46 protein-coding genes are annotated in these 52671 nt (G+C 44.4%); 28 read left to right on the plus strand and 18 right to left on the minus strand.

What is annotated here, in order from left to right; genetic code table 11:
• Window positions 1-59: 59 nt before the first annotated feature.
• The 6 genes from accC to cutA form a co-directional block, all read right to left on the minus strand.
• Complete coding sequence (gene accC, locus GVO63_RS16975; RefSeq protein ID WP_159491571.1) at window positions 60-1403, minus strand: acetyl-CoA carboxylase biotin carboxylase subunit; 1344 nt, start codon at window positions 1401-1403, stop codon at window positions 60-62.
• A gap of 14 nt (window positions 1404-1417) precedes the next feature.
• Entirely contained in the window at window positions 1418-1882 is a 465-nt protein-coding gene (gene accB / locus GVO63_RS16980) for an acetyl-CoA carboxylase biotin carboxyl carrier protein (RefSeq protein WP_159491569.1), read from the minus strand.
• Window positions 1883-1896: 14 nt separating this feature from the next.
• The gene (aroQ, locus tag GVO63_RS16985; protein WP_159491567.1) at window positions 1897-2337 is read right to left on the minus strand and encodes a type II 3-dehydroquinate dehydratase; all 441 of its coding nucleotides are present in this window, start codon (window positions 2335-2337) and stop codon (window positions 1897-1899) included.
• Window positions 2338-2582: 245 nt separating this feature from the next.
• On the minus strand, window positions 2583-3356 hold the full coding sequence (locus GVO63_RS16990) for a M23 family metallopeptidase (RefSeq protein ID WP_236552194.1): 774 nt from the start codon (window positions 3354-3356) through the stop codon (window positions 2583-2585).
• A gap of 115 nt (window positions 3357-3471) precedes the next feature.
• Window positions 3472-5346, minus strand: a complete 1875-nt coding sequence (locus tag GVO63_RS16995; protein ID WP_236552199.1) for a protein-disulfide reductase DsbD — start codon at window positions 5344-5346, stop codon at window positions 3472-3474.
• Between the two features lie 79 nt (window positions 5347-5425).
• Window positions 5426-5740: a divalent-cation tolerance protein CutA gene (cutA, locus tag GVO63_RS17000; protein WP_159491561.1), complete on the minus strand. Its 315-nt coding sequence runs from the start codon at window positions 5738-5740 to the stop codon at window positions 5426-5428.
• A gap of 219 nt (window positions 5741-5959) precedes the next feature.
• Here cutA and GVO63_RS17005 point away from each other — a divergent pair, with 219 nt between their 5' ends.
• The 10 genes from GVO63_RS17005 (at window position 5960) to GVO63_RS17050 (ending at window position 15115) form a co-directional block, all read left to right on the plus strand.
• A complete protein-coding gene (locus tag GVO63_RS17005; RefSeq protein ID WP_159491559.1) occupies window positions 5960-6481 on the plus strand; it encodes an FxsA family protein in 522 nt (173 codons plus the stop codon).
• A gap of 303 nt (window positions 6482-6784) precedes the next feature.
• On the plus strand, window positions 6785-7075 hold the full coding sequence (locus tag GVO63_RS17010) for a co-chaperone GroES (RefSeq protein ID WP_012520088.1): 291 nt from the start codon (window positions 6785-6787) through the stop codon (window positions 7073-7075).
• A 40-nt stretch (window positions 7076-7115) separates the two neighbouring features.
• Window positions 7116-8753, plus strand: coding sequence for a chaperonin GroEL (gene groL / locus GVO63_RS17015; protein WP_159491557.1), 1638 nt, complete (start codon window positions 7116-7118; stop codon window positions 8751-8753).
• 461 nt (window positions 8754-9214) lie between these two features.
• Entirely contained in the window at window positions 9215-10300 is a 1086-nt protein-coding gene (locus GVO63_RS17020; RefSeq protein WP_159581458.1) for a hypothetical protein, read from the plus strand.
• 133 nt (window positions 10301-10433) lie between these two features.
• On the plus strand, window positions 10434-10994 hold the full coding sequence (locus GVO63_RS17025; protein WP_159581460.1) for a recombinase family protein: 561 nt from the start codon (window positions 10434-10436) through the stop codon (window positions 10992-10994).
• A gap of 420 nt (window positions 10995-11414) precedes the next feature.
• Window positions 11415-12317 carry a helix-turn-helix domain-containing protein gene (locus GVO63_RS17030; protein ID WP_159581462.1) on the plus strand — a complete coding sequence of 301 codons (903 nt, stop codon included), beginning with the start codon at window positions 11415-11417 and terminating at the stop codon, window positions 12315-12317.
• Window positions 12318-12387: 70 nt separating this feature from the next.
• Window positions 12388-12558, plus strand: coding sequence for a hypothetical protein (locus GVO63_RS17035; protein WP_159581464.1), 171 nt, complete (start codon window positions 12388-12390; stop codon window positions 12556-12558).
• Between the two features lie 330 nt (window positions 12559-12888).
• The gene (locus GVO63_RS17040) at window positions 12889-13680 is read left to right on the plus strand and encodes a TIGR04255 family protein (RefSeq protein WP_159581466.1); all 792 of its coding nucleotides are present in this window, start codon (window positions 12889-12891) and stop codon (window positions 13678-13680) included.
• Window positions 13671-14270, plus strand: coding sequence for a hypothetical protein (locus GVO63_RS17045; RefSeq protein WP_159581468.1), 600 nt, complete (start codon window positions 13671-13673; stop codon window positions 14268-14270). The genes GVO63_RS17040 and GVO63_RS17045 overlap by 10 nt, the downstream gene beginning before the upstream one ends.
• Window positions 14270-15115: a hypothetical protein gene (locus GVO63_RS17050; RefSeq protein WP_159581470.1), complete on the plus strand. Its 846-nt coding sequence runs from the start codon at window positions 14270-14272 to the stop codon at window positions 15113-15115. The genes GVO63_RS17045 and GVO63_RS17050 overlap by 1 nt, the downstream gene beginning before the upstream one ends.
• Here GVO63_RS17050 and GVO63_RS17055 read toward each other — a convergent pair.
• On the minus strand, window positions 15112-16314 hold the full coding sequence (locus GVO63_RS17055) for a phage integrase SAM-like domain-containing protein (protein WP_159581472.1): 1203 nt from the start codon (window positions 16312-16314) through the stop codon (window positions 15112-15114). The genes GVO63_RS17050 and GVO63_RS17055 overlap by 4 nt on opposite strands.
• A 686-nt stretch (window positions 16315-17000) precedes the next feature.
• On the opposite strand from GVO63_RS17055, the gene GVO63_RS17060 reads away from it, so the two are divergent.
• Together GVO63_RS17060 and ppiC are read left to right on the plus strand one after the other, a co-directional pair.
• Complete coding sequence (locus tag GVO63_RS17060) at window positions 17001-19181, plus strand: methyl-accepting chemotaxis protein (protein ID WP_159581474.1); 2181 nt, start codon at window positions 17001-17003, stop codon at window positions 19179-19181.
• A gap of 186 nt (window positions 19182-19367) precedes the next feature.
• Entirely contained in the window at window positions 19368-19649 is a 282-nt protein-coding gene (gene ppiC, locus GVO63_RS17065; protein WP_012520075.1) for a peptidylprolyl isomerase PpiC, read from the plus strand.
• A 26-nt stretch (window positions 19650-19675) separates the two neighbouring features.
• On the opposite strand, the gene GVO63_RS17070 is transcribed toward ppiC, so the two are convergent.
• The 3 genes from GVO63_RS17070 to GVO63_RS17080 form a co-directional block, all read right to left on the minus strand.
• A complete protein-coding gene (locus GVO63_RS17070) occupies window positions 19676-20431 on the minus strand; it encodes a hypothetical protein (RefSeq protein ID WP_159581476.1) in 756 nt (251 codons plus the stop codon).
• 178 nt (window positions 20432-20609) lie between these two features.
• Window positions 20610-21716 (minus strand): FecR family protein, encoded by a 1107-nt coding sequence (locus GVO63_RS17075; RefSeq protein WP_159581478.1) that lies wholly within the window; start codon window positions 21714-21716, stop codon window positions 20610-20612.
• Window positions 21709-22299, minus strand: coding sequence for a sigma-70 family RNA polymerase sigma factor (locus tag GVO63_RS17080; RefSeq protein WP_159493858.1), 591 nt, complete (start codon window positions 22297-22299; stop codon window positions 21709-21711). Before GVO63_RS17080 ends, GVO63_RS17075 begins: the two co-directional genes overlap by 8 nt.
• 289 nt (window positions 22300-22588) lie before the next feature.
• Between GVO63_RS17080 and GVO63_RS17085 the strand changes: the two genes are divergently transcribed.
• Complete coding sequence (locus tag GVO63_RS17085) at window positions 22589-25675, plus strand: TonB-dependent receptor (RefSeq protein ID WP_159581508.1); 3087 nt, start codon at window positions 22589-22591, stop codon at window positions 25673-25675.
• Window positions 25676-25714: 39 nt separating this feature from the next.
• Here the strand turns inward: GVO63_RS17085 and GVO63_RS17090 are convergent, their stop codons facing one another.
• The 5 genes from GVO63_RS17090 to GVO63_RS17110 form a co-directional block, all read right to left on the minus strand.
• Window positions 25715-25897, minus strand: coding sequence for a DUF6435 family protein (locus GVO63_RS17090; RefSeq protein ID WP_159581480.1), 183 nt, complete (start codon window positions 25895-25897; stop codon window positions 25715-25717).
• A gap of 172 nt (window positions 25898-26069) precedes the next feature.
• On the minus strand, window positions 26070-26771 hold the full coding sequence (locus GVO63_RS17095; RefSeq protein ID WP_159581482.1) for a DUF6445 family protein: 702 nt from the start codon (window positions 26769-26771) through the stop codon (window positions 26070-26072).
• Window positions 26750-27493, minus strand: coding sequence for a SapC family protein (locus GVO63_RS17100; RefSeq protein ID WP_159581484.1), 744 nt, complete (start codon window positions 27491-27493; stop codon window positions 26750-26752). Before GVO63_RS17100 ends, GVO63_RS17095 begins: the two co-directional genes overlap by 22 nt.
• Window positions 27494-27519: 26 nt before the next feature.
• Entirely contained in the window at window positions 27520-29088 is a 1569-nt protein-coding gene (locus GVO63_RS17105; RefSeq protein ID WP_159581486.1) for a tryptophan halogenase family protein, read from the minus strand.
• Window positions 29089-29172: 84 nt separating this feature from the next.
• On the minus strand, window positions 29173-32079 hold the full coding sequence (locus tag GVO63_RS17110; RefSeq protein WP_159581488.1) for a TonB-dependent receptor: 2907 nt from the start codon (window positions 32077-32079) through the stop codon (window positions 29173-29175).
• Window positions 32080-32620: 541 nt separating this feature from the next.
• On the opposite strand from GVO63_RS17110, the gene GVO63_RS17115 reads away from it, so the two are divergent.
• From GVO63_RS17115 to speA, 5 genes are all read left to right on the plus strand, one after another.
• Window positions 32621-33778, plus strand: a complete 1158-nt coding sequence (locus GVO63_RS17115) for an NAD(P) transhydrogenase subunit alpha (RefSeq protein ID WP_159581490.1) — start codon at window positions 32621-32623, stop codon at window positions 33776-33778.
• Between the two features lie 2 nt (window positions 33779-33780).
• Complete coding sequence (locus GVO63_RS17120) at window positions 33781-34062, plus strand: NAD(P) transhydrogenase subunit alpha (RefSeq protein ID WP_159493865.1); 282 nt, start codon at window positions 33781-33783, stop codon at window positions 34060-34062.
• 11 nt (window positions 34063-34073) lie between these two features.
• A complete protein-coding gene (locus GVO63_RS17125) occupies window positions 34074-35462 on the plus strand; it encodes an NAD(P)(+) transhydrogenase (Re/Si-specific) subunit beta (protein ID WP_159493866.1) in 1389 nt (462 codons plus the stop codon).
• A gap of 257 nt (window positions 35463-35719) precedes the next feature.
• A complete protein-coding gene (locus GVO63_RS17130; protein WP_236552196.1) occupies window positions 35720-36073 on the plus strand; it encodes an arginine decarboxylase in 354 nt (117 codons plus the stop codon).
• Window positions 36074-36229: 156 nt separating this feature from the next.
• Window positions 36230-38140, plus strand: coding sequence for a biosynthetic arginine decarboxylase (gene speA, locus GVO63_RS17135; RefSeq protein WP_159581494.1), 1911 nt, complete (start codon window positions 36230-36232; stop codon window positions 38138-38140).
• Window positions 38141-38220: 80 nt separating this feature from the next.
• Here the strand turns inward: speA and GVO63_RS17140 are convergent, their stop codons facing one another.
• The gene (locus tag GVO63_RS17140; RefSeq protein ID WP_159493869.1) at window positions 38221-39369 is read right to left on the minus strand and encodes a serine hydrolase; all 1149 of its coding nucleotides are present in this window, start codon (window positions 39367-39369) and stop codon (window positions 38221-38223) included.
• Window positions 39370-39670: 301 nt separating this feature from the next.
• Here GVO63_RS17140 and GVO63_RS17145 point away from each other — a divergent pair, with 301 nt between their 5' ends.
• The 3 genes from GVO63_RS17145 to GVO63_RS17155 are packed head-to-tail and all read left to right on the plus strand — an operon-like array spanning window position 39671 to window position 42614.
• Window positions 39671-41119: a DNA-3-methyladenine glycosylase 2 family protein gene (locus tag GVO63_RS17145; protein WP_236552197.1), complete on the plus strand. Its 1449-nt coding sequence runs from the start codon at window positions 39671-39673 to the stop codon at window positions 41117-41119.
• Between the two features lie 13 nt (window positions 41120-41132).
• Entirely contained in the window at window positions 41133-41681 is a 549-nt protein-coding gene (locus GVO63_RS17150; protein ID WP_159581496.1) for a methylated-DNA--[protein]-cysteine S-methyltransferase, read from the plus strand.
• Between the two features lie 48 nt (window positions 41682-41729).
• Window positions 41730-42614: a DMT family transporter gene (locus GVO63_RS17155; protein WP_159581498.1), complete on the plus strand. Its 885-nt coding sequence runs from the start codon at window positions 41730-41732 to the stop codon at window positions 42612-42614.
• A gap of 17 nt (window positions 42615-42631) precedes the next feature.
• Here GVO63_RS17155 and GVO63_RS17160 read toward each other — a convergent pair whose 3' ends face one another.
• Window positions 42632-44053, minus strand: coding sequence for a sensor domain-containing diguanylate cyclase (locus GVO63_RS17160; RefSeq protein ID WP_159493872.1), 1422 nt, complete (start codon window positions 44051-44053; stop codon window positions 42632-42634).
• Window positions 44054-44284: 231 nt separating this feature from the next.
• On the opposite strand from GVO63_RS17160, the gene glmU reads away from it, so the two are divergent.
• The 5 genes from glmU (at window position 44285) to GVO63_RS17185 (ending at window position 50487) form a co-directional block, all read left to right on the plus strand.
• Complete coding sequence (glmU, locus tag GVO63_RS17165) at window positions 44285-45643, plus strand: bifunctional UDP-N-acetylglucosamine diphosphorylase/glucosamine-1-phosphate N-acetyltransferase GlmU (protein ID WP_159581500.1); 1359 nt, start codon at window positions 44285-44287, stop codon at window positions 45641-45643.
• A 380-nt stretch (window positions 45644-46023) separates the two neighbouring features.
• Window positions 46024-47064 (plus strand): Gfo/Idh/MocA family oxidoreductase, encoded by a 1041-nt coding sequence (locus tag GVO63_RS17170; protein ID WP_159581502.1) that lies wholly within the window; start codon window positions 46024-46026, stop codon window positions 47062-47064.
• Window positions 47065-47262: 198 nt separating this feature from the next.
• Window positions 47263-48075, plus strand: coding sequence for a DeoR/GlpR family DNA-binding transcription regulator (locus tag GVO63_RS17175; RefSeq protein ID WP_159581512.1), 813 nt, complete (start codon window positions 47263-47265; stop codon window positions 48073-48075).
• A gap of 2 nt (window positions 48076-48077) precedes the next feature.
• The gene (glmS, locus tag GVO63_RS17180) at window positions 48078-49910 is read left to right on the plus strand and encodes a glutamine--fructose-6-phosphate transaminase (isomerizing) (RefSeq protein WP_159493877.1); all 1833 of its coding nucleotides are present in this window, start codon (window positions 48078-48080) and stop codon (window positions 49908-49910) included.
• Between the two features lie 175 nt (window positions 49911-50085).
• Window positions 50086-50487 carry a TnsA endonuclease N-terminal domain-containing protein gene (locus GVO63_RS17185; protein ID WP_201284725.1) on the plus strand — a complete coding sequence of 134 codons (402 nt, stop codon included), beginning with the start codon at window positions 50086-50088 and terminating at the stop codon, window positions 50485-50487.
• On the opposite strand, the gene GVO63_RS19800 is transcribed toward GVO63_RS17185, so the two are convergent.
• Window positions 50431-50766 carry a TniQ family protein gene (locus GVO63_RS19800; protein ID WP_369008765.1) on the minus strand — a complete coding sequence of 112 codons (336 nt, stop codon included), beginning with the start codon at window positions 50764-50766 and terminating at the stop codon, window positions 50431-50433. The two genes, GVO63_RS17185 and GVO63_RS19800, sit on opposite strands and share 57 nt — an antisense overlap.
• Window positions 50767-50783: 17 nt before the next feature.
• Between GVO63_RS19800 and GVO63_RS17195 the strand changes: the two genes are divergently transcribed.
• Together GVO63_RS17195 and GVO63_RS17200 are read left to right on the plus strand one after the other, a co-directional pair.
• A complete protein-coding gene (locus GVO63_RS17195) occupies window positions 50784-51041 on the plus strand; it encodes a helix-turn-helix transcriptional regulator (RefSeq protein ID WP_236552198.1) in 258 nt (85 codons plus the stop codon).
• 74 nt (window positions 51042-51115) lie between these two features.
• Window positions 51116-52318, plus strand: coding sequence for an AraC family transcriptional regulator (locus GVO63_RS17200; protein ID WP_159581506.1), 1203 nt, complete (start codon window positions 51116-51118; stop codon window positions 52316-52318).
• The last annotated feature ends 353 nt before the right edge of the window (window positions 52319-52671 follow it).

Consider the following 52671-nt stretch of genomic DNA (forward strand, 5'->3'; position numbering starts at 1 on the left):
AGAAGACGGAAAGCGTAAAATTGGGCTACACAAAAACGACATGTAGCCCAAAGGGGGGATTAGGCTAAGCCTAGCTTCTTTTCAAGGTAGTGAATATTAGTACCACCTGCAAAGAAGTTTTCATCGGCCATAATGGCGCGTTGAAGCGGGATGTTTGTTTTAATGCCCTCAACCACAATCTCTTCGAGTGCATGACGCATACGAGCAATGGCCTCGTCACGGCTTTCACCATAAGTGATAAGCTTTCCAATCATAGAGTCATAGTAAGGTGGCACATGGTAGCCTGCGTAAATATGCGACTCCCAACGAATTCCCAAACCGCCCGGCGCATGGAACATGGTGATAGGGCCTGGGCTTGGAATGAAGGTCTTCGGATCTTCAGCATTAATACGGCATTCAATCGCGTGGCCACGTATTTGAATTTGCGACTGATCAATCGATAAAGGCTGACCTGCTGCAATGCGAAGTTGCTCTTTAATAAGATCAACGCCGGTTATCATTTCAGATACGGGGTGTTCTACCTGAATCCGAGTGTTCATTTCGATGAAATAGAACTCACCGTTTTCGTAAAGGAACTCGAACGTACCTGCGCCGCGATAGCCAATTTCGACACAGGCTCTTCGGCAGCGATCGCCAATTTTGGTGCGCATTTGCTCTGAAATACCTGGAGCAGGTGCTTCCTCAACGACTTTCTGGTGACGACGCTGCATTGAACAGTCACGCTCGCCTAAGTGAATAGCGTTACCTTGACCATCCGCTAACACTTGAATTTCAACGTGACGTGGGTTTTCTAGGAATTTCTCCATGTAAACCGTCGAGTTACCAAAAGCTGCACCCGCTTCTGCCTGCGTTGTTTCGATAGCTTTGATGAGTTCTGCTTCACTGCGAACTACGCGCATACCACGACCACCGCCGCCGCCCGCAGCTTTAACAATGATTGGGTACCCAATACGTTTAGCAATAGCTTTGTTGCGTTCAACATCATCGGTTAAAGGACCATCAGAGCCCGGAACGCAAGGTACGCCGGCTTTCTTCATGGCATTAATTGCAGAAACCTTGTCACCCATGAGGTTGATAGTTTCAGCTTTAGGTCCAATGAAAATAAAGCCACTCTTTTCTACGGCTTCAGCAAAGTCAGCGTTTTCAGCAAGAAAGCCATAGCCTGGGTGAATGGCAATAGAGTTGGTGACCTCGGCCGCCGCAATAATGCGGGGAATGTTAAGGTAGCTCTCGGTTGCCGATGCTTTACCAATACAAATTGATTCGTCAGCCAGCAACACGTGCTTTAAATTTTTGTCCGCGGTAGAGTGCACAGCTACGGTTTTGATGCCTAATTCTTTACAGGCTCTCAAAATGCGTAGGGCAATCTCACCACGGTTAGCAATAAGTACTTTATCTAGCATAGTTAAGCACTCGCTTATTCAATGATGAACATTGGCTGGTCAAATTCGACAGGATCTTGGTTTTCAACCAAGATTGCCTTAACCACGCCGGCTTTATCTGCTTCGATTTGGTTCATCATTTTCATCGCTTCTACGATGCAAAGCGTGTCGCCTACTTTTACTTGCTGACCTACTTCAGCAAACGCCTTCGCAGTTGGAGACGATGCACGGTAGAAAGTACCTACCATAGGAGACTTAACAACGTGTCCTTCTGGTTGAGCAGGTTCTGCTGGTGCTTCTGATGCGGTTGTTGCTGCCGCAGCTGGCGCTGGTGCCATTTGCGGTGCAGCCGGCGCAGCAAAGCTGTAGTTCATTGGCGCTTGAATGCCAGTTGGACCACGGTGGATGCGAACAGACTCTTCGCCTTCAGTGATCTCTAGCTCGGCAATGCCAGATTCTTCCACGAGTTCGATGAGTTTTTTAATCTTTCTAATATCCATGTTCTGTCTCTGCGTTATTTTAACGATTTCGGTAAATTGATTGCTGCAGTCAGCGCGAGCGAATAGCCCATGGCACCAAGGCCAACAATGACGCCAGATGCAACATCAGAAAAATAGGAATGATGACGAAACGGCTCACGGGCATGAACGTTCGACAAATGCACTTCAATAAACGGTATATTGACGCTCAACAGCGCGTCGCGAAGTGCGACACTGGTGTGCGTAAAAGCAGCAGGATTAATAATAATGACATCAACAGAGCCCATGGCTTGGTGCACGCGGTCGATCAGCTCATATTCAGCGTTAGACTGAAAGTGCATCAAGGTCACGTTGCTCGAGGCAGCCTGCGCGTGCAAGTCATCCACGATGTCTTGCAACGTTTGCGTGCCGTACTTGTCGGGCTCTCTTTGGCCTAACATATTTAGATTAGGGCCATTCAATAACAAAATGTTCATCTAGTTTGCTGCTATCTTCGGGAAAAAATCACTCATTTCGCCATTTCAACAAATTTTTGTGATAGTTGCACGAAAAAACGCCAATTAATTTTCTCGTTTACTGTGTTAACTGATGATTATAGTGATAGATAAAGTTTTCGCAGCAAAATACTGGTCTAATCAGGTGTTTTCGGCGCAAAGTTTGTGTGTGTTTTTTAGTGTTATCCCCTGCTTGCAGCGCTATTGAGAGGTATGAGTACGTGATCTTAATGCGGGGGATTAATAGAGGTGTCGGCGAAGGAAAAAGGCACGCTTACGTATTTACCATGGTATTTCGCCACATAGATGCCGAAGTGCAAATGGGGTAAAGAAGAAAAGCCAGTGTTGCCGGTATAACCGATAAGTTGGCCCCGCTGCACTGTTTGCCCCAGTGTTACTGCCACGCCTTCATGTTTAAGGTGATAATACTCACCGGTGGTACCGTCAGTGTGAAGAATGGCGACATAATTTGCGTATTGAGCAAAGTCTGGCGTGGGCCCGCCTTTCGTTCCATCCTCTTTCATGTCTATGACTATCCCTTCTCTAGCGGCAAGAACAGGCGTTCCAATCGGCGCGGCGAAATCTAATGCATATCGCGACGGCCCTGAATGGCTGAATTCGCCGTTGAACCCTTGAACAATATGATAGCTATCCGCAGGCTGTAAGGGCGAAAAATAGGGGTAGTCGCTGTCATGATTGGCATCAAGACGGCCCACCGTCCACTTAACTCGCATCGATGCCCAAAACGCATTTGGATCTTCTGTCACACCTAAAGGAACAGATTCGTCCGTGTTTAAAAAAGCATTAGCGTGAAATTGGGGAGTAAGTTCACTTGTATCAGAGTGCAACTGAAACAGTTTGTCCGAATACAATGTAAGCACTACAGGTAACGAAACCTTTCGTTGAACTGATACTAAGTAAAGCGAGGAAGTTGAAGGGCTCAGCTCAAAGCAAAATCGCCTGTTATCAAAACAACCAATGTCTTTTGCCAAAACAGGCAAAGGTGCTAAAAGTAGACAACAAAAACTAAAAACAAATACACATTGCAACACTATCTTGAAGCAGCCTTTAGCATTAGCGTTAAAGGCCGCACTCCAAGTCCCGTTCGTTGATGACCTAGTCAGAACGCCCAGCCTCACGGATACTGTTAGCCGGTGGTGTATTAAGCCATTCATTAGCATGGTCGGCAAAGGCATCCGCTTTCATAAAACCAGTTACACGGGCTTTCGCTATTTCATTGCCATCTCTATCAAAGAACAAAATTGTGGGAAGTCCCAGCACGTTGAATGTATCAAAAACGTCCTGACGCTCTGGAGTGTTGTCGGTAAGATCCATTTGCATCCACACTGTATTGCTAAGCGCTTTGACGACGTTTGCGTCTGGGAAGGTGTATTGCTCGAATTCCTTGCAGGCCACACACCAGTCTGCGTACAGATCAACCATTACGGTTTTACCATTGGCGTTAGCAGCGGCAATTTTATTGCGTAAGTCTGCCAAATCTTTTGCAATTATAAAGTCAGGATGACCCGCATGCTCCCGTTTTGTATGCTCACCCCAAAGTCCGGTGTTAATGCCAGCTTGATAAGTCAGACCTGCACTACCCATGATCCCTACAGCAACTATCACGGCACGAACCAGCTTCATCATTGAATTGGGCGAGGCGCGATTAATTGCCCAGTAGTAGCCAAACAAACCAAAGCCGAGTAATGCCCATAAAAACGCTGTGTACGGACTTGAGTATAAACGTTCTATAAAGACAATCGCCACAGCCAGCATCATAAAGCCGAATGTCACTTTAACCACATTCATCCAATTACCCGCCTTTGGCAATAGCTTACCGCCCGTCACGCCAAAGAGAATAAGCGGCACACCCATACCAATACTCAGTAAATAAAGCGAGATGAAGCCGAGTGTCATATCGCCAGTCTGGGCGATAAATAACAAAATACCGGTTAGCGGTGCGGTGGTGCAAGGAGAGGCAATAAGCCCTGACAATACGCCCATTATGAACACGCCCGCAAAGCTGCCAGGCGTCTGGTTGTTACTCATATGAGTAAGCTTTTCTTGATATTTCGCTGGAAGCTGAATTTCAAAACCACCGAACAACGCGATGGCGAGGGCCACAAACAATACGATGAAAACGCCGAGTACCAAGGGGTGTTGAAGTGCTGCCTGAAACTGTGCGCCTGCCACTGCTACGACTAGACCAAGCAGTGAGTAGGTAATGGCCATGCCTTGCACATACACAAATGTTAGCCAGAAAGCATGTGAAACGGTTTTGGGCTTGCCTTGACCAATAACAATACCGGACACGATGGGATACATAGGGAACACGCATGGAGTAAACGCTAAGCCGATGCCCAACGCAAAAAAGAGAGCAAGGGTAAGGGGCAGGTTATCTTTATCGATAAGCTTTTGCGCCAAGTTAAATTGCTCGCTTTGCGACGACGAGGTTAACGTGTTATCCGAACGTGTCGTCGTACCCGCGTTTGTAGCGGAACTGCTTCCTACCTCGTTTAAATACACGACTTTTATAGTGGGGGGATAGCAGAGCCCAGCATCCGCACAGCCCTGATAGCGAACTTTAACCACACCATCACGACTGGCAGCTGTAATGGGTAGAGTAATGGATAGCTCGTCATAAAAAACCTCAGACTCACCGAAAAATTCATCCTCAATCATCACGCCGCTTGGGAAAGCGGGTTCGCCAATTTCGGCGTTTTTAGCCACAAATTTAAACTGCTTCAAGTACAAGTAATAACCGTCAGCAATATCAAAGGTAAGGGTTAAGGCGTCGTCTCTCTGGTCAAAGTCGAACGAAAAAGCTTGCTCTACATCTAAAAACTGGGGCTCATCGACAAATGGGTCATTAAAGGCATCTGGCACCTGAGCAAACGCAGCGGCGCCTAACAGCGACATTAAACAAAGCACTGAAGTGACGTATGCAGTGAAGCGATGAATAATTGAAGCAGTCGGGAGGGGGGCCGACATGAAAAACATAGTCATAAAGTTACGGTTCATTTTATCTATATTATCGTTTTGATTATTTTTGTTTAGCTAGCTCTGCAAACTAATTCTGCAACGTAGTTTGTAACCATTGGCCATAAGCGCTACTTGCCTCGGCGTTAAGCTCTAGCCATTCAGGTACATCATACGGATGAAGCTCGCTTACTCTATCAAATGCTTGAAGTACATTTTGCGTGTTGGTCTTGATGACAAGCTGACATTCCATGTCGATTTCTATTTTTCCTTGCCACTTATAGACCGACTCAATCCCTTTTATGATATTTACGCAGGCGGCGAGTTTTTCCTCAACTAGCGCGCTGGCAATCAATTGTGCCGTCTTCTCATCCGGCGTGGTACACAATACAAGCTTTATTGTCATGGCTAACGTTACCTATTTATGCTTTTTTTATTCGTACAGCAAAGATCAACACGCCCTAAATAGACCTAAAAAGAATCACCATTCTTTCACAAACAAAGTATATCACGGTCGTTATCGGTCGCTTTACGTGTCTATTTAAACGAAATGATGGGCACCTTTTCTTGTTATTACGTACAAAGTCACTATAACGGGTTATGAATACATAAAAGAGGAAAAGTTTTGCGGGTTTTATTTTTACTGTTTGCCCTATTACCTATTTTAGAGATTGCGCTGCTGATTAATGTGGGAAGCGTGATCGGCGGTTGGAATACCGTAGGCTTGGTGATTTTATCAGCATTTATTGGTGCGTACTTTGTTAAACGCGAGGGTGTGAGTACCTTGCAGACTGCACAAGAAAAGATGCAGCGAAATGAGGTGCCGGGAAAAGAGTTAGTTGAAGGTTTGATGCTGGTGGTAGCCGGTATTTTACTGGTCACGCCGGGCTTTATTACGGATATTTTCGGCTTCTTGTTAGCTATGCCTGGTTCACGTCATTTCTTTGCTGCACAGGTTGGCAAGCATATGAAAATGCGGGTTGTCACTCCAGGAATGGGGCCTGGTGCAGGTTTCGGGCAAGGCCAATCTCCCTTTGGACAGAGCCCATTTAGCGACAGACCCGAGTCAAGCCAAAGCGGTGACGATATTATTGAGGGTGAGTATACCGATTACACCAAGAATGACCCTGATAAACGCTTAAAATAGACGTTCTTTCCCATTTATCTACTTTTTTACCCCAACCTTATGCCATTTATCGTCATAGATGGCATTCCCATGACTACATGCCACGTTAAATTTTTTGAAAAAATAAATATTTAGCGAAAAAACCAATTTTTTTACATTTTTTTATTTAAAAACCCTTGAAGTTATCTGGGTACTACCCCATCTATCCGTGCAGAAACGATTTTAACTGCTCAGTAATGAGCAACCCAAGCACACAACATTCAGATTGTCTGGGTGTTGGTATCAATATTACTTTGAATAGTGGAATTTTCAGGAGACTTGAAAATGGCAATTCGTCCTTTACACGACCGCGTAATCCTTAAGCGCGCAGAGCAAGAAAGCAAATCTGCAGGCGGTATCGTTCTGACTGGTTCTGCAGCAGAAAAATCTACACGCGGTGAAGTGATCGCAGTAGGTAACGGTCGCATCCTTGAGAACGGTGAAGTAAAAGCGCTAGACGTTAAAGTTGGCGACACCGTTATTTTCAACGACGGTTACGGCGTTAAAACAGAAAAGCTGGATGGTGAAGAAGTACTTATCCTAAGCGAAAGCGACATTCTAGCGATTGTTGAGTAATTACAACTAACGTTAAAACGAATTTTAGAGGAATTGAATCATGGCAGCTAAAGAAGTACGTTTTGGTGATGACGCTCGCAGTAAAATGCTAAAAGGCGTAAACATACTAGCCAACGCAGTTAAAGTAACACTTGGTCCAAAAGGACGTAACGTTGTTCTAGATAAGTCATTCGGCGCTCCAACTATTACTAAAGATGGTGTATCTGTAGCGAAGGAAATCGAACTTGAAGACAAGTTTGAGAACATGGGCGCACAGATGGTTAAAGAAGTTGCGTCTAAAGCAAACGACGAAGCCGGTGACGGTACAACCACTGCTACTGTACTTGCGCAAGCAATCGTTACTGAAGGTCTTAAGAGCGTTGCAGCGGGCATGAACCCAATGGACCTTAAGCGCGGTATCGACAAAGCAGTTATTGCAGCAGTTGAAGAGCTTAAAGCCCTTTCTACTGACTGTGCAGACAGCAAGTCTATCGCTCAAGTAGGTACTATTTCTGCAAACTCTGACTCAGAAGTGGGCGATATCATTGCACAAGCAATGGAAAAAGTAGGTAAAGAAGGTGTTATCACTGTTGAAGAAGGTCAGGCACTTCAAAACGAACTAGACGTTGTTGAAGGTATGCAGTTCGACCGTGGTTACCTATCTCCATACTTCATCAACAACCAAGAAAACGGTACTGTTGAACTAGACAACCCGTTCATCCTATTGGTTGACAAGAAGATCTCTAACATCCGCGAACTACTTCCTACCCTTGAAGGCGTAGCGAAAGCAGGTAAGCCGCTAATGATCATCGCTGAAGATGTTGAAGGCGAAGCGCTTGCTACACTAGTAGTAAACAACATGCGCGGTATTGTTAAAGTTGCAGCGGTTAAAGCACCAGGTTTTGGTGACCGTCGTAAAGCAATGCTTCAAGACATCGCTATCCTAACGGGTGGTACAGTAATCTCTGAAGAGATTGGCCTAGACCTTGAAAAAGTTCAGCTTGAAGACCTAGGTACTGCTAAGCGCGTAGTTATCAACAAAGACAACACCACTGTTGTTGACGGTAACGGCGACCAAGAAGCGATTGAAGGCCGTTGTGCTCAAATCAAAGGTCAAATCGAAGAGTCTACGTCTGACTACGACAAAGAGAAGCTTCAAGAGCGTCTAGCTAAACTTTCAGGCGGTGTTGCAGTCATTAAAGTGGGTGCAGCAACTGAAGTTGAAATGAAAGAGAAGAAAGACCGCGTAGAAGATGCACTTCATGCAACGCGCGCAGCGGTTGAAGAAGGTGTGGTACCTGGTGGTGGTGTGGCACTAGTTCGTGCAGCAGCTAAACTTGCTGACCTAACTGGTGACAACGAAGACCAAACTGTAGGTATTAAGCTTGCACTGCGTGCAATGGAAGCGCCTCTACGTCAAATCTCTATCAACTCAGGTGCCGAAGCATCGGTAGTAGTTAACGCAGTGAAAAACGGCGAAGGTAACTTTGGTTACAACGCAGGTAACGACACTTACGGCGACATGCTAGAGATGGGTATCCTTGACCCAACTAAAGTAACGCGCTCTGCACTACAGTTCGCATCTTCAATTGCTTCACTAATGATCACGACTGAAGCAATGGTAGCTGAGCTACCTAAAGACGACGCACCAGGAATGCCTGACATGGGCGGCATGGGCGGAATGGGCGGCATGATGTAAGAATCGCCCCGCTTTCAGGGTCATTATAAATCAATGACTTAGAAGCCTATCGAAACCAACTGTGGTACGTTTTGTGTCACGGTTGGTTTCACACTTTTCCCTTAATCTTTTTCTACGATATTCCATCAGCTTTCCAATAGCTACCCCTTATCTTTACCTCAATCAAATAAGCTCTGTATGGCTCGCTACGATCACGTAACGTAGACATAAGCCAGTGCCTTACTGTGTCTGAAAGTCTTCTCACAGAAGACCTCACGATCTCCTATGAGTACAGGGGGGAGGGGGCGAGGTAATACCCTTCATATGCGATTGCGGCGTCCCATGCTTTTTGAAAAAAACGTGTGTTACTTTTGGTCATTTTTTGACTTCGACCTTTTCTTAAAAGCGGAATCAAACTCGGGTAGTATGAAAGATTCCTATTGGATAAATTTAATAACGCATATAAGTAAGGGAGTATTTAAATGCCAAAGGTTTGTGTATTTTGCGGTGAAAAGCCTGATGGTAAGTCAAAGGAGCATGTTGTTCCAAGATGGCTGATTGAACTTACTGGAGACCCTAAAAGAGAAGCTTTATTGGGATATAAAAAGGACCCTGAAAGCGGTTACGAAGAAAGGCGTTTTTCCTTCGATCAGTTCACTTTCCCTGCCTGTTTAAAATGTAATAACAAATATGCGAGTCTGGAAAGGGATGCCAAGGGAATTCTCGAAAAGATACTAAATGAAGAGTCAGTGACAACAGAACAGGCAAGTCTATTTCTAGATTGGCTTGATAAAGTCCGAGTTGGGCTTTGGTTGGGTATGATCCAATTAGATAAAACCTATGACTTGATCGCGCCAAACTTTCATATTGAAAGCCGTATTGCACAATACGATAGAATGTTAATCGTTGAAAAGACTGATGCGCAAACTCGTAAGCTAAACATGGTGGGAGTCGACACGTATTCCTTTTCATTAACTCCTTCAGCATTCGTACTGGTCGTAAATAACTATTACATAACGAATGTTTCGTACATGTATCTTTTTCATCGCAGGTTAGGTTTCCCATACCCCTCTGAGTTGTTTTTAAGAGCTGAAGATGATTGTGTGGAAGCAAGGTTTAGTGCTGGAAGGAATCGTATTATGGTTCCCTTATTAAGGAAAGCTATTAGGGAAAGGGGAATTATTCTGTATCAACCTATGTTTAAAAGCGGTTTGACTTTAAGTGAGAAAGTTGATTATGGGAATGATTATGTCAGAAGGCATAGTTTGAACTTTTCTGAGGGCGTTGGAAATATATTCTTAGAATCAGATGGGCAGCTGATTGAAAAAACGAGTGGGGAAGAATTCCGGCTAAGCCCAAGCGAAATTCAGCAAGACACTGAGCTTTTCTTCATTTCCGGTATTAATGTTTGTGAGTGGCAGAATTGGTTGGTTAGCCTCTTAGCCAAATCTGACAAATTAAAACCGGAACAAAGGAAATACATTAAAAGTAGATTCAATCTGGGTATCAAAATCAACGAACAATTTATTCAGAATCATAAAGCCCTACTGAAAAAATATACTACCTAGCTTTCTCCTCTGAGTGTCAACTACTTAGACTTTCCTTCTAACACTGTTAAAAACGTTAATTTGTATGTTGTTGACATGTGACATCTTAGGTGTCAATATCTCTTAAGTTTTTGACATTCATTAAGAGTACATTATGGCACTGATAGGATTCGCTCGGGTCTCCACTAATCAGCAAGACCTGACGTTACAGGTTGAGCGTCTGACTGAATACGGTTGTGAAAAGATCTTCAAAGGTAAACACTCCGGTAAGGAAGAGACCAATAAGCAAGCTTTAGCTTCCCTCATTGATTATGTTCGTAGTGGTGACACTGTGGTAGTGACCAAACTGGATAGATTAGGTAGGTCACTTTCTCAGGTACTCAGCTGTCTGGATACCCTTACAGATAAACAAGTTGGTTTCGTTGCGATTGAGCAAGGGATAGATACTAGCAACAATAAGGACCCTCTCAGTAAAGCTATGGTTCAGTTACTAGGTATGTTCGCTGAGCTTGAAAGGAATTTCATTATATCCCGTACCAGTGAGGGTAAGGCTGCTAGTGGTAACTATGGTGGTCGTAAACCCAAGTTAACCAATGAGCAGGAACAAGAGGTACTCACCAAGCTGTCTCAGGGAGTCAGTAAGGTTTTATTAAGTAAACAGTATGGTGTTTCACGGGCAACCATTTTAAACATCAGCAGAAAGGGCGATAAATAGTACGCAAGCAACCTTTATAATTGGTTATTCTTTCTCCCTGACAATAAGAACATAAAGAAAGAACGTTAAGATAAACAAAAGGTACAATTTAATAGTGATATTTCAATATTGATTATTAAACATGGTCTTATATCTATGTGTCACAGTGACTTTTATGTATTCCCCCTGACTATTAGAACCATAGAGGAAGAACATTAAGATATAACTTAATGAACCAGTCTGACCCTTTATGATTCAGTAAAACCAATACCACTCATTAATACTACCCATGGTTATATCTTAGTGATACAGCTACAGGCTGAAAACTGATGATCTCCCTATTCCCTTTCGAGTACAGCTATTTTGATAGCCTAAAGTATTTCACTTGGACTTACTTAGACAATAAAACCATGGAGTAAAAACAATATAAGGACAAAGAATATGAACACTATTGCTCTATCAAAAATCAACCTTCAAGCTCCAACTCAACTACGTCTGATGGAAAACCAAGCTCATATTGAGGAACTAGCACACGCTTATGCAGATAGAGGTTCTTTCCATGAGTTGCCTTGGGTAGCCTTAGTGAAGGAAACAAACGAGTATGTACCTATTGACGGTTTCCATCGCTTAATGGCTGTAGAGTGGCTGCACAACCAGAAGGACATCCAGACTGATGCAAACACGGAAGCAGTCGCTATTCGTTACTCTGAGTTTGACACAATGGCTGAAGCTATCATCGCTGCGGCTGGTGTTAACGCTACTCACGGTCTGAAGCGTCAGAAGGGTGACATCCAGAATGCTATCCGTACTCTGTTAGAATATAACCGCATTGACTTCATGCTTACCCCTTATAAGCTCAATAAGAAAGCCATTATGGAAACCGTGAAATGTTCTTCTCGTGCCTATGAAAAAGAAACAAGAGTTATCCGTTCTGAACTTGAAGCGCATCGTAACATCACAATGTTTAACCTCCATGAAGAAGGGCTATCTCAGCGTGAAATTGCTCAACGTATCGGGTGTGATCAGAAAACCGTATCTAATATTCTTCGTGAGGAAAAAACGCATGGGACGGATGTTCCTCAGATAAACAGTTTGGAGCCAAAAGGTGAGTCAATAGCGCATGATGCGGAAGTGGCTAAAGACGATGAACCATCAGTATTCACTCATAGTACCACTGCTACCGTAGCGGAAGACCCGTGGGCTGAGTTTGAGAAAGAAGATAGAAAAAAGAGTAAGCCCAAGACTCAAAAGGAATCCCTTAGTGATGATGAATTAACAAAGCTATTATCTGGTCTATCACCAAGGCAGCGAACCCTAGCGATTAACTACTTGACTGATTTCTGAGGTCATTAAGGCTCCAATTGGAGCCTTTTTAGTTACTGCCCCAAAAGCGCATAATGCGGAAACGGGGCATTTGAGTAGTAGCGAGGTCGAAGTTGAGTCAAATACGTATAATGCGCAAATGACTCAAAATGCTAGAAAGCATATAAACGGTGAGGTTGAAGTGGCGGACAAAATAGATGGTGTAACAAATCCGCACGAGGAGCAGGAGTCTTCATTACTTGCATTGCATCAGCAACCGTAGCGGAAAACTCATGGAGTGAGTTCGAGACGAGATTATCCCCCTGTGTCAGGATAGTTGTTGCCTCTGTTTTTCATAGTATTAGACAGGGTGCGGAAGTTAGGTATGAGTGAGACATTGTCCAGAAGAGCTTAAGAAAGCAGTAATTAGTAAGTTAATTGAAAGCGGTTTATCATTACGTGCAGTTTGCGCAAAGAGAAGGTATTCGCCGTTATGGAGAACATCTAAAACTATACATTGTCTTCTGTTGTGTAATTTTTTGTGTAATTTTTGGTTTAATTTTGTAGAATAGCTACCATTATAGATACATAAACCAACTCAGAGTGACGAGATATGCAAACTTTCAGAAAATTGGAAACTAGCCCATTAGTATCAGTGCTAATGGAAGTCCGTTTTTCTACCGTGCTATCACTCGCTAACTATATCGCTTCTATTCAGGATAAAGTAAGAGCTGATTATCCAATATTTAAGAAAGAAGCCGAGCAGCTAGTTGAAATTGACAATAATGGCTTGAAGGTGGAGAAAACGGATAAATATATTTTCTCCTCAAAAGATAAAGCCAGTGCATTTCACATAACCCCAAATAGACTTATTTTCATAACTAAAAAATATGGAGAGTTTGATTCATTTAAGGACCGATGCACTCGTCTACTTGAAGATGTCGCTGGAGTTATGAAAATAGGGCTTTACGAGCGTTTGGGGCTCCGCTATTCAAATTGTATTAGAGTTAGCGGTGACAACGAGAATGAGTTAAAAAAATTATTTAGCAGTGACGACGTATTTTTTAATCCGGCATTAGATGATTTAGGTTTGAAAGCCCATAGGAAGTCTGATTCATTGATAAAAACAGGTGAAGGCTTTTTAGTCATCAGGACCCATTTATCTATGACGAACGCTACTGTGTTTGATGATTTATCTTCTCAGAATCACATTGAATTGAAGCGAGATGAGACCCCATCTTTGCGTATGCTTTTAGATCTGGATCATTTTTGGGAGGATAACGAAGAACAGCAGGATTTTGACGTAGATGAAATTATATCTAGGCTAGGTCGACTACATGACTCAAGTAGATCTGCCTTTTGGAAACTTACGTCTGAGTACGCGAGGGATAATGTATGGCGTTAGCAACTTGTATAGCTTTTGGTTACGCGCTTGAAGCAGGTGAAGTGCGCCCTAGTGCGGGAGTAATTGAGCCTAAAGTTATTGCTTTAGCTAGTAATGAAAAATATCGCGGATACAGTTCTGGAGCCGATATAGCTTGGGAGTTTGAAGAAAGCGATCTTAGCGGCGGCATAATAGTTCGAAAAAGTGGGGCATCAGATGTTTCGCCAATCATCTCTAAGGTAAAAGATGACGACTCAAATACAAGTAAATGTTTGAAGTCAATTAAATCAGCTTTTTCTTTAAGTAATGAAGAGCTGTCTGCGGTCCTCCGCTCGAGCAGAAAAACTCTTCATAATTGGATGAACGAAGGCGCTTTTCCAAATAAATCAAAAGCGAGAAGAATAGTTGATATTAACGAGATAGCCCAGGCATGGAGAATCAATGGATACGATAAATATCCTGAGATGCTACATCAGAGGAACCAAGAGAATGTTAGTATTTTAGATATGCTAGCAATGGAAGAGCTGGATAAGGAAGATATATTGTTTAGAGCTTCAGGTTTACACTTTCAGCAATATCCAGCTGAAACACTCGAGGATCCGTTTGCATAATGTTTCAAGAGGGGCTTGGTAAGGTTCTTGAGGAGTCTGGGTGGTTGCAAGGAGCAATCATTAGTCATTCAGATGCAAAAGAAATTCTGCAGAGTTCTATATGTATAGATGTTGACCTAGAGTCGATAGACAGTCGAAAGTTTGTTCTACTTGTCGCAACTCAATCTTGTAATTTGGTAAATGACGTTGTTCAGACTGTTCAACTATGTATAGCTGAGCTCATTGAATCACCAAACCCTACATTCGAATATAACAAAAACCCCAGAAAATTAGATACCTTTTACACCATTCTGGGTGAAGATGAAGATTCTGAAGACATATCGAAGCAATACATTAGGATTGATATTCTAGAAAAAGTGTTCGCTCCAAAGGCGATACTGACTTCAATAGATTTTGAGAGAAGCATTAAGTTTTCAGAGCTTGAAAAGCGTAGCTTTGTTGATTGGTTGGGAGCTCATTATACAAAGCCTGCACTCCCGACAGATTTCAATGATGCTTTATCTGCAATTCCGCCTAAAAAACGTAGAAAAGTAGAAAAAGAGCTCAGTAAAGACTTCTTGGGCTTCTATGTGAAAATATTTCCCAATAGAGAATTGCAAGAAGGTGAGCAGTACGAAATCCAACTGCTTGGGTTGATGATGGATGAGTCTGATGAAACCAGTGCAGAGCAAGCAATGTTAAAATACAAGGAGCTAATTGAAAACTCTGGAATAAAAGTGACAGCCACGGCTGTTAGAAGGAAAAGCCAAGTTAGCATTGCTATGTTCGATGACTTCTCGAGAATATATTTGGATGAACTCTCATATCGAGAGGGTGATAACTACCCTCCCGACCTTAAGTTTTAAAGCCATTCCCACTCAATTTGAGCTGCAATAGTATCCACAGTCTGCTTCAATCGTTTAACATCATGGCGGGCATAGTGACCAAAGCTCATTGTCGCTCCGGTTTTGTGACCCGCAACGTAAGCAACATCAAACTCACTGAGTCCCTCTGCACGTTGACCAGCGGTTATGAAGTGATTACGAAGTGAATGGAAAGACCGTGTAGAGTCATCAGTAATCTGACTGACTTTAAAGCGAGAGAAGCTACGCCCTGCTGCTTTATGGTCAATCTTTAATGGTAACGGTAGGTCAGCTACTTGCTCAGCTAAAGGGATGTACCGTGCTGCGCTTTCAGTTTTACCTTTTTGTACCACAAGGCATTTAATCCCTTCTACCACCTCAACGTCAGCATTGCATAACTCGCTGATACGCGCCCCAGTATACAAACCAAGTTTAACCAATGGTTTCACTTCATCAGGGCAATCAGATAAAACCTTACGTAATTGCTCCGTGCTGAACAGTTGCTTACGCTGCGATGATCCACTTTTATATGGGCTTAAATCATGGTCCCCAAATGGACTTTGCTTAATGGATATTTCACCCAGTTGAAAAGCATGAGTCCAGATTGACTTAAGGCGTGACAGATGAGCAGCAATAGTGCCATGAGCATATTCATCGCCAAGGTGTTCAACGTATGCCACAACAGACTTTTTATCGATGTCCTGAAGACCAATATCATTGACTCCCATAAAGGTGAGAAACCTTTTGAGGGACGAATTAAGCTTTTGCTTTGTATCGTCTGACAGTGAGGTCTTACGGGCAAGTAGGCTACTCAGAGCCTCTTTGATCGTATATGTATAGGGGTGATTCGTCTCCCCATAAGCAACCTGTCTATAAGCAGCTCGAGCGATAGGATTACGAGGGAAGAAGTCATCATAAAAGAGACCAGAATTAACATCCTTAATTCCTTCACCGTATTCCTCAGCCACCTGTAGGTGTTTCTTAAAGGTTTCCCTTTCTGGACTCAATGCGGATTGCATTTGAATTGCTAATTGTCCGTTGTATCTGTCTCGTTTTAATCTGGCTGTTTTAATACAGCTCGTATTGAGGCTGAATGTGATATGTGTCTTGCCAACGTGGAGATGAGCAATAGCTTTAGGTACTCTGCGGTGATAAACGTAAGTGTCGTGATGCTTTTTAATGTGTTTATTTAATGTAGTCATAATTAATCCCTTTGTAAGTTTGTGTACCGGAATGTGGAACGCCAAGTGGCTTACATCCCTCTAGTAGTCAGGGATTAAGGGAATCGTAGGTTTTGGGGAGACTTTGATGTAATCCACCCACAAGCATAATGCTTAATAGAAAGGCGCTACTCGTTGGAGTAGCGCCTTTTTTGTATCTTTTGCGCCTCTGCATTATTGTCCTACCATCGGCAGATTAGTTGCTGTTGTACGATAGGCATATCGTCTTTCCTTTGTGCCTATCATCCCAGGAACAATTAAATCGACCCCGCAACTAAAACAAGTAATCAAAAAGAAAGGGTTTAACTGTCTTTACTGTCTTATTTGTCTTACTTATTTCCATGCTAAAACAAAGTTATACGTTTTTATGCATTTCATAAGCTTATGAAATTAAACGTTTTTGTTGTATTTTTGGTCATTAAATAAATGTATCCAAAAGTATAATGGATAAAAAATAAACGAAAACCATACTTTTTAGCATTACATTAACATAATTTAATTTAAGGAAGCAGTTCAATTATCAATGGAAGAAAACTGAAGCCTCATTTTTTTGAGGTTTATACACTTGTGACCAAATGTACTAGTACTTTCATTGAAAAGCGCATCTCTGTCAGTTTTACGATTTGGTTAGTGAAAAGATAAAAAGACTAAACTTAGAGGTAAAACCAATGGGTGTAATGACGTGGTTAGATGAGTTTTCTTCTGCAACCGATGCAAAGCAAGCCCTGCGTAACAAACAGGCACTGAAGGCTACTACATGCTGCATCATGATGGCAGATGCTAATCGTAACATTATTTTTGTAAATGATGCGGTTAAAAAATTATTGAAAGATAACGAGTCGAAACTCAAAGCAATCTTGCCAAATTTTTCAGCTGATAATTTGGTTGGGCAAAACATAGATCAGTTTCATAAGAATCCATCTCATCAGCGCAATGTGTTGGCTGAACTTAAAACAACCATGGTTTCTTCTGTCAGCATTGGCGACTTGATATTCAAGCTTACCCTTACGCCACTGTTTGACCAGTCAAACAAAAATATAGGAACGATGGTTGAGTGGGTCGACCAATCCGAACTATTAATTAAAACCACTATGTTGAATGTACTTAACAAGGCACAAGCGGTGGTTGAATATAGCGTAGACGGTATCATTCAGAATGCTAACGATAAGTTTCAAGAAATAACGGGCTACGATCATTCCGACTTGGTCGGAAATCACTATAAAACGTTTTGTACAGCAAGTGAGAAAAAATCTGAAGCATATTCCGAATTCTGGAGAGATTTACGTAACGGCAATGAGCAAGAAGGCGAATACTGCGTTGTGAACAGTAACGGAGATGAAATTTGGCTCCAAGCCTCTTTTAACCCTGTTACAAATGAGGCTGGCAAAGTAATCAGAATAGTGCAATTCGCAAGTGATATCACAGAAGTAAAATTGAAAAACGCCTATTTCGAAGGACAGATAGATGCGATTAATAAAGCGCAACCAGTCGTTGAGTTTGATATGGGCGGAAAGGTTTTGCATGCCAACGATAACTTTCTTTCTATGATGGGCTACAGCCTGGAAGAAATAAAAGGACGTCATCATAGTTTATTTGTCGACGAAGAGTTTAAGCGAAGTATTGAGTACAGCCAGTTGTGGGACCAACTTCAAGACGGAATTTTGGTCAACGGCGAATTTAGACGTATGGGTCGAGGATCTAAAGAAGTATGGATCCAAGCCTCATACAACCCCATATTTGACCTATCTAGAAAGCCTTTTAAGGTCGTTCAGTATGCTGTAGATATCACGGGCAGAAAACAGGCCATCAACGATATCAAAGCCACGATGGGTGAATTAGTTAAGGGTAATTTGGATTGCAAAATAGAACATAAATTTGAGGGTGAGTTTGAGGTTCTTGGAAATGCAATAAATCAGTTTGTTGAACAGATGTCTAACACAATTGGGGCAATTTATACTGCCGTTGAGACTATCAATACCGCTTCATCAGAAATTGCGACGGGCAATTCAGACCTTTCAAGTAGAACAGAGCAGCAGGCTTCTAGTCTAGAAGAAACGGCCTCAAGTATGGAGGAGTTAACCGGTACGGTTAAGCTTAACGCTGAAAACGCGGAGCAAGCTAATGCGCTCGCATCGCAAAGCTGCGGCGTGGCAACTCAAGGCGGCGAGCTTATCAGCCAAGTCGTTGAAACCATGTCACTCATCAACGAGTCAGCACAAGAGATATCCGACATTATCGGTGTCATTGACGGTATTGCCTTTCAAACAAATATTCTGGCGTTGAACGCTGCTGTCGAGGCTGCAAGAGCTGGCGAGCAGGGCCGAGGTTTTGCTGTCGTTGCATCAGAAGTGAGAAGCTTGGCTCAACGTTCTGCCGAAGCAGCAAAAGAAATCAAAGAGCTAATTTCTAATTCAGTGAGCAAAATAGAGAGTGGAAATACGCTAGTAAGGCAGTCTGGTGAGACGATGGAAAAGGTTGTGGATTCGATTAAACGGGTAAACGATATCATGACGGAGATCGCGGCTGCTAGTTCAGAACAAGCTTCTGGCATTGAGGAAGTAAGTAAAGCCATTGTTCAAATGGATGAAATGACCCAGCAGAATGCAGCGCTGGTTGAAGAAGCAGCGGCAGCCGCAGAAAGCCTTCAACATCAGGCTGGAAATTTATCGCAAAAAGTGTCGATGTTTAGCGTTGCTGAAAGAAACCGAGAAGTGTATTCACCTGCTTTATCATCTGTCAGCCACGATGGAGGTTCAGATGGAAAGTCACTTAACCATCTCAATGCGTTAGACAAAAAACATACGCTTAAACCTAGTATTCCCGCATCAAGCGAATGGGAAACGTTTTAATCTAGGAGAAGGTCTCAGCTGACTTAACGTCGGCTGAGATTTTTTGTGCTGTATATAAGTTTTCAAGGTAACGTTTTTAACTACCTTTAATATATTAACACTATTAGAGTGTGAGGGATTTAGTAGGGTATACTTATTGAGTTAGTCTTAAACTCCATAAACCACGATACACATTAGGTCCTTTTCATGGCAACGGCATCCGCACTTCACATCTTGGTGAAAACAGAGAAAGAAGCACTTTCTATCTTAGAGCAGCTTAAAAAGGGCAAAGACTTTGCGACGTTAGCGAAGCGTCATTCCAAATGTCCATCGGGTAAGCGAGGCGGCGACCTTGGTGAATTTCGCCGAGGCCAAATGGTAAAAGCCTTTGACGACGTGGTGTTCAAGAAAGACGTACTAAAAGTACATGGGCCAGTGAAGACACGCTTCGGTTATCACCTTATAAAAACGCTCTATCGTAGCAATTAATACCGCAGCCACTAAAGCCGAAGTCGCTACAGCTGAGGCAAGCCCGGCTCCCATTTTTCTCCGCATACTGAATTCTTTGTGAATACGGCGTAGGGGCTGTTAGTTTCGTGAAGTGAACTGCGTAGCGCTGCGCCGTGATCTACCGTGATAAACGGTGTGTCAGGAGTATTGCCTTGTTCATCCAGCCTAAAATAGTCGCTGGTGTAGCTAGTTAGCATCATGCGTTTGTCGTATCCCATATCGCTAAGGCGAACTCGGGTAATGGCTTTGAATTTGGCGTTTTGGTCTGAAAGGCCTACGATTTTCTTAAAAAAATAGCCTTTGTCAGATTGCAGCTGAGAAAAGCCATTTAACGTGCCGATCAAGGTCTTTAAATCTATTGCTTCGCGCTGCAGCATAAAATCGTGATGAATGGCATTGCCATCTTTTCGAAGGCTGTCTTTTGAAGGCGATTTACCGGCAGTATAGGCTTGTTCTGCTTCTAATGAAGAAAGGTTCTCTTGCCCATCCTCTGCATAGTGAAACAGTGCGCTTGTATTCATATTTACGTAGTAGTCACTGATCCCCGCCGGTACCACTTCAAATAGCATAACATCTGGGGTGACGGCGCCTCTTTCTTCGGGTGTTTGCGGGCCTTTTGCTGCGCATTTGTCAGAAATAAAATAGTAATATTGACCGGCTTCAATGGCGAAGACGGTATCAGAAAGCACTGCGCAGATGGCCAGAAGCATAATCCGAGACGTGAATTGTTTAAATGCTGTTGCAGCACTGCCTTTTTGCATATCAAAGACGCCTTATTGTTTGATGCATTTATCTATACTACCAATGCATGCGGACTGGTATACGGCGTCATTGTAAGGGGTAGTGGGTAAAAGCGCGAGTTAAGCTTTAGAACGCGCTTTGAATTCAGGTGACAGCTCAGTCTAAAGCCAACAAGAAATCGAAGACTCCAGCCCACCGTTAACGGGGGCGAAGGACAATAGTGTCGCTAGAGTAGTCTGAAGATATCTGTAGATTGTCAGCAAGGGCGGCTATAAGCGCGTCTACATCATTGGTATTGAATAGCCCCGCCACTTGCATATTGGCAAGCGTAGCATCACCTAAAACAACAGTTTTATCCGTATATCGGCTGACCTCTTCAATCACGTCAATTAATGGCTCGCCGCGAAATACAATCTTGCCTTCCCGCCAGCTCAAGTCATTCGCAATATCTTCATCTGATACGGTTTCAACGGTGCTGTTAGGTAAAGATAGAAGCGACTTTTCACCTTGAACTAACGTCAGTGGTTGAGCCTGCGCTTTAATAATTGGATCAATAATGCTTTCGCCATTCGCTTTGTTAAGTGTATAGCTGGCGACTTCTACAACGCCTTCGGTAACGACCAATTCAAGGTCACCACGATGATATTGCACATTAAATGCAGTACCAACCGCCTGTATAGCTTTACCTGCTGCAAGTACATTGAGCGGGCGTGATTTGTCTTTCGCCACTTCGATATGAAGCTCACCTTTGACAAGCTGAATAACCCGTGAAGTCTCAGTAAAGGCAATGTTCACTTGAGAGTTGGTGTTTAGCCATAGTGTACTGCCGTCCTCTAAGCTAATACTCTTGTGCTCGCCCGCTTTGGTCGACGCTTGTAATGAATAGTTTGCCACTTGGGTAGCCGGTATTTTTTGGCTAGAAACTGAAAATAAATCGATGCCTTGGTAGCTTAAAAAACCCACCATCAAAAATGAGGCTGCAATGGCCAGAGGGCGCTTCCAAGTCACGGTGCTGTTTGTTTTGTGTTTGGCGTTAGGCTCAGGTGTATGGGGTACGATATCAGCCAGTTCACTAAGCACCGACATCTTGTCCCACAACGCTACCATCTCTAGGAAAGTGTCTCGATGCAATGGCGTTGCAAGCCATTTTTTCAGCGCTTTCATTTCTTCGTCATCAAGCCCCTCGTCTAGCTTCACAAGCCATTCGCTAGCGACATCAAGCACACGCTCGTCGCTGTTAAACTGAACAACGTTGCTTTGGGTGTCTGATTTGTCGGTTTTAGTTTCGTTTTTCGAGCTATTCATGGGCGTCTCTCTTTACATCCGCCGTACTGTGTTGCCCACCACTTTGATAAACATTCGACCGTGTATGCGACGTCGTTTGTCGTCGCATAAACAAAGTGCATCTTTTTATACCTTCCGCAATATGCTTTTCCACGGTTTTTTCGCTTATCTCTAATTCTTGGGCAATCTCTTTAAGAGAGTAGCCATACACTTTCTTTAACACAAATGCGCGCCTGCATTGTTTGGGAAGGGCGCGCACTGCGTCACAAAACAACTTAAACTCTTGCTGGGTAGCGTTGTTATGAAATGTCTCGTCTTCAACACCGCTAATTGCGCTTTCCAGCGCTGCCGCAACTTCAACGCTGTCGTCTACCATGCGTGTTTCTGCACGCTTTAAATGGTCGTAAGCTAAGTTTTTTGCGGTTCTAAATAAAAACGACTTGGGCTCTTTAATATGCTCAGTAGTTTTCGCCTGACACAGGCGCACATACGTATCCTGCAGTATGTCATCTACTTCTTTAGGCGGCACTAGACGCGAGAGCATTTTGGCCATCGAGCCGCGCGCCGACATATAGGCATTATGTATGGCTGTTTCTATGGGCATATTTTTATTTTTTTTCGTTGTTACTTACTAAGACGACAGCCACATTATTTTCCCCCAGTATTTTCATCATTATCGCTAAAAAAATAAATTTGTTAATAGGTTGTATATAATGCGTCGCTGGTTTACAACATCAGCAATCAACACAATGCAGAATGACGCGGGGTATCACAAACTTCCCCACAAATCATAATAACAATAGCGTAAATCAAATATGCCTGTGGCAAATAACCCATTCGACACACTACCCCAGCTGCCTTTTAAGCCTAAAGCTTTAACGGTTGCGCTGTGTATGGTGTCGTTAGGCGCAAGCCATACTGCTATTGCTCAATCAGTGCTTTCTCACCAACAAGCTGAAGTAATTACTCAAAATAAGTCGCCGCTTCCAGCGATAAATTTCATTATTCCCGCACAAAGCGCTGATGAGGCAATCATTGCGTTTGCTAATCAGGCCGAGCTGACGGTTGTCTTTCCCTTCAATAAAGTCAGACATGTCATTGCAAACGAAGTAAGTGGTAACTATACGCCGCAGGAAGCAATAGAAAGGCTTTTAGCTGGAACAGGTCTGAGTGCTGATATTGTTGATAACACCCGAATAAAAATAGTGCCTGCTAGCGATAGTGACGAAAAGAGTCACTTACTTGGCCGCCTTTTTAACGCCATTACCGCGCAAGACGATAGCATGGTGACTGTACCTGACGAGCAAGGTAGCTATGATATCGAATACATTGAAGTAAGAGGCTTGAGAGCGCGCGTCGCTCAATCGGTGGGGATTAAACGCAACGCGAACGTTATCATTGATACTATCCAGTCGGTGGATATGGGTAAGTTCCCCGACCAAAACCTCGCAGAAGCGCTGCAGCGAGTGTCTGGTGTATCTATCGACCGCGCAGAAGGAGAAGGGCAACTTGTGACGGTGAGGGGCTTTGGGCCTGAATTTAATCGGGTTTTATTAAACGGCAGGCCCATGGCAACCGATAAACTCGGGCGCGAATTCAGCTTTGATACACTGGCTTCTGAGATTGTCAGTAGTGTAACCGTGCACAAACAAAGCCAGGCGACCATGCAGTCAGGTGGCATTGGCGCTACGATTGATGTTCAAACTGCTAAACCTTTGTCCTTCAAGGGAATGCGGGCGGCTGGCAACGTTAAAATGCAGTACGATACCAACTCGCAACAATACGCGCCTTCAACGTCGGCTATGTTCAGCAACACCTATTTAAATAACGCGCTTGGCATTCTAGCCGCTTTTACTCAGCACAAGCGCCAAGCGCGGTTAGAAGAAGCGCAAATCGATGGCTGGTTAGTAAATACTAACGTACCTGAAAGTGAGCTTTCTGATGACGTTCCTACGCTATACGTTCCTAGAAATTACGATCAAAGAGTGCGTTTTGACGATAGAACCCGTACGGGGTCTGCGCTCGTTTTACAGTATCGACCCAATAACAAGCTAGAGTTTACTGCCGACTATTTGGGGTCGACGTTCGATGTGGAGACCTCGGCAACCTCAATGGGGCATTGGTTCACGTCAAGTAACCTTGAAGATGTTACGGTGGATAAAAACGGTACAGCGGTGTCTTTTTCACAAAACAGCGGGCATGCCACCGACTTTCACGCGCGCACTTTTAACCGTTCATCGACCTTAAAAAGCTTCGGTTTTGCAGCAAACTATATCGCAAGCGATATCGTAATTGTTGATGCTGATCTGTCTTATTCAATGGCTAATGTGGATGACAATAACGGAGAGGGCAATTCTCTCTCGCTTATCGGCTATTTAAATCGCTCTTCATTCGACCACACTCAGTCAAACATATTGCCGGCTATATCGGGCTTTGAACAAGCCAACCCTCGTCAAGTTAACGCTTTGGGTGAGCCAGTGGGGGTATCCCATTACTTAGACCCAGCTAACGGCCGTTCCCACGTTATGCTGCGCAGAGGATGGAGTGTTGACGACGATATAGGACAAGCAAAAATCAATGTAAGCGTGCTTGGCGACGATAACTGGTTTAGCAAAATTGACGTTGGCGGGGCACTCACTCAACGCGAAAAAGCCAATGAAAGAAGAGACAATGAAGCAGACGCAAGACACTGCACTTTTTGTGGTTATTTCGACGCACCGGATATTCCCGATAGCTTCCAAACCATATTTGACGCAGGCGACGATTTTCTTGGGTCGATCAGCGGGCATGAAAACATTCCTCATCAGTGGTTGCGTCACGACGGCGATGCGTTATTCAATTATTTAGAAAACGTTGGAAAGGTCAGCTTAGCTGCTGAAACACGAGGGAGCTCTTTCGCGGTTAAAGAAACGGTGTACGCAGGGTATGTTCAAGCCACTTTTGAAAAAGATTACGCGCCTTGGTTTATCGATGTGCATGCCGGGCTACGCGCTGAGTATACTGACGTAAAAGTAAGTGGTGTCGATGAACAGTTATCGGCGTTAGTCATTTTAGATCAAACCGAACTGGGGCAAGAGTTTGGTGCATCGGTAAGCATTGATGAATCGTCAGACTATACCAATGTTTTACCGAGCGTGAGCTTTAAAGCCAGTTGGCTAGATAGCTGGGTATTTCGAGCCGCTTATAATCATAGTATTACCCGCCCAACTTTAGAACAGATGGCACCGGGTGTAACCTACACCACCACGCGACAAGGTGGCGATTTACGCGCGCGTATTGGCAATGCTCAGCTATTGCCCTTTGAGGCAAAAAACTTTGACTTGGCCGTTGAGCATTACTACCAAGAAAATAGCTATCTATCGGCAGGTTACTTTAGAAAAACGGTAGATAATTTCATTGTTAACGAAAGCAGTACGCAGTCCTTTAATAACGTAACCGACCCCAGTACTGGCACAAATCCAAATGCGGTTGACGATGCTGATGCGTTAGCGCAGTTTTCCGTAATATCTCCTAGCAACGGTGAGTCTGCAACGGTTGAAGGAGTAGAAATAGCAGTGCAGCATTTGTTTGGCGAGTCAGGGTGGGGAATTCAGGCCAATGCGAGCTTTGTAGACAGTAACGCTGAATTAGACACTGCCAATATTCGCTCAACCTTTGCACTTACGGGGTTGTCTGGGGCAAAAAATTTGGTGCTTTTTTATGAAAGAGACGCACTGCAGTGGCGAGTGGCTTGGAACCAGCGAGAGGGTTTTTTGCAATCACTCAATCAAACACAAAGCACCGAACCTACCTTTGTGAGCCCTTATAAGCAGTGGGATATGAGCCTTTCATATCAGTTTAGCCCCCAAGTTTCCCTGTTCTTTGAGGGCATAAATATTACTAACGAAACCGTGCACAAGCGCGGGCGATTCGATAACCACCTATTGCTTGTACAGGACGCAGGAGCCCGTTACGCTTTGGGAGTTAATATTACCTATTAATTGCCGTTTCAGCGTTTGTTTTAGAGTGCACGCTGTGTTCTACGACTTCGGCGTGTTCTGTTCCAATGCTTCTATCTCTTTCCATAGCTGTTCAGATTGAGCGGTTAGCAATGAATAAGTTTTAATATCGCCGTTTCTCTGGGCATGCATGGCTTTTTCGAGCAAAGCATCATATTGCTTACGCAGTTTTTTCGTGGGATTACTTTTAAATAGTCCAAACATGGTGATTATCCAAAATGGTGAGGTAGCGAGGAAACGGTTGAATCCAAATTTTCGATCACCTTTTTGTGTGAATAAACCTTCATGATTACTTACTTGAAAGCAAATAAACTACCACGACACTAAGCGATCAACAGTGCTGAAGAAATGACGGTATATGTAAAAGAAAGCTCGGTCAAAAGACGATACTGGCATTTGCTGTGAGTCTGCTTTTTTTTGCATCAACTGAATTTGAAATATCGTTAGGTAAACAGCCGCTGTGCAGCAAGTTGGCAGGGTATAACAGGGCGCGATTAAATTTAGGCTCGATGCGAGCAATTTGCGTGAACATGGAAGTATCACCGTTAATGTATGCTTTTGGTGGTAACCCTACGCTGGTGGCCTGACGTTTTAAGGTTTTAAAATAAATTTCGTACTGCGCTGCGTTAACCCGTTCTAACCCCGTTTCGATATGTCGATAGAAAGCAGTGCCGCCTAGCGGCTCGCTAAAGAGATAGTGCACCCATGCCCACTCATTATTCTTTTGCGTATCGATATGCGGAATACATTGAATGGGCGACAAACTTTTCGGAGCTTGATTTGCAATGGAAAGTTGCACTAGCGGTATTTGAAGCGTCTTGTCCACGCCAAAATTTAGTAGGTCATTGTGGGTAGCAAGTTGGCTGAATAGTTGTGTAAGTGAGGTATGCAGGTGTGCGACATAATCCCGGGGCGCGTGACTCCTCACCCCGGGATAAAAATCGCCATCTTGTTTTGTAAATGGATGGTGTTGCGCAATCGTTTCTACCAGACTCAGCGGGTCTGGTATGAAATCATCGATAACAACAATCGGGGTGGCTTGCTCACCCACCTTAATTAATTCGTAGTTTGAAACCATGCGTCTGCGTTTTTATTTGCCTTGTTCTTTTTGTCGATAAGGGCATAGATTTGTGCATTTGACGCGATAAGCGTGTAAATGCTTTGCAGCATGTGTTGTGCATGCAAATCAGCGATTGCCTCAGCACTCAGCGCCGCTAGCCTATCTTCATCAATGGTATATAACCCTGTTATAGACGTTTTGCTTCCGTTTTCAAAGGTAATATCTAGAGTGAATGGTGTAATAAGGTTGTGCTGTTGCAGCGCAGCAATGAAACGTTGATTTTGCGTTTCACCGTCAAGAAGCTGGGCCAAGATCTGCTGCTTCTCTAACAGGTAGTTAGTCGGCTCACCCATGTTATCAAAAAGCGGCGTTCCTTTTTCATTGCTTACGGAAGCGTTATCCAGATCAATGCACAGCACGCGGTTACTGCCGTCAGCGCCTTGCGCTTCAGTGCCTACATAAAAAGGCAGGCGTTCAAACTGCGCGGGAATATAAACCGCATCCCATTCACTCTGTTGCCAAAATAGGTTTTCTTTTTCTTCAAAACCTAGCAAGGCAGATAAGCCAAATTGTCCAGAGTCGTCAAACTTGGTGATCACTACGGGATAATGTACCACAAGCTTGTTGAGCTCAGAGACCACCACAGGAACAAGATGTTGATTGGCACCGAGTGACAATGCATCGTCGGTTACTTTCAAATCTGCATGCTGTTTATTATTAATGGCAACCATATGAGTCATACGTAGGTCCTGCTTATTGATTTACGTTAAACGGCCTGCAGGCCGAATTGGTGAATTTTATTAATAAGTTCGCGATGTTTGGGTAGCTTCTCTACCGCCATGTCACGCGCTTTTTTGTTCTGCATCAACTGTTGCTTGGCAAAGTCGGCGTTGACCCATTGCTGATGCGTGGCTAAATTCGAGGTAAACCCCATACCGTACAGGACATACTGATAACTTGCCGCGGGGAATACCTCGTTGTTGCTGGTAAAGTCTTTGTCACTAGGCGGGTGGTATTGCCATAGCGCAAGTAATTCTTTTAATGAGTCAGGAATGGTGTGACTATCCCGATTGTCTCGCCAAAATGCACTGTCTTCTCGCTTGCTCAACATGTAATGCAGCTTTAAGAAGTCGATAATACGCTGCCAACGGTAAGAAAAGGTGTCATTAAAGCGTTTCGCCACAATATCCATCACGGCTCGGTTTGCGGGTAACTGTTCGGCAATCATTGAGGCAGAAAGCTCCACCAGTACAAGCGCTGAGGCTTCTAACGGCTCTAAAAATCCCGCCGCTAAGCCAACAGCCACGCAGTTATTTTGCCAAAAGCGCTGCCTGTGTCCGCTTTGAATAGTAATGTCTTTTACGTTTATCCCATCTATGCCGTTTAACGTGCTGGTTTGGCGAACGTAAGTGTCTAAGCGAGCATAGGCGTCATCTTTACTTTGATGCCTGCTGGAATAAACGTGACCTACGCCACGGCGCGACTGCAAACCGATATCCCAAATCCAACCGGCGTCTTGTGCGGTGGAGATAGTGTGGGAGGCGATAGGACATTGCGGTGTGTCATAGGGCACGTGTACCGCTAATGCTCGGTCGATAAAAAGTACATCGTCGCAGGGAATAAACGGTACCTTATAGTGTTCGCCGAGCAGCATAGATTTGAAGCCGGTACAGTCAACAAAAAGGTCGCCCTCTACTATTACCCCTTGCTCGGTGTGAAGGGCTTTAATATCGCCGTTATCGCTGCTTTCCACGCGGTTAACGTCGGCTAACACATGGTGTACACCTAGTTTTTCAGTACAGTGTTTGGTTAAAAAGGCGGTAAATTTTCCTGCATCTAGGTGATAAGCATAGTTTGCGGTGCCTGCAAACTCTGCGTGTCGTATGCTTTTAGGTGCACAGCCTGCTTCGCATATCGCTTCCTGAATACATACTGCATGGGAAAAAGACTCGTTTAATTCTGGTGCTACTGTCTGCCAGTAAGGGCCTAAATTTGTTTGCGAAAACCCTTGGGGCAGCATAAGAGGATGGTAGTAAAAATCGTGCTCTTCACCGGTGGTCCACTTAGCGAACTTTGCACCTTGTTTAAATGTGGCGTCACATTCTTTGATGAAGGTGGTTTCGCTAATACCCAATGCAATTAGTGTTGAGCGCATGGTAGGCCAGGTGCCTTCACCCACGCCAATAATGGGCACATTTGGGCTTTCCACTAAGGTTACTTTAATGTCTTTGCGGGTAGCGCATTGATGTTGCGCTGCAATACGACCAGCCGTGAGCCACCCTGCGCTGCCGCCACCGACTACTACAATGTGCGTTATGGGAGTTGCTGTTGTCATACTGATTTCCTGAATAAAAACTGTGGCTACCAAAGGGTAGCCACGAATGTGGGACCAACAAACGCCGGCCCCAATTACGCGAAACTAAAAGTTTCCGCGCACACCGAAGGCCCAACGTCTGCCGCTGTCTTCAACCAACAGCAAGTGATTAGAGAAGCGACCGCGCTTATGTACGAACTCTTCTGTAAGGTTAATACCTTCAAAGAAGATTTCTACATTGTCTGTCACGCTGTAGCTACCGCTAATGTCAAGCTGTTGATAAGACTCAACAATGGTTGGGCCGTCACCCTGCCCTTGTGTTAACGACTGAACAAATGCGTCACGCCAGTTATAGGCAAGACGAATTTGATAGTCGTCAGTTTCATAAAATGCCACTAGGTTGTAAGAATCGCTTAACCCAGTTAGCGCAAATACTTGGTTAATATCGAATGGATCGAGTTCGGCATCACTATCAACAATGGTTCCATTGGCAAGTACACCAAAGCCGTTGTCGAAAGTGTGCTGAAGCGCAATCTCGAAGCCGTCTACCGTCGCGTCTTCACCGTTATTTGGCAGTGTATTGGTAAACACAGCTACGTCGTCACCCGCATCTGGGGCGCTAGCGTTAGCGCCTGTAGACGGGTCTGTTAGCAGGCTGCCGTCAGCAAGCTCGAAGGTTTTGTCTTCTTGGCTATTAACAATAAAGTTCGATACCAGCTTTCTGAAGTAACCAATTGATGCGTAGCTTGCTTCGTCGTAGTAATACTCAAGCGACAAGTCTAAGTTATCCGATTTGAATGGCTCTAGTGCAGGGTTACCACTGGTAGACGTTAAGTCACCACCCTGGCGGGTTGTGGTAATTACTGTTACCGGCGACATGCTGTTAAGCGTAGGGCGAGTAATGGTTGAGCTTGCTGCAAAGCGCGCAATTAAGTCGTCAGTAATTTCTAAACGTACGCTGAAATTAGGCAATAGCACGTCATAGTCAGACTCAGTGGCAATACTTTGTGCATTACCAAAACCAGCGAGCATTTCGGTCTGGTCCAGAATCGTTAAGCCTGTTATTGGCGCTTGCGTTCCGTTAACCGTCACATCCGTCATTTCATAACGCACACCAGCGGTTGCGCTTAAGAACATGTCTGCCACTTCGCCTTCAAAGTCGAATTCCATATAGGTAGAGATGATATCTTCTTCAACTTCAAAGCTATTGTTACGACGCACCGCATCAAAGCTAATCGACTCACCATTTACGCTTTGATAATAAGACTCTAAAAACGCAAAGTTGGCTTCGCCATCATGGGCAAGCCAAGAGGTGGGCATACGACCGCTACCGCTTACGTCAGAAAGGAAGTCGCTGCCTGCGTCAAAAACGTATTGGCTACCTGCTGGAATTTCAGGTAAATCAGGGTAACCACAGTACGTACAGTGAATACCTACACCTTCGTTGTCCCAACGGGTAAGTGATTTGGTTTCAGTGCTGTACTGTGCGCCAAAGCGAATTTCAGTTAGGCCGCTGCCATCTGTTACGTATTCGCCGTCAAAGCGCAGTTGGCTTACTGCGTCTTCTACCGCCCATCCGCGGCGCAGCATTACGTGAGCTCGGCTGTTAGCTTCATCAAGATGATTGCTTACACCATCAGGCATAAGTGCAGGGTTGTAGATAGGGAAGCCGTCAGGACCTGTAACAATCGCGCCTTCCAATTCTTGTTGTCCACTATAAATAGTGCCATTAGGCGAAGCGAACATGCTGGCAACAGGCAAAATATTGTCATCTACTTGGAATCGTACGCGGTTGGCATAACCAATAAGTGAAAGCTGATCGCCGCCACCATTATTGGCTTCGCGTTCAGCTTCTGAATGGCTTAAATCGAACGATAAGTTCAAGTTGTCAGAATACTGATAGTCAAAATTAAGGCCTATCGCGTAGGTATCGGTCAAACGGTCGAAGGTTTTGGCGTGCATATCCGTAGCCAAACCTACCTCCTGGTATAAATCGACAATAGTACCGTTTGCATCAACCGTTGGGCTGCGGCGATTGCCGCTTTCATCAAACAGGCTGCCGTCATCACCTACACCCTGAATATTTGGTGCAGTAAACCAGTGGCCGTACGACGTTGCTTCAGATTCTACGTCAAAATCTGAATACAGTGCGTCAGCGGTTACTACCAGTTTGTCGTTAGGTGCATATTGGAATACAAGATTAGCGTTTGTACGGGTACGCTCTTCAAAGGTGACTTTGTGATCGTAGTTTCGCGGTGAAAATACATTGCCTGTCCAAGCTTCGCCTGACTGCGTAACAGGGTTTGGCACGCCAACGTTTTCTAGCCAACCGTCCATCTGAGCTTGGTTTAAGCGAGTCTCACGCTCTTGATGTGAAACGGCAAGCAATACACCGAAAGTGTCATCATTAAACGTGTTGCTAATAAGGCCAGAAAATTGCGGTGTTGTTTCTTCGCTATTTTCGTCGTAAACAGCTTTTACCGAGCCCGCCATTTTAAAACCGTTTAATGCAAACGGACGGGCGGTATTAATGTTAATGGTAGAGCCTACACCACCAGACTGCATTGTGGCCGTTGACGTTTTATGCACGTCTAGGCTGCTTACTAACTCAGAAGCAATCGTGTCAAAACTAAACGCACGTGAATCGTTTTCAGACGCCATCTGACGGCCATTTACCAACACGGTGTTAAATTGTGGTCCGAAACCACGTACGGTAATTAGCTGGCCTTCACCGCCTGAACGATCGATAGATACGCCGGTAATACGCTGTAGTGATTCAGCTAAGTTGGTATCGGGAAAGTCGCCGATGTCTTCTGCGCTAATAGCGTCGACTACGCCGGCAGAGCTGCGTTTAACATCCATCGATTTTGCAACCGATGAACGGATACCACTTACCTCAATCACTTCTACGTCTTTATTGGGTTGCGCGTCTTGGGCAAATGCACTATTGGCAGAAATAGCCGACGCTAAAACTGCTGCCACTGAGCATGCAAGCTTGGTTTTCCTATACATGATGGTGTGTGTCCTAATTGATAATTTTAATGCGCCAGTGGTGTGCACCCCACTTGGCTTTCTCCGACAGCATGTCGCTGTTAATCCATCAAGACGACAGGGTTTGTAAAATCCCCCAAATTTTTTTAACAAATTTTTAAATTAATGGAACTACAACGTTTAGAGGACATAATTTTTTTCGCCAGCGAAGACCACCACTCACCTTTACGTTTGTTTAAAATGTAAACGATATTTAATGTATTCATGGTGTAAATGCTTTTCTATCTTGCTCATTTATCTTCTGTATGCCACTTCTATATAAATATTAGTTATGACTCGTAAGTAAATGATACTGGTGATGTATGCCCTTATAGCGTAGCTTTGCCGCAGATTCGCTTGAAAAATAAGCGAAATAAGAGGGGCTGTTCAACGCTAAATAAATACAGAAATTGCCTGTTCTGTTTTTGATTTCGCTAGAGAATGCTAGGCATAAACGAATAAAATGAGTTAATACAGTTTAAAGGGTGTCATTCTCGGATAGCCGGAATGCGAGGAGAAACGTGTGAAAATCATAGTTTTAAATGAATCAAAAGCGCCAGATCCGCTAAATAATGTGGAGAAGCGATGTGGACTTACGCCAAATAGTGCACAGCGACTGGTGAAGAAAGGAGCGACCTTGCTAGTTGAAGCGGGCGCAGGCTTACACTCAGGGTATTCAGATAAAGAATATGAAGATGTGGGTGTCACTGTCATCGATGATGTGAATGGTGCATTATCAACCGCGGATATGTTGGTTGCGGTGAATAAGCCCACCGAAGCACAGCTAGCGTTGATGAAAAAAGGGGCCATTGTGGTTGGCCATCTTGACCCTTTCTTTCAGCAACCGCTTATTGAATCTATTGCAGAGAAAGGGCTAACCGCTATTTCTGTAGAGATGATTCCCCGTTCTTCTCGTGCTCAAAAAATGGACGCGCTAAGTTCTCAAGCCAGTCTTGCAGGGTACGTGATGGTAATGCAGGCGGCGAACCAGCTGCCATCAATATTACCTATGATGATGACGCCGTCAGGGACGATTAAGCCAGCAAAAGTATTTATTATTGGTGCGGGTGTGGCGGGCCTTCAGGCGATAGCAACAGCGAAACGCTTGGGCGCAAATGTGCTGGCTTACGACACCCGCCCTGTGGTGGCTGAGCAAGTAGAATCGTTAGGTGGCAAGTTCCTCAAGATAGACATTGGCGAAACCGGCCAAACTAAAGACGGCTACGCAAAAGAACTGACCGACGAACAAAAAGCAAAGCAGCAAGAAGCCCAACGTGACGCGATTGCCGACGCTGACATTGTTATTACGACAGCGCAGCTATTCGGCCGCAAACCGCCAGTGCTTATTTCAAAAGAGACTTTAGCGCTCATGAAGCCGGGCAGTGTGGTGGTTGATATGGCTGCAACATCAGGTGGTAACGTTGAAGGTTCGGTTGCTGGAGAAACCGTTGAAGTTAACGGTGTAAAGGTAATCGGTAACGGTCACTGGAGCCAGTATGTGGCGAGAGCTGCAACTGACATGTATGCCAATAATATCTACAACCTTGTTGATGAATTCTTTGATGATGAAACCAAGACCTTTGGCCTGAATCTGGAAGACGACATTTTGGCCGGCTGTGTGATTACCCACGACGGTAACATTACCAACGACATGCTAATCAACGCATACAAAGGAGCCTAATCATGGAAATCATTTACCTACTTTTCATCGTGCTACTGGCTGCTTTTTTGGGTTTCGAACTCATTCGAAAAGTACCGGCTACTTTACATACGCCTTTAATGTCTGGCTCTAATGCGATATCGGGTATTACGTTAGTGGGGGCATTGGTTGCCTCGGGTAGCGACAATAATTTGCTAACGACCATTCTTGGTACTGCTGCAGTAGCACTGGCCAGCATCAACGTGGTGGGTGGCTATCTTGTGACCGATCGCATGCTTGGCATGTTCAAGAAAAAAAATAAATAAGGAGTATGCAAGTGAGTGATATCGTAACCGTAATAAACCTTGCGTACGTAGTTGCTGCGGCACTATTTATACTTGGGCTTAAACTGCTTAGTCATCCAGATACCGCTAAAAAAGGTAACTTTATTTCTGCCATTGGTATGCTGATTGCTGTGGTCGTTACCCTGCTTGACCAGGAGATCATTAGTTATCATTACATCCTGTTAGGTTTTGTTATCGGTGGCGCTTTTGGTGCGTGGAAGGCAAAAACCGTTGAAATGACTGCAATGCCCGAAATGGTGTCGTTATTTAATGGCTTTGGTGGTGCAGCGTCATTGCTTTTGGGGTGGGCGACGTTAGCAGGAATGAGCCTCATTACCCTTAAAACTGAGAGCGCATTTACCTTCATTACCCTGTTTTTTACTATTCTCGTAGGGGGGATTACCTTCTCAGGCTCGGTGGTAGCGTGGGGTAAACTGTCGGGCAAAATGAGTTCCAAAGCCGTGATTTTCACGGGCTTACGCGAGCTCAGCATTTTGCACCTAATTGGCATGGTGGTGATTGGTTATTTCTTTACTACCGACCCAAGCAATCCAGTTTGGATTTATTGTGCAATTGCTTTGTCACTCAGCTTTGGTTTGTGGGCGACTATTTCAATTGGTGGCGCAGATATGCCGGTGGTTATCGCACTATTAAATAGCTATTCAGGTGTAGCAGCGTCGGCAGCAGGTCTCGCTACAGGCAACACAATATTGATCGTTACCGGCTTACTAGTAGGCGCGTCAGGCTTAATTTTGACGAATATTATGTGTAAAGCCATGAACCGTTCATTAATGAATGTACTGTTGTCTGGTTTTGCCAAGCCTGTAGAAGCTGGCGAAAAAATTGAAGGCGAAATTAAAATTTTGTCAGCGCAAGATGCATTTTATGTATTAGAAGCAGCGCAAGCGGTACTGGTGGTTCCCGGGTACGGGATGGCCGTTGCTCAGGCACAACACGCGGTGCGTGAACTCCAGTCGTTGCTAGAAGAAAATGGCTGTACGGTAGATTACGCCATTCACGCGGTAGCAGGGCGTATGCCGGGTCACATGAACGTGTTGTTGGCAGAAGCCGATGTTCCTTATGACCAACTTTACGAGATGGATGATGTTAATCCGCGTATGGAAAACTACGACGTGGTGATTGTTATCGGCGCAAACGATGTAGTAAACCCAGCGGCGAAAGAGATGAAGGGCAGCCCCATTTACGGCATGCCAGTTATCGAAGCTTATCGTGCGAAAACCGTTTTTGTACTTAAGCGTTCTGCAAACGCAGGGTTTGCCGGTGTCGATAACCCGCTGTTTTTCAAAGACAACACGCGCATGGTTCTTGGTGATGCGAAAGATACTATCAACAGTATTATTCGCGAATTCGGAGACGACTAACACAGCGTATCTCTTTGATACATCTTCTTTAAAGGCCTGTTTAAACACAGGCCTTTTTATTGGGTATTAAACTTAATTATAAAGTACTCAACTGTAGTTGTAGTCGAAGCGTCTCAGCTCTACTATGTGCAAGCAATAGAAGTCGAGTTTACTATTCAGATAGTCGCATAGAGATATACGAATAAATGTCTACCAGCCCTTTTTATATTGAGCCATTTAAAAATTGTATTTTGATCACGCTTCGCGGTAACTGGGATATGTCAACAAACATACAATATTTAGCCCAGCTTTCAGATTGTTTAAAAACCCGCAAAGGCAGGCCCTTCCATTTATTTGTCGATATGCGCGGTTGGCAAATCCCAAATTCTGAAACCTTTAATCAAATAAAGGCGCCCATCAAGTTAGACAGGAGAAGCCAGCTCAGCGAGACGTGGTTGGAAGATGACGCGACTGATGCTGATCATATCGCAACGAAGTTTTTTACTTCGCCATCGATTAAACTAGGATTTGAACTTGTTCGTACTCAAAGTATCTCAGAGTTTTTGACGCATTGTGAAGAAAAAGCAGACAAGATAGTCATGGACTACGTACGAACATGGATAGGCGAATAATTATCGGTGTTCGATAAACAAAATTATTCGCCACAATCGATATTTTATATCGCAACAACTATCGCGTTCAGCTTTGCGTTGTCTATAATACGCTGCTTATTTTCGCACTTTCCATGCTAGGTATAGACCTAGCCCACTTACAAATAGGTGAATAAATTGTCAGATTGGAGCATCGAAGAAGCAGAGCGCGTCTATGGCGTGTCTCAATGGGGTGGTGGCTATTTTCAAATAGGTAAAAATGGCAACGTCCACATTACCCCTGTTCCTGAAGATCCTAGCATTCAAATCGACTTTAATTCGGTGATTGAAGATATCCGTAAGGAAGGCGTTCAGTTTCCTGTCGTTGTTCGTTTCCACGATATTTTGCGTTCGCAAGTTGCGGGCCTTAACAAAGCGTTCAGGCATTCTATAGAAGAAGCCGAATATAAAGGCCAATATCAAGGCGTGTACCCGGTTAAAGTTAACCAAATGCGCGAAGTAGTTGAAGAAATCGTCGATGCCGGTAAACCTTTCAACTATGGCCTAGAGGCGGGTTCTAAAGCGGAATTGCTTACCGTCCTTGCCATGAATACGAATGAAGAGTCGCTGACGATTCTTAATGGCTATAAAGATGACGAAGTGATGCGTCTTGCGCTATTGGGTAGAAAACTGGGTCGCCGCGTTGTTGTGGTGGTAGAAAAATACACCGAGCTTCTTCTGATAGTAAAAATAGCTAAAGAGCTTAATATCGATCCTATTATTGGTGTGCGCTCAAAAATGACCGTAAAAGGTCGTGGCAAGTGGGAAAGTTCTGGTGGAGAACGTGCGAAGTTTGGTTTAACTATCACGGAAATTATCAACGCTGCGCGCTACCTCGAAGAACAAGGTATGGCGCATTGTTTGAAGCTACTTCACTTCCATATCGGCAGCCAGCTCACTGACATACGCGCAGTGAAAGAAGCGGTCACTGAAGGTGCGCGTATTTATGCTGATCTGCACAAAATGGGCTTTGAGCTAGACTACGTGGATGTGGGTGGCGGCCTAGGTATTGACTACGACGGCAGTAACTCTACAAACGAGTCTTCACGTAACTACAGCATGCAAGAATATGTGGCTGACGTGGTTTACGGTATGAAAGAAATGTGCGATTTAGAAGGCGTACCGCATCCACATTTAGTAAGCGAGAGCGGACGCGCGATCACTGCCCATCATAGCTGCGTTATCACAGAAATTGTGGGCGAGATTAAATCGAATGCATCATATATGGATACATCTGCAAAAGAAGGTGAGCACTTTTTCTTGAAGAATATGCGCGAACTTGCAGATACGTTCGATGACCAAAAGAACATGCATGAAGTCTACAACGATGCGTCGCAGTATAAAGAGCAAGCCCTTGATGCATTTAAATTGCGAGTCTTAACTTTAGAAGAGCTCGGAAAAATCGAAACCTTGTATTGGCAAATTATGGGTCGCTTACAGCAATGGTATCGCAACGAAGACTATGTGCCAGAAGAACTACAGGAACTGGACTATAGCTTGTCATCTCAGTATCTGTGCAACTTCTCTGTGTTTCAGTCGGCCGCTGACACATGGGCAATTGATCAGCTTTTGCCCGTAGTACCGCTAACTCGTATGAACGAGGAGCCATCGGTTAATTGTTCATTGGTAGATATCACCTGTGACAGCGACGGCAAGATTGATCAATTCACTATTGGTCGCGAAATAACGGACGTGCTGCCGATGCACCCACTTAAGAAAGACGAACCTTACTATGTTGGGCTTTTCTTAACTGGCGCATACCAAGACGTTATGGGTGACATGCACAACTTATTCGGTCGATTAAACGAAGTGCATATTTACAGCTATGATGACGACCCAGAAGATTTCTATATCGAAGAAGTGGTGAAAGGCTCGTCGGTAGAAGATGTATTGAATATTATGCAATACAATCCGCGCGCGATGGCGTCAGATGTCAAACGTTTGATCGATAAGCAAGTATGGGATGGAAAATTGAACCCTCGTGAGGGTGTACGATGGACTGACTTCTACGAAAATTGCTTAGCGGGTTACACTTACCTCAAGCAGTAAAGATAACCACATCAAACCTAACGCCTGTGACGTTTTGATAACCTGAAGATGTAAGCATGCCAATCGAGCCGATACCGATATTATTTATCTGTGTCGGCTTTTTCTAGATAGCGTTTCCACAGTTCGGCAGTCGTCGAATTAATCATATTAGACTCCGCGTTCATAAGCATGACATAACCCGCTTTATGTTCAGGAGAAAACGCTACGTCAGCACGATAACCTTTCACCCAGCCTCCGTGGTAATTGAGCTTGGTTCCGTTTAAGTCATAAATACGCCAGCCTAAACCATAGTGTGCATCATCAATCATGCCGCGCCAGCCTCTTCGGTAGGTTTCTCGTTTGGTTTTTACTCGTTCGGTGGTGACAAAATCCACCATCTCTTCAGAGATAATGGTTGGGAATTCCCCCAGCAACGCTTGTAAGTAGATGGTCATGTCTGAAATGCTGGCATTCACGCCAGCCGCTGGAGAAAAACGATAGTAGTTACTTTCCACTTGACCCTCGCGCCATTTGTTTCTTGCAATTGCGATATGAGGGTGCGCCCATGAGTCGGAGGCTAGCAAGCCGCCCTTACCAACGCTGGCGGTTTTCATGCCTAATGGCGAGAAAAGATTTGCCTGTAGCTGGCGTGAGTACGAGGTGTTGTTGTTACTGAAATAGTATTCTAAAGCCCCAAAAAGCGCATTTTGATAAGTATAACATTCACCGGGCACACACAAGGGTTCAAGCTCGCTAAGGGACTTAAGCACGCGCTCTAGCGAATAGTCGGCTTCTATCAAATTGTCGTAAGCGTTAGGCATAAAGCCGCTAGATTGACCAACGATATGCTGCAGTTGCAACGCGCCCATACCTTTTCCTTTGAAAGGAATGTCTGGAAGCAGTGCTGATATCGAGGTTTCCCAGCTTAATTGCTTTTTTTCTACGAGTTTAGCAGACAACAGAGCCGTGAAGGTTTTTGAAACAGAAGCTAGCCGGAATACAGTATCTTTAGTGACTTTCTGGCCACCTTTTTTGGTTGTATTACCGTAAACATAAACCCTTGGCGCTTCGCCCTGTTCGTAAAAAACAAATGCATACCCTGGGACATTGTATTTTGAGGCCTCTTTTTGAACGTAATTTGCGTAGTCGTCAAGCCAATCAGCAGAGGCACCTTGAGCCGTGACCATTAATAGTGCAAATAGCCAGAATTGAGTCAGGCCCAGCAGTGAGAAGCGCAAAGAGTTCAGCATACAGTCGGCTCGTTATGCCTGTGGTTTCAAAATCTCTTCACAGGCGTTCATTATTATTATCGCGTTATTATGCGTATAGCCGCATCAATGATCAAATGTCGCTAATTACGCTCACTGCTTCATTAACCGTTCGCCTTATCAAAATTGTAAGTTTTCTACCGTAAAAATACGTAACGATACGCAAAAGTGCTTAACAGGTTCCGACGGGAAGTTTGTTGTTATTGAGTGCCGATTTTGTCGCACTAAAAGGATGAATGCACGATACACTAGACAAAGAGCATAAACGAAAGGTGAGCAGCGCATGCCAATGCCAGATAATCTCTCTGTACCAGAAACCGCAGCCTCAGAGGACGCAATACTCGCTGAGTCAGGGTACTCAAAGGCAAGGCTTAGCAGGGATCCGCGTTTTGACGGGCTATTTTTCGTGGCGGTAAAAACAACCGGTATCTTTTGCAGACCAATCTGTCCAGCGCGATTGCCCAAAGAAGAGAATGTGACTTACTTCCAACACGCCACACAGGCAATGGCGCAAGGTTATCGCCCCTGTTTTCGGTGTCGACCTGACAGTGCTCCTCGTTCTGCTGCATGGAAAGGCGTGGGAGCGACTATACATCGCGCGTTGTCGCTGCTCTCTATTATTCCTATAGAACGTGTGGCTGATATTGCCTCTCGACTAGGCATCAGTGAACGTTACTTAAATAAGTTGATAGTCAATGCTGTGGGCATACCGCCAAAACAGTTTCAAAATATGCAGCGCGCTTTGTTTGCAAAGCAACTTATTCAAGAAACCCATTTATCGATGACAGATATAGCGCTAACAGCGGGTTATCAGTCTCTAAGACAACTACAAAGAGCGATGGAGCAATATTGCGCAACCACGCCTACTCAGCTTAGAAAAAAAGAACCGGTGGAACAAAGGGGCATCGTTTTGTGTCTCTCTTATCGACCGCCGTACAACTGGCCATACGTGCGAGATTTCTTGGCAGCTCGTGCCATTGACGGAATGGAGCGAGTAACTGAAGAAAGCTACGAACGCTATTTTTCATGTAGGGGAAGCGTCGGTTTTTTTAAGGTTGTTCACGATGACGTACGCCATGGCTTCAAATTGCACATTGAACTACCTGATTTAGGCAATCTTCATACAACCATTGAAAACATAAAGCAGGTACTGGACCTTCACGCTGACCCACTATTAATTCAACAAAGTTTAGTGCAATCGGGTTTACCGCTAACGAAATTAACTCCTGGGCTGCGCCTTCCTAGCGCGTGGAGTGTATTTGAAAGCGGCTGTCGCGCTATTGTAGGCCAGCAAGTCAGTGTAAAAGCGGCAATAGGGCAGGTTACTTTGCTTGTTCATAAGCTGGGCGAGAAGAGGGCTAAACCTTTCTCTTCGAATGGTCATGACGCCGAGACGGACGAACGCTATACCTTTCCCACGCCTGAAGATGTCGCGGACAATAGTCTTGAATTCTTGAGGATGCCGCTGGCAAGAAAAGAAGCCTTGCGTAGTTTTGCCCAGCTTTTCGTGGGTGATAGTGCACCAACACATAACGACATTCTAGCTATTAAAGGCGTGGGTCCGTGGACACTCGATTATTTAAAAATGCGCGGGGAAAGAAACCCTGACATTTACCTTGAGGGCGATCTAATTGTCCGAAAAATGGCGCAGCAGTACCCTGTTGAGCCCGAAAAAGCAGCGCCTTGGCGTAGTTATTTAACCCTCCAGTTGTGGCAGTTAAGCAGCCAGTAAGAGAGCTTTGAGTATGATATATACAGGTTTTGTAAACAGCATGCAGGGGCTTGTTAAAGTAGAGGCCACTGAGGAAGGAATAACAGCCATTTCGTTTGTTAACGCCGCGGAAGCAGAGAAGGTTGCCGGGGAGAGGCAGATCAGTGAAGGGGAAAGCAATACAGGGCGACATCATCTACTTAGCGACAACGTTCACACTCATACCAACGCGATTACCGATGCCGCGTGCCGTCAGTTACAGGCATACTTTGACGGTAAGTTACGTGAGTTTGACCTACCCCTTTCTCCAAAAGGAACCGCCTTTCAGAACCAAGTATGGCATGCTCTTAAGCAAGTAAAATACGGGGAAACCGCGAGCTATTTAGATATTGCAAAAGCAATCGGCAACCCAAAAGCTGTCCGTGCTGTGGGAATGGCGAATGGGCGTAATCCTATTGCAATTGTGGTGCCTTGCCATCGTATAATCGGTAGCAATAAAACCTTAACGGGCTATGCGGGTGGTCTATCGCGCAAGCAGTATCTGCTCAATTTAGAAGGAGCCCAAGGGGTATTGTGGTTGTAAGAGAATGGGTTGTAAAAGAATGAGTCATAAAAGAATGGTGACAACAGAATGGCAATAAGAGACGTTATCTCGCTGCTGGTATTAGCAGGTATTTGGGGTGGTTCATTCATATTCATGCGGGTGGCAGCACCTGAATTTGGTATTTATGTCTTAGTGGCAATTCGTACCTTGTTGGCAACAGCAGTGCTATTTCCACTCCTGTTGATACGCGGCTCGGTAAAAGAGATTAAGCATCACTGGCTTGCCATAGCACTAGTAGGATTGGCCAATACTGCCGTTCCATTTGTACTATTTAACTACAGCAGCCTGCATTTAGAGGCGGGCGTTAACGCCATTCTTAACGCCACAGCTCCTATGTTTGGTGCCATTGTTGCTTGGCTGTGGCTAGGCGACAAACTGACGAAGTCAGCGGTAGTTGGGCTATTTGTAGGCTTTGCTGGCGTTACTGTTATTAGTCAACAAAAGTTAGGCGAGGGAGAAGTAAGCTTTTTCCCTATTCTCACAGCATTGCTCGCTACAACCGGATACGGTATTGCCGCATGTATGATGAAAAAATGGCTGCAAGGGGTAAAGCCTTTAGTGGTGGCAACGGGGAGTCAGGCTATGGCAAGCGTAATGCTTGCGCCGTTTGCACTAGCAACCTTGCCTGACACTATGCCAAGCGTGAATGCTTGGATAAATGCAGTGGCACTTGCCGTTGGTGGAACAGGCATAGCGTACATATTGTACTTCAAACTGATTGCCGATATCGGCCCCGCAAAAGCCATTACAGTAGCGTACCTTGTTCCCTTGTTTGGCATTATATGGGGTGTTCTTTTTTTACAAGAGCATTTGTCGATGCAAACCATTGTAGGCGGTTTAATGATTTTGTTTGGTGTAGCGCTCACCACAGGCGTTATCAAACGAAAACGCCTTAAGGTGAAACCTGCCTGAGTTGATGCGGGCGTAAATTAGTCAATTAGCTGCATTCTGACTAAATTACGGCCGTCGCGCTTGGCTTGATAAAGCGCGTCTTCTGCATGCGCTGTTACTTCGTGCATAGCGCGAGGTGACGCGGTATAGGACAGGCCAATCGATGCAGTGATCACTAAGTCCGGTAACTCGTGCAATGGTGGTAATGTAGCGATGCCGTGACGAAGGTTTTGAGCGATATCAAACGCCACATTCGGCCCCGTGTGTGGCAGCAATATGAGAAATTCGGCGCTACTCCATCTGCCTAAAACATCCTGCTCTCTTAAGTGTTCTGCCAGGTAAGTAACTAGCTTATCAAGTATATCATCGCCCACATTGCGCCCATGCGCGTCAACAATGTCTGAAAGCTCATCAACACTAACCAACATAACACTGAGTGATTTGTGTTCAGCCAATAGTGTCTTATAGATAAGCTGTAAATTATCTTTCTCAGGAAGTCGGTTGCTATGACGTACCACTAAGTCTGGCTGCATATCTTTTCTGAAGTAATACAGCAAGTTGTAGATAAGTAAAAACAGCGAGAATACAACGACAAGCAGCGTTACCACACTGAAGATAAACGCTTGAGAAATCTCCGCTTGGCGGTCTTCTAATGGGCTTAAAAGAAATACGGTCCACCCAAACTGGTTTAGCTTCACTTCGGCAATAAGGAAGTCTTTTTGGTCAATGGTAACCAGCTTGTTATTTAATGCCTGTTCGTTTTGAATCGTCATTGGTAGGCTTGCATACCAAGGCAACTCAGATAAGTTAGTAAAGTCGGAATAGGAGGCGATCAAGCTTGGGTCTGAAGAGAGCATTATGTCGCCTTGACCGTCTACAAATAAGAAGTCATAACCGTATTCTTGTTTGTAAGTATCGAACACTTCAATAAAGCTACGCAGGCTTTTCCCTACGCCAAAGAAGCCTAAGAAACGGCCATCTTCATCGTGAATTTTGATGTCGATATAAAAATGCGTGTCTTCCCACTTGCCAATGTCGGCAACGGCATCGGCGGGATAATCGCGATATTTAAAGTACCAGCTCACTTCACCTTCAATAAGGTTGATAATACTGCCGTCAGAATTGTATTGTTTTCTGTCAGCTTCGCTGGCAATGAAAAAAGACAAGCCGAATTCATTTTCAAGACGATCCAATGTCTTAAAAACAGCTTCCTGGTCAATCGTCTCACCATCCATCAAGTCAACGAGTTCGGTAGAGTGGCCCAAGGCTTCAGAGATGTGCAATGGTTTTAAAAGTTGCTCAACGATAAGCGATATGGCGGGCGACAAGGATTGTTGCTGCGCACGGCTTTGTTCGGCAACGATTTTTGAAATACTAAAATGTACCAGCGTCACAATAGCGATAACCACTACCGCAAATAACACCAGAATACTTCTATGTAGTGTACGAAATGTGTTCACAGACTGCGCATGCTCCCTTGCCTGACTGAACTTTACTTAAGCGGCGAGTATACCTGTTGCAATAATGAACTGCTAGGTTGCTCACCGTAACTTTAGACTAAATAACAACGTAGCAAAGCGCAATGCCGAAGTTTTTAAGCTGCTATTTCCCTCAAACAGTCGCTGACTTATTTAGGCTGCTTAGTTACACTATGCGCCATTTTCATTCTCTTTGCGAAATAAAGGAATTATATGGCTTTTTCAGTGGTTGTTTTAGCGGCGGGTAAAGGCACTCGCATGAAGTCTTCGTTGCCCAAGGTGTTGCATAAGGTCGGCGGCGTACCGATGGTGCAGCGCATTATCAATACCGTTAAGTCGCTAGGCGCTGATAACATTCATCTAGTTTACGGTCATGGGGGCGACCAGCTAAAGGAAGCGGTTGTTGAAGACAATCTAAACTGGTGTTTACAAGCCGAACAATTAGGTACGGGCCACGCCGCTGCGCAAGCTGCTCCGCATATTAAAGACAATGAAGACATATTGATCCTTGTCGGTGATGCACCACTCATTCGCAAAGAAACCCTAAGTGCGCTAAAAGCGGCGAAAGAAAGCTGTGATTTAGCATTGTTGACCGTCAATTTAGACGATCCGACGGGCATGGGACGCATTATTCGTGAGAACGATAATATTACCGCGATCGTCGAGCATAAAGATGCCACCGATGCTCAGCGTGAGATTAAAGAAATCAACACCGGCATGATGATGATGGCTGGCGCAGATCTTAAACGCTGGCTGAGCGAGTTAAGCAATGATAACGCACAGGGTGAGTATTACCTTACCGACGTCATCGCGATGGCAGCAGCCGAAGGTAAACGCATTCAGTCTGCGCAGCCCCAGTCTGCTGTTGAAGTAGAGGGCGTTAACAACCGTTTGCAGTTAGCTAACCTTGAACGGGCGCTTCAGCGTCGCCAAGCCGATGAACTTATGACCAATGGCGTAACATTACTGGACCCAGCACGTTTTGACTTACGCGGCGAGCTAGAAACCGGTAATGACGTAATTATCGACGTTAATGTTATTGTTGAAGGGAAAGTTACCCTTGGTAGCAACGTTAGCATTGGTGCAAACTGTATTTTGCGTAACTGTACTATTGCAAATAACGCGGTTATAGAAGCGAATTCTATTGTTGAAGACGCTAGCGTTGGAGAGGCGTGTACGGTTGGGCCTTATGCACGGCTACGCCCGGGCGCAGTAATGCAAAAACATGCGAAAGTGGGTAACTTCGTTGAAATGAAAAAAGCCATTTTGGGCGAGGGCGCGAAAGCAAATCATCTTACTTATTTGGGCGATGCGGAAGTAGGTGCTAAAGCGAATATTGGTGCAGGCACGATCACGTGTAACTATGACGGTGTGAATAAGTCGAAAACCATCATTGGCGAAAATGCGTTTATCGGCTCAAACTCGTCGCTTGTTGCGCCCGTAAACATTGGAAAAGGGGCTACAGTGGGCGCTGGCTCAGTAATCACCTCAACCGTGGACGAAGACGCGCTAGCCGTTGCCCGCGGTAAGCAGCGCAACATTCCAAATTGGCCGCGTCCGACCAAAAAATAGAGGCGTTCTCTCGTAAGAAATAGCGTACGGGTAAACGCAAGGATTAGGGCTGGCAAACACAAACTGTTTTTTGCCAGCCCAATTTCTTCTTCTGTTCCATCAACAATATTTCCTCTGGGAAATAAACGGTCACGGCGAGCAGCTGAAACTCACGCATAACACGTCTGTGTAATACCAATCCGCATAGATAATTACCCACTCAGCGAGAGTTAAAATGTTCGTAATCGCGGCGTGTTACCGCAGGTATAGATTCAATTAATCCAGCTGTTCAAACGATTTCAAGTCTTTCTAATAATGAACTAACTGCGGTTCCCACTATCTATGATTACTGATAGTGTGCATTCACTTACTTTTAAATTAAGATCAAACAGGGAGATGTAATGATATCTACATTACTGGTTGGCTTCGGTTTTTCCGCCACTACCTTTCATTTGCCGTTTCTCAATTATCTACCGCAATTTTCTGTGGATGTGGTTATTTCTTCAAAGCCCGACGCGGTAAAGGCGGCTTTACCTCATGCTGAGGTGTATAGCTCGTTAGACGAAGCACTAAAAATTCACGACGTAGACTTGGTTGTAATTACTACGCCTAATCATCTTCATGGGCCGCAAGCTAAATTGGCGTTAGAGCACAGTTGTCATGTGCTGGTAGAGAAGCCATTTACCTTAGATAGTAAGGAAGCAGAGGATTTAGTTACCCTGGCAAAAAATCAGGGTAAACAGCTCTGTGTTTATCACAACAGGCGATTTGATGGTGACTTCCTAACAATTAAACAGCTCATTGGTGACGGCAAGCTTGGTGAAATCAAATGTTTTGAAAGCCGTTTCGACCGATTTCGACCGGTGCCGCGAGACAGATGGCGTGAAAATGCAGGGCCAGGTAGCGGTATCTTTTGGGATTTAGGCCCGCATTTAATCGACCAAGCGTTACAGCTTTTTGGCCAGCCCGAAGAAGTGTCGGCAAATATATTGACCTTGCGTGAAAACGGTCAGTCAAACGACACGTTCGATATAACGCTTCACTATGGTGATAAGATTGTAAAGCTTGGCAGCTCAGCCTTTCAAGCTAGTGCAACCCTGCGTTACGACTTACAAGGTACAAAAGGTAGCTTTAGAAAATTTTATTTAGATCCCCAAGAAGACCAGCTGCGTGCAGCGCTTTCTTTTGACGATGAATGCTGGGCGAAAACAAATGAAGATCAGCATGGCGTGCTAACGGCAGCCAATGAAAGCGGCGAATTGTCTGAAGAAACGATCACAACGCTAAAAGGAGAATACCTCACGTTTTTTAATCGTCTTGCTCATGCCATTGAAGACGGTAACTTCTCGCCAGCGGATGGAAGCTCGGTTGTTCCGGTCATTAAGGTGATGGAATTAGCCTTGAAAGCAAGTGCTCAGAAAACTGCGCTGGCGTTTAATTAAACAATTATCTTGATCAACGTTTCAATTTAACTTACGATGCTTTCACTTTAAAACTAATTGCTTTCGTTTTGAAAGTTAAGAGTGTGTTTGTGATTTCGAATAAACCCATTCTGTGGTTTGTTCCCCGTCTTCTTTCGTGATGGGGCTTTGACGAGTTCACAGGTGTGTCAGGCGTTCGAAGAAGGCATCGAGGCTGTATTGAAGAGTAGTAAATCCGTTGAACAGCGCCGCCATCAGATAGTGGCGTGGGTGAAAGAGCATGGTCAATCTCAAGTTGAAGATTTGGCCGCGCGTTTTGCTACCTCTGAAGTCACCATTCGAAAAGATCTTGCTGCGCTTTCGCAGCAAGGTTTACTTATTCGCCAGTTTGGGGGCGCAGTGCCTGTGCCATCATCTACAGGCCCAAATGTTGGACCTTCCCAATTCATCACTAAAGATGCTCTTACGAATTTGACGGTTAGCCCGGCAGTTAATGCCATAGGTCAACGTGCAGCAAGTTTGGTAAAAGCAGGCAGCAAGTTAGTTATTGACTGCGGGTCAACAACTGCATCTGTCTTGCCCCATTTATCACATATCGATGATTTAGTGGTGATGACCAATACGTTGGCAACAGCCAATTACCTTACCCAAAGTGATAAAGAACCTACGGTGTTAATGGTAGGTGGCACATGGGATGCGCAGTCTCAATCATTTCAGGGCGCCATGGCTGAACAATTAGTTAACGCCTATAGTTTTGACATTGCATTTATTGGCGCAGCGGGCATAGATGTAAACAGAGGTACCACCACCTTTAACGAATTGATTGGTGTTACCCGTGCCATGGCTAAGGCGGCCGATGAGGTAGTGGTATTAGCCAGCTCAAAGAAATTAACGCATAAAATGCCAAATCTTGAGCTGAGCTGGACGAACATTTCTGTTTTGATCACTGATGAAGGCATCAGCGATGAAGACAAGCTTAATATTGAAAATCAGGGCGTAACAGTGCTAATTGCAACGCCGAGTGGAGAATAATTATGTGTGGAATTGTTGGCGCTGTTGCTGAACGTAACGTGGTAGAAATTCTTCTAGAAGGGTTAAAAAGACTGGAGTATCGAGGCTACGACTCAGCTGGTGTTGCGTTGTTGCAAAACGACGGCACACTGACGCGTATTCGCCGTACTGGTAAAGTACAAGAGCTTGCTGATGCGGTAGCAGAGGGTGAAGCGCTGGGTACAACGGGCATTGCACATACCCGCTGGGCTACTCACGGTGGCGTAACTGAAGCGAATGCACACCCTCATTTCTCAACTGAGCGTGTGGCCGTTGTTCACAATGGCATTATAGAAAACTACGTAAGTTTAAAAGCGCAGTTAAAAGAACAAGGCTATACCTTTACCAGCGACACCGACACGGAAACCATTGCACATACCGTTCACGAAGAGCTTAAGTCAGGGAAAACATTGCTCGACGCCGTTCAGAGTGCGGTGAAGACCTTTCACGGTGCTTACGGCACAGTCATCATGGACAAAGAAGATCCTAGCCGCGTTGTGGTCGCGCGCTCGGGCAGTCCGCTTGTAATTGGTTTAGGCCTTGGTGAAAACTTTATTGCCTCTGACCAAATGGCACTCTTGCCTGTAACACGCCGCTTCATCTTTTTAGAAGAAGGCGATGTGGCAGAGATTACCCGTCGTGAGGTTAAAATCTTTGATAAAGACGGCAATGCCGTGGAACGGGAAGTCATCGAGTCGAACGTTGAGCACGATGCGGGCGATAAAGCCGGTTACCGTCATTACATGCTTAAAGAAATTCACGAACAGCCTACGGTTGTGCGCAATGCGTTAAAAGATCGCATTGATGAAAACGGCCTTACCGCTGATGTGTTTGGTCAGGGTGCCGATGAGATATTCAAAAAAGTCCAGCACGTACAAATTATTGCTTGTGGTACCAGTTATCACGCGGGTATGACGGCGCGCTACTGGCTAGAGCAATACGCCAATGTGTCGTGTAATGTGGAAATTGCATCAGAGTTCCGTTATCGCAAGTCTGTAGTACACCCAAACAGCTTGCTTATTACCATTTCTCAATCAGGTGAAACCGCTGACACACTCGCCGCACTTCGTTTGGCGAAAGAGTTAGGCTATATGTCCAGCTTGACCATATGTAACGTGCAGGGCTCTTCGCTCGTTCGCGAGTCTGACCTGGCATTTATGACCCGCGCTGGCGCAGAAATAGGCGTAGCGTCTACCAAAGCCTTCACTACTCAGCTTGCTGCTTTCCTTATGCTAACCCTTGCATTGGGCAAAGAAAATGGCATGACAGACGCCGACAGCAAGGCCATTGTTTCTGCTCTTCACAGCCTGCCCGCAAAACTTGAAGAAACGCTAGCCATTACTGGCGGTATTGAAGATTTAGCTGAAGAATTTGCCGATAAAAATCACAGCCTGTTCCTAGGCCGTGGCGATCAATACCCTATTGCCATGGAAGGTGCGCTCAAGCTTAAAGAGATTTCCTATATTCACGCTGAAGCCTATGCGTCTGGTGAATTGAAACACGGTCCGCTGGCGCTTATTGATGATGAAATGCCAGTTATTGTGGTTGCACCGAATAACGAACTGCTCGAGAAACTTAAATCGAACGTTGAAGAAGTGCGCGCCCGCGGCGGAATCATGTATGTATTTGCTGATAAAGATGCCGCGTTTGCAGGTGATGAAACCATGCGCGTTATTGATGTGCCGCACTGCGACGCGCCCATTGCACCTATTATTTATACGTTACCACTACAGTTATTGAGCTACTATGTAGCGTTAATCAAAGGTACCGATGTAGACCAGCCGCGGAACTTGGCGAAGTCGGTGACGGTGGAATAGGATAACGCTGCGAAAGCACTTATTAATGTCAGAGCCTATTAAAATTGGTTTGAGCATTATTATATTTGGTTCAAGTAATATTATATTTGGTTTGATTAAAATAAATCGACGTAAGTTTGGTTTATAAAAAATCTTGGTTTATGCTCATCAAATAGGAGATTGGTGAGCATAAACAATGAAAAAGCTTGAATGGCTGACAAAAGAAGAAGTTAAAAAGCGCTTCGAAAGCGGCAGAGGTGTGGGCCGTGGACTTACATATCAACCGTGGATCCGTATTCAAGAAATCTCTAGCGATGGTACAAGCTATCGAGCACTCTCCCATACCTCGGGTAGAGTTGTACATCTACTTTCAAAACTTGAATTTCTAGCATTCTCACTTTGCGACTGGAACGAATCTATAACAGACATTCGCGAACAGTATCCCTTCGACTTAGAAACATCGCTTACCGTGGCAGAAGAGGCTGGTATTAAACACCCGAAAAAAGGTAACAAATTTCATATTTTTACTACGGACCTACTCTTAAGCTACGACTCTCTTGAAAATCGACGGACTGAATGCGGTGTAGAGAGGGAATAATGTGTGGTCGCGTATTATTTCTTTGGCTGTAGACGCGATGGTAGGCCTTATATTATCAACTGCTAATGAAATGCAGTTTGGCATTTCAGGTGATGCGAGCGTTGTATATCTATTGAATACTTCATAGAGAAGGTGCCTGTCAGAAATGTATCCACACCGGACTTTATAGCGAGCTAGCACGCTATAAAATAGCTCATTCGGATATGGAGATGGGAAAAACGGTAATGTGACCATTTGTACTCCAGTCCCTAATTTCGGGACATTGATTTTTGTCATCATAATAGGGACAAATAGTTTTGTCACTTTTTTCGGGACAAATGATCAAATCAACTAATCATCAGGATTATCAAAAGCTGATTGCTTGGCTTAAAAAGGCACGTCTTGACCGTGGCTTAACAGTAAGGCAGCTTGGCGAGTTGCTAGACGAACCGTTTCAGTTCGTAAGTAAGGTAGAGAAAGGACAAAGAAATTTGTCTGTGCATGAGTATGTGCAGTATTGTGAGGCTTTGGGGGTTGAAGCAGGTGCAGGTATCAAGATTCTGGCTTGTTCCTAATAACTAGGTTAAGTTATTATTTTTATCCTCAAATATGTATTTCGTTATAAGTTTAAAAGGATGTTAATTCGGTAATGATAGTTGAATTATCTGATACTAGTAATCAGCATATATCGACGTTAAATACATCTGGTTGGATCTCTCAGCTAGAAAAAACAGGTAAATCCCATTTAATAAATCAGATATTCAACGAATTACTCCGAAAGCAAGATAAACAGCGAACCTACTTAGGTTCGCCAATAACGATCGAGTTTCTTAAAGATCCAAATTATTGGTTCGACTATGAGCTAAACCTTCAAATATTTAAGCGTTTTGAAATTTATGGTCTTGACCCTGTACAGCTTGGTAAAGCAACCGTAAGTCAGACCCTTAACAATAAGGGCAGCATGATTCTCGCTGTAGTCAATTTGGTAGGGCTTGGTCGAACGTTGCGGGGTGTTCAGAGAGTTAATGAGAAATACAACCAAAGTAAAATGGCAAAAGTATCTGAAGTGACCTCTACTGGTGGTGTTGTTGAGCTTTTTTATTTTAAAGGTTTTACGCACTTTAGATACGTAACGATGCATAATATTGGTTGTTACTTAGCTGTTTTGGAGTACCTTCAATATGAAAAAGTTAGCTATCATACTGAAGTTGATATTTTTGGAAATGATTTAGAGTCTGGTTATTCGAAAATTAGATTCACTTGGAAGAAAAAGTCTAGATTGAGAAATACTGTAGAGACAGTGCAAAAGCTGCTAGCAGACAAATTTTTGAACAAGTACCTTCGTTCTAACAGCTACCTCCACACTTACCATAGTGACTTAATGCAAAATTATGAATACCAACTATCAATCAAAGAAAATCTTCAGCGTGAACGCGAGGCAGCTCATATTGCGCTCATAAATCAATATAAGGAAGTCATTGCAGAAAAAAATCAAGAGTTATTTAAGACCAAGTCTGAATTGGAAGAATCCATACTTGAGTCTAAAAAAATGATTGTCGCGTGGCTTAACGACAATTGCGATAACTCAAACTTAAAAGCCGTAGATCTATCCAACTATTTGTCGGTTTCCGAAACAAAAATGAACTTAAAGCTAAAGTATATGTTCTCATTAACTTTCAAAAAACTCCTTATCAATATAAGGATAGAAAGGGCATGCGCATTACTTACTCATAAGTCTCCAACTGAAGTAGCCTATTCCGTTGGATTCAAAAGCCCTTCTCACTTCTCTGAAGTATTCAAGAAGGAAAAAGGCATTACTCCTTCTCAGTTCAAGCAAGAAAAAAGCAAGTAAATCTGCGTATTAGGTTATTTTCGATAGCTTTTTCGAAAATCTCGATATACCTCTATTCGATATATAGCGTTTGCCGGTGTAGTTTTATCCTAAGGTTACTAACACCGCTTGGACAACCAAAATACTACTTAATTATCCAAGGCTTTGTTACCACGATAATACTTTGTGTATCCAAAACGCACTTACATTTGCAAAAGGACTTTTAACGATGCGCCCGATTCTATTTTTATGTCTGCTTCTTTCCCTAGTAATTTCGAATAGTGTCAAAGCAAATACAGACGTATCTAACAGTATAAATGAGCCAACAGTGTGGACACTGGCTGGGAGCCCCTATGTAATTAATACGTCATACT

Origin of the sequence: Alteromonas sp. KUL106 (genome assembly GCF_009811415.1) — a bacterium.
Lineage (GTDB): Bacteria > Pseudomonadota > Gammaproteobacteria > Enterobacterales > Alteromonadaceae > Alteromonas.

Excerpts from the sequence above, each read along its gene's own strand:
- accC (WP_159491571.1), bottom strand. The coding sequence starts at position 1,403 with ATGCTAGATAAAGTACTTATTGCTAACCGTGGTGAGATTGCCCTACGC.
- accB (WP_159491569.1), bottom strand. The coding sequence starts at position 1,882 with ATGGATATTAGAAAGATTAAAAAACTCATCGAACTCGTGGAAGAATCT.
- aroQ (WP_159491567.1), bottom strand. The coding sequence starts at position 2,337 with ATGAACATTTTGTTATTGAATGGCCCTAATCTAAATATGTTAGGCCAA.
- GVO63_RS16995 (WP_236552199.1), bottom strand. The coding sequence starts at position 5,346 with ATGTCGGCCCCCCTCCCGACTGCTTCAATTATTCATCGCTTCACTGCA.
- cutA (WP_159491561.1), bottom strand. The coding sequence starts at position 5,740 with ATGACAATAAAGCTTGTATTGTGTACCACGCCGGATGAGAAGACGGCA.
- GVO63_RS17010 (WP_012520088.1), top strand. The coding sequence starts at position 6,785 with ATGGCAATTCGTCCTTTACACGACCGCGTAATCCTTAAGCGCGCAGAG.
- groL (WP_159491557.1), top strand. The coding sequence starts at position 7,116 with ATGGCAGCTAAAGAAGTACGTTTTGGTGATGACGCTCGCAGTAAAATG.
- GVO63_RS17020 (WP_159581458.1), top strand. The coding sequence starts at position 9,215 with ATGCCAAAGGTTTGTGTATTTTGCGGTGAAAAGCCTGATGGTAAGTCA.
- GVO63_RS17025 (WP_159581460.1), top strand. The coding sequence starts at position 10,434 with ATGGCACTGATAGGATTCGCTCGGGTCTCCACTAATCAGCAAGACCTG.
- GVO63_RS17030 (WP_159581462.1), top strand. The coding sequence starts at position 11,415 with ATGAACACTATTGCTCTATCAAAAATCAACCTTCAAGCTCCAACTCAA.
- GVO63_RS17040 (WP_159581466.1), top strand. The coding sequence starts at position 12,889 with ATGCAAACTTTCAGAAAATTGGAAACTAGCCCATTAGTATCAGTGCTA.
- GVO63_RS17045 (WP_159581468.1), top strand. The coding sequence starts at position 13,671 with ATGGCGTTAGCAACTTGTATAGCTTTTGGTTACGCGCTTGAAGCAGGT.
- GVO63_RS17050 (WP_159581470.1), top strand. The coding sequence starts at position 14,270 with ATGTTTCAAGAGGGGCTTGGTAAGGTTCTTGAGGAGTCTGGGTGGTTG.
- GVO63_RS17055 (WP_159581472.1), bottom strand. The coding sequence starts at position 16,314 with ATGACTACATTAAATAAACACATTAAAAAGCATCACGACACTTACGTT.
- GVO63_RS17060 (WP_159581474.1), top strand. The coding sequence starts at position 17,001 with ATGGGTGTAATGACGTGGTTAGATGAGTTTTCTTCTGCAACCGATGCA.
- ppiC (WP_012520075.1), top strand. The coding sequence starts at position 19,368 with ATGGCAACGGCATCCGCACTTCACATCTTGGTGAAAACAGAGAAAGAA.
- GVO63_RS17070 (WP_159581476.1), bottom strand. The coding sequence starts at position 20,431 with ATGCAAAAAGGCAGTGCTGCAACAGCATTTAAACAATTCACGTCTCGG.
- GVO63_RS17075 (WP_159581478.1), bottom strand. The coding sequence starts at position 21,716 with ATGAATAGCTCGAAAAACGAAACTAAAACCGACAAATCAGACACCCAA.
- GVO63_RS17080 (WP_159493858.1), bottom strand. The coding sequence starts at position 22,299 with ATGCCCATAGAAACAGCCATACATAATGCCTATATGTCGGCGCGCGGC.
- GVO63_RS17085 (WP_159581508.1), top strand. The coding sequence starts at position 22,589 with ATGGTGTCGTTAGGCGCAAGCCATACTGCTATTGCTCAATCAGTGCTT.
- GVO63_RS17090 (WP_159581480.1), bottom strand. The coding sequence starts at position 25,897 with ATGTTTGGACTATTTAAAAGTAATCCCACGAAAAAACTGCGTAAGCAA.
- GVO63_RS17095 (WP_159581482.1), bottom strand. The coding sequence starts at position 26,771 with ATGGTTTCAAACTACGAATTAATTAAGGTGGGTGAGCAAGCCACCCCG.
- GVO63_RS17100 (WP_159581484.1), bottom strand. The coding sequence starts at position 27,493 with ATGACTCATATGGTTGCCATTAATAATAAACAGCATGCAGATTTGAAA.
- GVO63_RS17105 (WP_159581486.1), bottom strand. The coding sequence starts at position 29,088 with ATGACAACAGCAACTCCCATAACGCACATTGTAGTAGTCGGTGGCGGC.
- GVO63_RS17110 (WP_159581488.1), bottom strand. The coding sequence starts at position 32,079 with ATGTATAGGAAAACCAAGCTTGCATGCTCAGTGGCAGCAGTTTTAGCG.
- GVO63_RS17120 (WP_159493865.1), top strand. The coding sequence starts at position 33,781 with ATGGAAATCATTTACCTACTTTTCATCGTGCTACTGGCTGCTTTTTTG.
- GVO63_RS17130 (WP_236552196.1), top strand. The coding sequence starts at position 35,720 with ATGTCAACAAACATACAATATTTAGCCCAGCTTTCAGATTGTTTAAAA.
- GVO63_RS17140 (WP_159493869.1), bottom strand. The coding sequence starts at position 39,369 with ATGCTGAACTCTTTGCGCTTCTCACTGCTGGGCCTGACTCAATTCTGG.
- GVO63_RS17145 (WP_236552197.1), top strand. The coding sequence starts at position 39,671 with ATGCCAATGCCAGATAATCTCTCTGTACCAGAAACCGCAGCCTCAGAG.
- GVO63_RS17150 (WP_159581496.1), top strand. The coding sequence starts at position 41,133 with ATGATATATACAGGTTTTGTAAACAGCATGCAGGGGCTTGTTAAAGTA.
- GVO63_RS17155 (WP_159581498.1), top strand. The coding sequence starts at position 41,730 with ATGGCAATAAGAGACGTTATCTCGCTGCTGGTATTAGCAGGTATTTGG.
- glmU (WP_159581500.1), top strand. The coding sequence starts at position 44,285 with ATGGCTTTTTCAGTGGTTGTTTTAGCGGCGGGTAAAGGCACTCGCATG.
- GVO63_RS17170 (WP_159581502.1), top strand. The coding sequence starts at position 46,024 with ATGATATCTACATTACTGGTTGGCTTCGGTTTTTCCGCCACTACCTTT.
- glmS (WP_159493877.1), top strand. The coding sequence starts at position 48,078 with ATGTGTGGAATTGTTGGCGCTGTTGCTGAACGTAACGTGGTAGAAATT.
- GVO63_RS17185 (WP_201284725.1), top strand. The coding sequence starts at position 50,086 with ATGAAAAAGCTTGAATGGCTGACAAAAGAAGAAGTTAAAAAGCGCTTC.
- GVO63_RS19800 (WP_369008765.1), bottom strand. The coding sequence starts at position 50,766 with ATGATGACAAAAATCAATGTCCCGAAATTAGGGACTGGAGTACAAATG.
- GVO63_RS17200 (WP_159581506.1), top strand. The coding sequence starts at position 51,116 with ATGATAGTTGAATTATCTGATACTAGTAATCAGCATATATCGACGTTA.